Raw genomic sequence first — 55962 nt, forward strand, 5'->3', positions numbered from 1 at the left:
CTTATGGGTATGCCAGCCACCGCGACCGCATTCTCAACCCGATGGTCCGTGAAAAGATCAGCGACCCGTGGCGCGAAGTGACGTGGGACGAGGCGTTTGCCCATGTCGCCTCCGAATTCCAGCGCATTCAGGGAACCTATGGCCGCGAATCCATCGGCGGCATCACCTCTTCCCGCTGCACCAATGAAGAGACGTTTCTGGTCCAGAAGCTCATCCGCGCCGGTTTCGGCAACAACAATGTCGATACCTGCGCCCGCGTCTGTCATTCGCCGACAGGTTACGGGTTGGGGCAGGCGTTCGGCACCTCTGCCGGAACGCAGAATTTCGATTCCGTCGAACATTCTGATGTTGTCCTCGTCATCGGCGCCAACCCGACGGACGGGCACCCGGTGTTCGGCTCACGCTTGAAGAAGCGGCTGCGCCAGGGCGCCAAGCTGATCGTCATCGATCCGCGCCGCATCGATCTCGTTCGCACGCCGCATGTGGAGGCGTCGTTCCATTTGCCGCTGAAGCCCGGGACGAATGTTGCTGTGCTGACGGCCCTTGCCCATGTCATCGTCACCGAAGGTTTGTTCGACGAGGCCTTCATCCGCGAGCGTTGCGACTGGTCGGAATTTGAGGACTGGGCCGCCTTCGTGGCCGAACCGCAGCATGGCCCGGAGGAAACCGAAAGCTTTACCGGCGTACCCGCCGAGGAGCTGCGCGGTGCCGCCAGGCTGTTTGCCAAGGGCGGCAATGGCGCAATCTATTATGGGCTTGGCGTTACCGAACACAGCCAGGGTTCCACGACCGTCATGGCGATTGCCAATCTTGCCATGGCGACCGGCAACATTGGTCGCCCCGGTGTCGGCGTCAATCCGTTGCGCGGCCAGAACAATGTGCAGGGTTCCTGCGACATGGGGTCTTTCCCGCATGAGCTTCCCGGTTATCGTCATATATCCGACGATGCCACCCGGGAAATATTCGAAAAGCTCTGGGGCGTTACCCTCAACAACGAGCCGGGGCTGCGCATCCCCAACATGCTGGATGCAGCCGTCGATGGCAGTTTCAAGGGCATCTACATTCAGGGCGAAGACATTCTCCAGTCGGACCCGGACACCAAGCATGTTTCAGCCGGTCTTGCCGCGATGGAATGTGTTGTCGTGCACGACCTGTTCCTGAACGAGACGGCGAACTACGCGCATGTCTTCCTGCCGGGTTCCACCTTCCTCGAAAAGGATGGCACGTTCACCAATGCCGAACGCCGCATCAATCGTGTGCGCAAGGTCATGTCGCCGAAAAACGGCTATTCGGATTGGGAGGTCACCCAGAAGCTGGCTCAGGCCATGGGGCTGAACTGGAACTATACGCACCCGTCGCAGATCATGGATGAAATCGCCGCCACGACGCCGAGCTTTGCCGGCGTTTCCTATGACTATCTGGAGAGCAGAGGCTCGGTGCAGTGGCCGTGTAACGAAAAATTCCCGGAAGGCTCGCCGATCATGCATGTGGACGGGTTCGTGCGCGGCAAGGGCAAGTTCATCCGCACCGAATATGTGGCGACGGACGAGCGTACCGGCCCGCGCTTTCCGCTGCTGCTCACCACCGGCCGCATTCTGTCGCAGTACAATGTCGGCGCGCAGACACGGCGCACCGAAAACGTCGTCTGGCATGAGGAGGATCGTCTCGAAATCCATCCGCATGATGCCGAACAGCGTGGCGTCAAGGATGGTGACTGGATCAAGCTCGCCAGCCGCTCGGGCGATACGACGCTACGGGCGCTGATCACCGATCGCGTTGCGCCGGGGGTGGTCTATACCACCTTCCACCATCCGGGCACGCAGGCAAACGTCATCACCACCGACTACTCCGACTGGGCGACGAACTGTCCGGAATACAAGGTAACTGCGGTTCAGGTCTCGCCCTCGAACGGGCCGACCGAATGGCAGGAAGGATATGACGCGCTCAGCCGCCGTTCGCGGCGGATCGCAGGCAAGCTCGAGGCGGCCGAATAATCGGGGCCGGGGCAATCCCGGCCTTTTGAAAACGTGAACGTCGTCCGTGAGGCGGCGCGGGGAAACAGCCATGTTGCTTAATCACACCGACGAAAAACTGGTGAGAATGGCGAACCAGATCGCGACTTTTTTCCTTTCCCAGCCGGAGGATATCCGCGTTGAGGGGGTCGCCACCCACATTAACAAATTCTGGGAACCCCGTATGCGCAAACGGTTTTTCGAGATGGTTGATGCCGGTGCCGGGGAGTTTTTGCCGCTGGTGCTCGCAGCAGCGCTCAAGATCAAGAGGCCGGGGGTGCCCGCCGCCGATGCGGTCGGGCTTGGCAAGGATGCCACGGGAACGCCGGAGGGCAAGGGCGTTGCTGCGGGCGAGTCCTTGTCCGAACCGAGCATTCCCGAAACCACGTAAAGCCAGACGGTAACACGCCGCAAACAGGTATTGCCGGATGGGGGACATCCGGCGTTCTCGGTAACGCCCGGTCGATGCGGCCAATGCGGGCGTATCATGGTTGTCCAGACATTCACGAGGGAGGTAGTGTCGATGGCAGTAGCAGGCGTATCTGCGGGAGGGCCGGTGCAAGCCGGGGTTCTAGACCGCGAACGGATCATAGCAAAACCCGGCTTCAACCGCTGGCTGGTACCGCCGGCGGCTTTGGCCATTCACTTGTGTATCGGCATGGCCTACGGCTTCAGCGTCTTCTGGCTGCCGCTGTCCAAGGCATTGCCGGCAACGGACCCCAGTTGCTCCAGCCTTACCCTTGTCGGGGCACTGTTCACCACGGAGTGCAACTGGCGTGTGGCCGATCTTGGCTGGATCTATACGCTCTTCTTCGTCTTGCTCGGATGCTCGGCGGCGATCTGGGGCGGTTGGTTGGAAAGGGTCGGACCGCGCAAGGCCGGCTTCGTTTCCGCCTGCTGCTGGTGCGGCGGCATTCTGGTTGCAGCGATTGGCGTGATGACGCATCAGCTCTGGCTGATGTGGGTCGGGGCAGGTGTCATCGGCGGCGTTGGTCTTGGTCTCGGTTACATCTCGCCGGTCTCGACATTGATCAAATGGTTTCCGGACCGGCGCGGCATGGCAACCGGCATGGCCATCATGGGCTTCGGCGGCGGCGCTATGATCGGCGCACCGCTTGCCAATCTGCTCATGAATACCTTCAAGACGGATACATCAGTCGGTGTCTGGCAAACGTTCGTCGTCATGGCATTGATCTATTTCGTCTTCATGATGGCGGGTGCCTTCGGTTACCGCATTCCACCGGCGGGCTGGCGTCCGGAAGGCTGGACGGCCCCGGCGGCCAAAAGTGCAATGATCACCAATCGTCACGTTCATCTGCGTGATGCGCACAAGACGAAGCAGTTCTGGCTCATCTGGGCGGTTCTGTGCCTCAACGTGTCAGCGGGTATCGGCGTGATCGGCATGGCATCGCCAATGTTGCAGGAGATTTTCGCGGGTTCGTTGATCGGTCTGCCCGGCGTTGGTTTTGCGGACCTCAACATCGAGCAGAAAGCATCGATCGCCGCCATCGCGGCCGGGTTCACGGGCCTGCTGTCGCTGTTTAACATCGGTGGCCGCTTCTTCTGGGCTTCCATGTCCGACAAAATCGGCCGCAAGAACACTTACTTCTGCTTCTTCGTGCTTGGCATCATTCTTTATGCGCTTGCCCCGACGCTGGCAACGATGGGTTCCAAGGCGTTCTTCGTTCTTGCCCTCGGCATCATCCTGTCGATGTATGGCGGCGGCTTTGCAACCATTCCCGCCTATCTTGCCGACATATTCGGCACGCAGTTCGTCGGCGCGATCCATGGCCGCCTGCTGACGGCATGGGCAACGGCGGGTATCGCCGGGCCTGTTGTCGTCAACTACATCCGCGAGGCACAGATTGCGGCCGGTGTCGCGCCGGGTCCCGCACTCTATACCAGCACCATGTACATCCTGGCGGGGATGCTCGCGATCGGCCTCGTCGCCAACGCGTTTGTCCGACCGCTGCCGGAGAAATGGTTCATGTCGGATGCGGAGGTTGCGACACTTCAGGCCAAGACTGCAGCTGCCAATGCAGGGCCCACCGGTTCCTTCGGTATCGGCAGGGGTGGTTTGGACGCCAAGGCCGCACTCGCCTGGGCAGCCGTCGGCATACCACTTCTCTGGGGCGTGTGGGTCACGGTCAAAAGCAGCCTTGTGCTGTTTGGCTGATTGCAACAAACATCAGATCGTCCGGGCAGCCCTGTGGCTGCCCGGATTTGTTTTCAGGCCTTGAGTGACAGGCGGGCATTCTCGAAGGGCAGGCCGTCATCGTCAGTCGACCTGCGCGAGACTTCAAGGAAGCCAAGCGAACGGTAAAACCGCATCGCCTGCTCATTGGCGGTATAGACCTCAAGCGACAATTCACCCTTGAGATCAAGCGCGTGGGCGATGAGCCTGCGCCCGATACCCTTGCCATGTTGTGCCGGTGCGACGAACAGGCCTCCGATGAAACTGTCGAGCAGGCTGATGAAGCCAACAGGGTCGCCGGCCTGCGCCGCGACGAAAGTCTCCGATAGCGGCAGATAGGTATCTTCGATCAGCCTTTGCTGCTCGCGCAAACGCTGCGTGCCGATAAAGGGATGCGCCAGCAGCGAGGCATCGAGCCAGATGCGTGACAGGATTTGCGTATCCGCTGCCGCGTCAAACGGCCGGATGTCGATAGATTTGATATTCATGGAAATTCCGCAGAATTAGACATGCCAAAGGGTCAGCTCCGTTTTCAGAGCCGGCTGAAACCGCGATGGGCGGTCAGATTTTCAACCTCTGCGCATAAATCTCCCTGCTTCGAAACCTGTATCTACCGCTGCTGCGCAGCAGGGTCAACAAAGGGAAAGGCGGGCTTTCCTCAAGATCCTGCCGGCAGGGCCAGCGAACAGGTAAGCCCGCCATTTTCGCCGCGCTCCAGCCTGATGCTGCCGCCATGAAGCTCCACAAGTTCCTTGACGATGGTAAGACCGAAGCCGTCACCCGGAACGGTCTCGTCCATGCGTCTGCCCGGCTGGAAAGCCTCCGAAATACGGTTGTCCTCGATGCCAGGTCCATTGTCCGAGATCACGATCCAGACGTCGCGTCCGGTCTTTTTCGCGGAAATACGAACCGCGCTTTTTGCCCATTTGAATGCGTTGTCGATGATATTGCCAACGATCTCGTCCAGATCCTCAGGGGTGACCTGAAATAGCAACTCGGGGTCCACATCGACTGTAGCGACAATCCCCCGGTCGGCATGAATACGCGACATGATATCAACGATATCGTCTATCCTCGGTTTGAGGGCGGTCACCGTGGCCGTGCCGCCTGCCGCGGTCTTGCGGGCTCTAGCCAGATGGTGGCGGATGCGCTGGTCGATCCTGTCCACCAGCGCACGCATTTCGCGGTCCGGGTCGTTGGTTTCGTTGAGCGCAAGGTAGAGGCTTGTCACGGGAGTTTTCAGACCATGGGCGAGATTTGCAAAGTGCAGACGTGTTTCCGCAAGCCTCTCGCTATTCTGCTCCACGAGACGGTTGATTTCGCCCGAGGCGGGACGCAGTTCCTCGACATCCGCCTCCGGCAACCTGTCGAGTGTGCCTGCCGAAATCGAGGAAATATCGGCGGTGAGTTGCCGCAGTGGTCGCAGACCATATCTGACCTGCAGGAAAATACCGCCGACGAGGCTCGCGCCCAAGAGGGTCATGGCAGGTATCAACCACAGAAGCGCGCTTCGGGCGGGTGCAACCAGCGCGAATTGCGGCGCAGTGGCAGTGATTTCGACGAGGCGCTGTCCAACCATGGTTTGAATGGATCTGAGATAGAGCTTCTCGCCGTGAAAATCGGCATTCGCGCCGGGACGAGGGCCGTGGCCCATCATTTTGCGCCATTCGAACGGGGAGGGCGGGTTGGTTATGGTTTGCCCCGCGAGCGACCGAGAGACGATAGCTACACCCTCGCCGGTGATCTGCCAGTACCAGCCGGAGCCGCGCCTGTCGAATGGCGGGCCGTCCAGCGCGGCGTTGAGTGTCACGCCGCCGCTTGCGCTGCCGGAGAGCGCGCTCCGCAATCCCTCTATCTGCGTGTCGAGCCGTTGGTCGATCTGTTCACGCACCACGGCGGCAACGATGAGATAGAGTATGATGGAGGCGACGATCACGGTCGCGGTGACGAAAACCACGGAAAAAACCGTGAGGCGGCGCGAGATCGACGAACCCGGAATGGCCGAAAACTCCCTCATGGCTCTGCCTTCAGCATGTAACCGCGCCCGCGAACGGTCTCTATATGCCCGGCACCGATCTTGCGTCGCAGGCGGGCAATGATCACTTCGATGGAATTGGAATCCACTTCCGCATCGCCCTCATAGACCCGTTCGATAAGTTCGCGGCGGTCGACCACCACTTCCTTGCGCAGGATGAGGCAGGAGAGGACCCGCCACTCCAGCGCGGTCAGCTTCAGCGGCAAGCCGTCCTGTTCGAAGGTTCCGAGCTGCGCATCGAAGATGAGCGAACCGCAGGTGATGGCGGAGGCGGCGTGGCCGGTGGCGCGGCGAACGAGTGCACGCAGCCGCAGCACCAGTTCTTCTACCTTGAACGGCTTGGTGAGAAAATCGTCTGCTCCCGCTTTGAAACTCGCCACCTTGTCCGGCCATCCGTCACGCGCGGTCAAAACGAGCACGGGAAGGTTCCGCTGCGCCGCCCGCCATGATTTCAGAACCGATACGCCATCGATTTTCGGTAATCCCAGATCGAGAACGGCCACGTCGTAAAGTTCGGTAAGTCCGGCATGTTCGGCATCCTCGCCATTCTGCGCGATGTCGACGACAAAATTTTCCGCCCGCAGGCTGGTTGCGATGCGCCGGGAAAGATCGGTATCGTCTTCAACGAGAAGTATGCGCATGGTCCTGCCGTTTCGGTTTCGTGGGCGGTGTTTTAACTAGGCCCGGAAGGCTTAACTCAACCTGAACCACAAGGTTCAGGCTGCTGGTGGTGCCAGGCAGGTAAAAAGGCCCTGTCAATCAAACAGGAGACCACCATGTCCCACTCTGAAGAGAATAACGAAATCGCAGCACCGAAGGCCACTTCTGACACTCCCGTGCCGCCGCACCGGAAACATCGCCGTAAAACCGGAGCTTTCGCCTTTGCGGCCGTTGCCATGCTGGCCGTTGGGGCAGCTGCCGGAGCCGGTGCGGTGAAGCTGACACGCCCGACACCCGAGATGGCGCCGATGACGCCCGTTGCCATTTCCACCGTCAAGGAAGGGAATCTCGTGACCCTGAAGGGCAAGGTCGCCGAGATTTTCGGCAACAAGTTCATTGTTCAGGATGATAGCGGCCGCGCACTCATCGATACCGGCCCCGAGGGCGACAATGGGAAGGTCGTGACTGTCGATGAAGCGGTCAGCGTTCAGGGCCGTTTCGACAGGGGTGTCCTGCGGGCAAGCTATGTCGTCCGTCAGGATGGCACTATCGAGGCACTTGGACCGGCAGGCCGTCCGCCGCATCATGGTCCTAAAGAGGATATGATGCGCGGGCCAAAAGGCGACGGCCCGATGGGTGAGATCATGCCTCACCCCAAACCCTGATATTGGGGCCTGATCTGCGCCAGACGGCGCGGGCTCGAAGACGATAACCGTCCCGAGCCCGCGCCGCCTGTTTTTTTAAGGTTTAGCCCGCACGCTTCAACTGCAGACGCGAGACACCCGCAGCGATGTTAACGCCGGTGCCGACTTCGGCGCTGAGCGGCTGAAGCGCGAAGTTCTTGGCATTGCCGCCGATCAGTGCATTGGCGCCCAAGCCCACGCCGACCGATGCGGCAGCGGAGGCACCAACATAGTTGCCGCTCAACGCACCGTCACCCACGCGGCTGGCTGCGGTGTTCAGCACGATCCAGCTCATATAGGTCTTGCCGGTTACGCCGATGTCGAGACCGAGCTTGCCGATCGTGCCGGTATAACGCTCGGTCTTGCCGGAGCGCTGGCGAAACTCGCAGGCCACGCTCTTGCTGGAGCCGACCACAAGGCCGACGCCGCCGGCAATTTCGCACGACAGGGTGCCGACGCGTTCCTTCTGCGCGGTTTCCATGGGGCGCTTTGCATTGTGCTTCGTTTCGGCTGAAGCAATCGGGGCAAGGGCCAGGGTTGCAATCGCGGTTGCGAGAACGAATGTCTTCATTGTTTTTCACTCCTGTTGTTATTCGCTAGATGGATGCGCCGGGACGGCGTCTCCAGATAGGTGCAAGGCCGCTGCCGTATCGCCAGATCGGCGATGATGGGCCGCGACGCGAAACATTCTGCGATGATGACCGCATGTTCGAAGGCAGAGAGTGTTTCCACCTCTCCGGAGAGCACGATACGGCCCTCCACGGAGGTGACGGAAATCGAGCTTTTTTCCTGCCCGTCCGCATAGGCGATCACGGCTTGCAACGCGGCGCACAGGCTGATCTCCTGGGGATCGCAGCTTGACACCTGGTTTGCATCGCACGAGAGCATCATCGTGAAACCTCCTGCCTTGAACATAGGTGGTTCACTTGAGAACTTTGTTGACGGCGTCCTTTGCCTGTCCGAGCTTCTCCTGCGCCTGGCCAGCCAGTTTCTCGGCCTTGCCTTCTGCCTGAAGCTTGTCGTTGCCGGTGATCTTGCCAGCTGCTTCCTTGATTGTGCCCTTGGCTTGACGGGCGATACCTTCGATACGGTTATTGTCCATGACGAACTCCTTCCATCGTTAGAGGGTGCCGCTGTTGGTAACGGCATGATGGTAAGGTAGTTCGGGAAAATCACAGTTTGCAGAGCAATAGCTACTAGTTGAACTGGTACAAACTGACCTATTTTCGCGTTCGGCTGCGGTTATTTTTCCCTATGGCCGGTAAAACCGCGCTCACGTGCCCAGATCACGGCGGCGGTACGGCGGTTGACGCCGATCTTGCCGTAGAGTGAGGCGATATGGTTGCGGATCGTATGCTTGGACAGGTTCAGCCTGTCGCTCATTTCCTTGTCGCTGCATCCATCGCAGATCAGTGACAGGATTTGCTCCTCGCGCTCGGTGAGATCCTTGAGGGAGGCTGAAGACGTTGTGCCGCGGGAGTTTTGACGCAGCCCCGCCAGCCGCTCGACAACCGTCCGGCTGAACCAGGATGTATCGGTCATGACGCTTTCGATCGCTTCAATCAGTTCGTTCTCGGTTCTACGCCGCTCAGTCACGTCCTGTATCGCCCAGATGACACAGAGCTGATCGTTGATCTCGGCGCGTTCGGCGGAAACGATGCATTCGGCCAAACCGCCACCGGAAAGATTCATGCGCATGTTCTCATCGCGGATGGGGATGTTTTCCTTCAGCCGCTTTTCGAGATCGCGGCGCGCGCCCGCGTCCTCCCACAGCCGCAATTCGCTGGCCGTCTTGCCCACGACTTCGGCCTCGTTGCGTCCGCACAGCACCAGAAACGCGTCATTGACTTCCATCAGCACGAAGTCGTCCAGCCTCGAAATCGCTGCCGGGACAGGCGACAGGCGAAAGGACTTGAAGAAGCGCTCCTCGCTCTGTCGCAGAGCGTTCTGGGCTTTGCGGCGGCCGTCCAGATCGGCGAAGGTGAACAGCATGCACGGTTCTTCGGCAACGGCGATCGTTTCGCCGGCCACGATGACCAGCCTGTCGCCGCCGGGGATGGGAATGAGCGCCTCGCGCTGACGGATGAGCCGGCCATCCTCCAGCTTTTTCAGGGCGTCCTCGCCTGTGTCGCACTCGGAAAACAGTCCGAGTTCCTCGACACTGATGCCGATGATCTCTTCACGGCTGAACCCGGTCATCTCAAGAAAACCCTGATTGACGCGGATGAAACGCTTGTCCTCCAGCCGGCATATCAGCCCCGGCGCCGGATTTGCATTGAAGGCGCTCTCGAAGCGCGCCTCCGCCTCAAAACGCGGCGTTTCGTCCCGGATGATCAGGACCAGAACATCCGGTTTTGCGCCAGCATCTTCAAGAACGAGCCCGCGCACCGTGTGGACCCAGCATTCCGCTTCATCGCCGCTTGGCGATATCTCTACCGTCACATCTTCGAAGGTCTCGCCCGCCAGAAGCCGTTCAAGCGGATATTGCCCCTCGTCGAGCAGGTGGTTGTTGCGGTATCGAAGCGTGAAATTTCGCCGATAGGCAGCGGCATCCTCCCCAAGCTCAGGCATCGCTTCTATACGGTGCATCTGAAGGGCGGCCTTGTTGGCCCAGGCAATCGTTCCGTCGTTTTCGAGCAGGATCAACCCGTCGCTGAGGCCCGCTACGAGGTTTTGCAACACGAGCCGGTTGATCTTGGGAATGTTTACGCTGTCGTCCATGTTGCCCCCGGTATTTCAATGCTTTGTGCCCGATATAACGCGCGGTTCCGCCAAGCGTTGCAGGGCAGGCGTGTCGCGTGGCCTTCGCGCATGGTTTGCGATGCCGGTTGCTTGCTCTCAAGTCCATTTGAGCTACTATGCGCTGATGGCGGGGAGGCCATTCTACAGGAGGGTTCATGAATTACCGGTCTTTGAAACGGCGGATGGTGTTGAAACTTGCGGCTACGGCTGCTTCTTTTTGCATGATGGGACTGACGGCGAGCGCGCAGGGTTTTCCTGATCGAACGATTACGCTGGTCGTTCCCTTTGCGGCAGGTGGCTCAACCGATGTGGTTGCGCGCGTCATCGCACAGAAAATGGGTGATGAGCTTGGTCACCAGATCGTCGTTGAAAATGTTGCCGGTGCAGGCGGTAATCTCGGTGCCGACCGTGTCGCACGCGCAGAGCCTGACGGTTACACGATCCTGATGGGCACCGTTGCTACCCATGCCTTGAACCCGCTCATTCTCAAGACAAAGCCTTACGATCCGCAAAAGGATTTTGCCCCGGTCTCGCTTCTGGTCGTGGTTCCCAATGTGCTTGTTGTCAATCCGAAGCTGAACGTCAACAGCGTCGCGGAATTGATCGCGCTTCTGAAGGCCGAACCCGACAAATATGCCTATGCCTCGTCCGGCAATGGCACGCCGCTGCATCTTTCAGGGGAATTGTTCAAGAGCATGACCGGTGTGAGCATGCAGCACGTTCCCTATAAAGGTGCCGGCCCCGCGCTCAACGATCTTCTTGGCAACCAGATTTCGATCATGTTCGACAATCTGCCGTCGTCGTCCGGCCACATCAAATCCGGCACATTGCGGGCGCTTGGCGTAACGACCGCCGAGCGGGCGTCATCATTCCCGGATCTGCCGACCATTGCCGAAACCGTACCCGGTTATGAAACCTACACGTGGAACGCGCTGTTTGCGCCTGCCGGCACGCCGGCCGATGTGGTGGACACACTGAATGCGGCGGCCAAGAAAGCGCTTGCCGATCCGGGTGTGGCGGCCCGCATGGCCGAATTCAGCGCCAAGATCGTCGGCTCTTCGCCCGATGAGCTGAAAAGCCACGTTGCAGCCGAAATCGCCAAATGGGAACCGGTCGTCAAGAACGCAAACGTCCAGATGGATTGACCAGATATGTTCTCGCCGCGCACCGGAGCCTGGGTGCGGCGGGAAGCGCCACCACGCAAAAACCGTGGCCGAAGCTTTCATTGGCATCGGCCACGTTCGTTGCCGTCACACCAGCTGATGTGTCGTTTTCGCATCACTTGCCATAAGGTTGCAATTACCCGGTTGGCAACGGCGAACAGCTCAGGTACAAATTTCTCACCGCGTCAGATCGAACATAGGGAGGCGTTGCATGACATCATCATTCATCAAGTTCCTCCCGCGTGGAATGAACCGACACTAGGTCATTTCCATTCGTGGCCCGCCCCGAGCGCGCCCCACATGCGGTTTTGTTTTCCTTCATAGCCCGATTGATCTGACGGGATCATTTTTGTTTTCCGCCCGGGCTGTGCCATCCAACTTCCGTTTTTGAGGACCGGTTGCCGAACGCATGGCGCCGTGCTGGTTAAAATGTCTCGCAAGAAGCTCGATTTCCGCGCCGATGCCTATCACCATGTGCTCGGCTTTGTTTTCCACCATTGGACCCACCGGTGGGCATTGGTGGGCCTTATTGTGGTGCTGGTGATTGCCAGCACGCTGGCCGAAGTCATGGTGCCGGTTTTCTCCGGCCAGATCGTCGATGCCATTGCCGGGGGCAACGGGGCTGACCGGGCGCTGCGCGCCTTTGTCGTCGTCGTGGCGCTGGGCTTGACCAGCGTAGTCCTGCGCTGGTTCGTGTTTACCGGCATCATCAGGCTGACGCTGAAAACCATGGCGGATGTGGCGAATAACGGTTTCTACCGGGTGCAGCGGTTCTCAACCGACTGGCACGCCAACAGCTTTGCCGGTTCCACGGTTCGCAAGATCACGCGTGGCATGTGGGCGCTTGATTCACTCAATGACGTGCTTCTTATCGCCCTGTTGCCCTCCATCGTCATGCTGGTGGGCGCAACCGTCGTGCTGGGTAGTTACTGGCCGATCATGGGCTTGATCGTGGGCACGGGGTCGCTGATCTATGTCGGCGTCACCGTGTTGCTCTCCATGGGCTTCGTATCGCCGGCGGCAAGACTTGCAAACGCCTGGGATACCAAGCTTGGTGGCGCGCTGGCAGATGCCGTCAGCTGCAATTCGGTGGTCAAGGCTTTTGGCGCCGAGACCCGCGAAGAGGCGCGGTTGCGCCATGTGCTGGCCAAATGGGACAACCGTACGCGAAGGACATGGAAACGCGGCACGCTGAACGGCACGATCCAGGGCTTCATGATGGTGTCCATGCAGGCCGGTATTCTGGGAACAGGCCTTGTCATGTGGCAGCAGGGACTGGCGACGCCGGGCGACATCACCTTCGTGCTGGCGATGTTCTTCGTCCTGCAGGGCTATCTGCGTGATGTCGGTCAACACATCCGTAACCTGCAACGTGCCGTCAACGACATGGAAGAGTTGGTGTTGCTCGACAAGATGCCTTTGGGTGTCGAAGACAGGCCGGATGCCAGGCCGATCAGGATAGAGAAGGGCGAAATCGTTTTTGACAACGTCACTTTTCAATATGGCGCGCATCCCAGCCCGCTCTATGAGGACTTTTCAGTCACCATCAGGTCGGGTGAGCGTGTGGGGCTGGTCGGGCATTCGGGGTCGGGAAAGACGACATTCGTCAAGCTTATCCAGCGGCTTTACGATGTGAATTCCGGCTCGATCCGCATTGACGGCCAGGACATCGCCAAGGCCAGGCAGGCAAACCTGCGCAGCCAGATCGCCATCGTGCAGCAGGAACCCATCCTGTTCCACCGCACGCTGGCGGAAAACATCGCCTATGGCCGGCCGAGCGCCTCGCGGCGTCAGATCGAGCAGGCGGCGAGGCAGGCAAGCGCCCATGACTTCATCATGTCCCTTCCCAAGGGCTATGAGACGATGGTGGGTGAGCGCGGCGTTAAATTGTCTGGCGGGGAGCGGCAGCGTGTCGCCATTGCCCGTGCCTTCCTCGCGGATGCACCGGTGCTGATTCTGGACGAGGCGACATCGAGCCTCGACAGCGAAAGCGAAGTGCAGATCCAGGAGGCCATGGAACGCCTGATGGATGGCCGCACCACGCTGGTCATTGCGCACCGGCTTTCCACCGTGCGGGCGCTTGACCGTCTGCTTGTGTTCGACAAGGGCAAGATTGTCGAAGAGGGCGACCACCAGGCGCTGATCCGTCTGAACGACGGCATCTATCGCCGGCTGTTCGAGCGGCAGGCGCTGGAACTGACCAAGGGTCTGGTGGCTTAAAAAATGAAACGCCGGGGCAATGCTCCGGCGTTTTTCTTTTGCGCGGCGGCCAACAAATGCTCGCGGTCAAACACTTAGCTAATCGACGAAGTTTTCCTTGCGTTAGAGCCGTACTGCATGATAGTTAGCAATATGACTAAGCATTCGCCCGAACTATCGCTGATCTTTCAGGCTCTGGCCGATCCGACGCGCCGGTCTATTCTAACGAAGCTCGCGCAAGGGCCTGCCCGCGTCATGGAATTGTCCGCTCCCACGGGGCTGCGTCTGCCGACCGTGATGCGGCATCTGTCGGTACTGGAGGAGGCGGGACTTATCCGCACCTCCAAGGATGGGCGGGTGCGCACCTGCGCTATCGTGCCCGAGGCTCTGGAGCCGGTGCGGACATGGCTTGATGAACAGCGAGCCATTTGGGAGAGCCGGCTCGACCGGTTGGAGGCATTTGCAATGCAGGCTGCGAAGGAGCGCACGGAATGATGTCGAAACTCAATCAGGACGGCACCCGTGCTGAACCCCATCTTGGCGATGGCCGCTTTGCAACACTGAGCTTCGAAAGGGTGATCGCTGTTCCATTGTCGGTCCTCTGGCAAGTGTGGACGTCGCCTGCCGCGCGGGCTGTCTGGGCAGCGCCCACGCCCGCCGTGACCGTAGAGTTTCTGGAAGCCGATACCAGAGTCGGCGGACGCGAAGTTTCGCTCTGCAAGGTCGATGGGCAGCCTGATATTCGCTGCGAATGCGGGTGGCTGGAATTGCAGCCAGCCTTGCGCAGCGTCAATTACGAGGTGGTGTCGTCCGGTGACGTGACGCAGTCTGCGGCGCTGGTGACCGCTGATTTTTCGGCGACGGAGCAGGGCAGTCGCGTTGTCGTAACCGTGCAGCTTTCCTCCTTGGCTGCGGATATGCAGGCGGGTTACCGGCAGGGCTTCGGTGCTGGTCTTAACAATCTGACCGAGGTGGCCAAACGGACAATGGTGCTGGAGCGAACGATAAGGGCGCCGCGCAACGTCGTCTGGAAGGCCTGGATGAATTCCGAGACGCTGCCGCAATGGTGGGGACCGGAAGGGTTTTCGTGTCGCACGAAGAGGATCGATCTGCGAACCGGCGGCGAGTGGGTGTTCGACATGATCGGACCTGACGGCACTGTCTTCCCGAACCATCATCGATATATCGAGGTCAGGCCTGAAGAGAGGATCGGCTACACGCTGCTCTGGGGCGAAAATGGGCCGAAACATGCCGACGCCTGGGCTTCGTTCGAGGATCAGGACGGCGCGACGAAGGTCGTGCTCGGCATGGTGTTCAGCACGGAAGCCGAGTTCCAGGACGCGAAGGGTTTTGGGGCTATCGAACTGGGTCAGCAGACGCTCGGCAAACTGGAACGCTTTGTTTTCGCATCGTAATCGCACCGGGACTGAACTTCAACAGGGGCCGCTTCCAGCCGATGAATTCATCGCCTTTCACCGTCAGAACAAGTCGACGTACGGCTCCGCTCCCGAGGTCATTCAGGTCGCGTCGGTCTAGGTTGAGCGAGACCTGAGCGTCTTGACGCTACCCGTCGCTATCCGGCCAGTTCTTCCGTAATGACTTCGAACCGCTTCAGGATAGCCGGCCCGAAGGCGGTGGACAGGGCGACGTCCGTCGCATCTCGTCCTGTCGCCATCAAGATGCGTCCGATGCGGGGCCTGTTGTGACGGGCATCGACCGTATACCAGCGGCCGCTGAGATAGACCTCGAACCAGGCGCTGAAATCCATCGGATTGGGGTCCTTCGGCACGCCGATATCACCGAGATAGCCAGTGCAATAGCGAGCGGGGATATTCATGCAACGGCAGAGTGTGATCGCAAGATGTGCGAAATCGCGGCAAACCCCGGTCCGGTCGATGAAGCCGCCATATGCCGTCCTGAGCGGATCGGCTTTCTCGTAGTTGAAGACAATATGGGAATGCACAAAATCGAGGATCGCCTGCACACGGGGCCAGCCGAGCGGTGTTGCCGAGAAGTTTTTCCAAGCGAAGTCTGCCAGGCGGTCGGTATCGCAGTAACGGCTGCCTAGCAGGAACACTAGAACATCGTCTGGTAAATCCTTGATATCGTGCTGGAAAGCGTTTTCAGGAACGGGATCTGGCAGGCCGCCGTCATATATGTCAAACCGCGTCGAGATCGTCGTCACGCCTGGCGGTGCGGTTATGCGGCTGCAGGCATTCCCGAAGATATCCATATAACCCCAGGCCTCGATCGGCCTGTCGAAGGTCAGCACCTGTTCGGTGAGCAGATCTGCGCGCCGGCTGGGGTGGAGATTGAGAACAAGCAGCATCGCCGTCTCATTCTCGCATTCATAAGCAATATCGAACCCGGCGCGAATCTTCATTCAGTACATCCTTTATGAGCCATCTTGATGTTGTTCACGCTGAAACGCTTTCACGCCCTCGGGCGGGCGATCGTGCGTCATCAAGGCGCGGCATTGTAGCCGCGCCCGCCTGTGATTTCACTTTACCGGCGGTGACGCCTTGCCGAGTTTTACGGAAGGTTCCCGTCCCCAGACACGCAGCTTGCCAAGGTTCGACACGAAGCCAGCGAGGCCTTCCTCACCTGGGAGGATAATCGTGCCCTCGTCAAGATCGCCTGCGATACCGGCCTTTTCCAGCAATGGCAGCGCGGACTGGTCGTAACCGATGAACTTGCAGTGCTGGAAAGCATCGGCCACGAAGTCACGCGCCGTCGCCTCGTTGACCAGATCGTCTATCCCCTCGGCAGAAGTCAACAGTGCAACTGCATCGAAGAGAACCGATGGCCCGCCGTCGATCATGTGATGGGCCGCAATCCAGCTCCCGTCTGAGGCGGTGACGCCACCGACCTTCGGGGCTATCAATTCGCAGACAGCTTTTTCCTTGGTAATCGCCGACATCAGGCCGTTCAGCAATTTGGCGTCGACACCATCGGTGACGAGTATACCAAGCTTGCGGCCTTCGAAGCGTTTCGGACCACGCTCGACGATGCTGAGCGCCGGCGAGGGTTCCAGATCCTGACGTGTCGGCATGGCCGCGTCCGCCGGCTTCGGCATGGACTTGAAACCCAGCTTCTGCGCGACGGTGTTTGCCAGCGTCTCGTCGATGTTCATGAGATGCGACACCATGCGTTCGCGGATCACGGCTGTTTCCACCTTGCTCAGTTCAAATGTCAGGGCTGCCGCGATATGACGCTGTTCTGGCGGGGTCTGGCTGATGTAGAATTGCCGTGCCTGGCTGTAGTGGTCGGCAAAGCTCTCGGGGCGCAGCCGCGCCTTGATCCCCTGTTCTTCTGCCGGAAAATGACGATACCCCCGGCTCGGCGACTCTCTCGGGCCTTCACCGAACGAGTTCGGCTGGTAATTCACCCTGCCAACAGGATTGCGCATGGCCATGTGGCCATCCTGCTGGAAATGCGCGAAGGGACACTTCGGTGCATTGATCGGCAGATGGGTGAAGTTTGGCCCACCAAGGCGTTTCAGCTGGGTGTCGAGATAGGAAAAGTTGCGGCCCTGCAACAGCGGATCATTGCTGAAGTCGATACCCGGTGGCACGTTCTGCGTCATGAACGCAACTTGCTCGGTCTCGGCAAAGAAGTTGTCGGGCATACGGTCGAGTACCAGTCGTCCGACCGGCTGCGGCTTCAGGATTTCCTCGGGGATGATCTTTGTCGGATCGAGCACGTCGAAATCGAAGCTGTCGGCAAACTCCTGATCGAAGAGCTGCACCTGCAATTCCCATTCCGGGAAATTGCCGGACTGGATCGCCTGCCACAGATCGCGGCGATGGAAATCGGGATCGGCGCCATTGATCTTGACCGCCTCGTTCCAGGCGACCGATTGAAGACCGAGCTTCGGCTTCCAGTGGAACTTGACGAAGGTCGATTCATCCTTGGCATTGACCAGACGGAAGGTATGAACGCCGAAACCCTCCATAAAGCGGAAAGACCGCGGTATCGTACGATCCGACATGGCCCACATGACCATGTGCATGCTTTCCGGCGTCAGGCTGATGAAGTCCCAGAAATTGTCATGGGCCGTCTGCGCCTGCGGAAAAGCCCGGTCAGGTTCCTGCTTGGCGGCGTGGATCAGGTCGGGAAACTTGATGGCGTCCTGAATAAAGAAGACAGGAATATTATTGCCGACGAGATCCCAGTTGCCTTCCTGTGTATAGAGCTTCACTGCGAAACCGCGCACGTCGCGCGCAAGGTCAGCTGAGCCCTTGTTGCCCGCAACCGTCGAGAAACGGACGAAGGCTGGTGTCTTTTCCCCGGCGCGCTGCAGGAAATCCGCCTTTGTGTATGCGGAGAAGGACTCGTAAGTTTCGAAGAAGCCATGCGCGCCGTAACCGCGAGCATGCACGACGCGCTCGGGAATGCGCTCATGGTCGAAATGGAAGATCTTTTCGCGGAAATGGAAATCATCAACGACGAGCGGACCACGCGGCCCGACCCTTAGAGAATTCTGGTCGTCCGCGACCGGCCCCCCTTGAGCGGTCGTCAGCACCGGCGCGTCGTTTTCGGCTGTCTGATGCAGCTCGCCGCCAGCACCGCGCTCCAGCTTCTGGTCATGGATCGTCACGGTTTCGGTCTTGTCGCTTGGTGATGTGGAGGTGGTCTTGGCCATGGTGTGGCTCCTGAATTGGAAGGGGCCTATCCGACCCGGAAATGAAAAAGCCGCCCTAAAAGGCGGCCTAAGCTTGGAAGGGTCCCCGCACGGTCCTCGGCAGAGCCTTCAGCACTTGTTGTTCGGCGAGACAGATGTCCTTGAGCGTATCGAGGAACAGGTCATGCAATGTAGTTTCCGCAGGCATGTGGGAATCCGATCAACTTTGAATGATGTAACTGGACAACCCCTGAGTGGAGACGATGTTCCTGCTCCCGGAAAAGAATTCACACTCCGGTCTGCGGTGGCATCGCAGCGATGCCAGTAACCGGTTGAATAGGCGGACGTTCCTCATCCGGCAGAGATAGTTCTGTGGCGTTTCGACGATGATGGAACTGCAAGGTCTGCAAATTCTATTTTCAGATTGGCGGAACCATGAGGCCCGACATGTTGTTTCCCTGTCGAGCCTGCACTGAAGGCTACAACGAGGAAAAATCATGAAAAAGCTTCTTTTAGCCGCCGCGCTTCTCGGCGCGTCGACCCTTGGCGCCTTCGCTCAGACGTCCACCGCTCCAGCCACCGATGGCAGCAAGCCTGCCGTCGCTACGCCAGACACCAAGAATGCGACTGCGCCTGTGGAAGGCGCAAACAGCTTTACCGAGGAACAGGCGAATAAACGCCTTATGGACGCCGGATATGCCGAAGTGACCGGTCTTACGCTCAACGACAAGGGCGTGTGGCAGGCCAAGGCCTCGAAGGACGGCAAGTCTGTAAACGTGGCGCTCGACTATCAGGGCAATATTGTCGCTAACTAGTTCAATCTTTGGGAGAATCCTATGAAGACCGTTACCGGACTTTTCGACGACTACTCCGATGCCAGCGCCGCCGTTACTGCACTGGAACAACGCGGCGTCCCGTCTAAAGATATCAGCATTGTTTCCAACAATGCAGACGAACGCCATGGCAATGATTCAAAAGCTGCTGAAGGCGCAGGCACGGGTGCCGGCATCGGCGCTGCTGTCGGTGGTGTTGGCGGCCTGTTGACAGGCCTTGGCATCATGGCAATTCCCGGCGTCGGACCGGTGGTTGCGGCAGGCTGGCTTGCCGCGACGGCGGCAGGCGCTGTTGCCGGTGCCGTCGCAGGCGGCGCCGCCGGCGGCCTTATCGGCGCGCTGACGGACGCCGGCGTTTCCGAAGACCATGCCCATGTTTACGCAGAAGGCGTTCGCCGGGGTGGCACGCTCGTGACCGCGAAGGTCGAGGACAGCCTTTACACGGACGCCGAAGAAGTCCTGCGCCAGTCCAACTGGGTTGATCCGGACAAGCGGCGCGCGGCCTATGCCGAAGACGGTTGGTCACGGTTTGACGACACGCTCGATCCTTATGAGCCCACTGAAATCGAACAGGAACGTCTGCGTTACAGACGCTAAGCGTTAGAAACAGGGAAGGTCGGCATGTGCCGGCCTTCTCTTTGATAGCCTCGGGGCAGGTGAAAGTGCCGGTCATTGCAACAGCTGGATGGTCGATCCCCAAGACTGTGGCGCACCGTTTTCCCGAAACGGGAAGTGGGCTTAGCCGATATGCTGCCGTATTCAACGGCGTCGAGATCAACTCCACCTTTTATCGCCACCACCGGCCAACGACGTTCGAGCGTTGGGCAAATTCGGTGCCCGATGACTTCCGCTTCGCCGTGAAGCTGCCGCGCGAGATCACGCATGAGCGCCGGTTGCGGGAAATCGGACAAGTCTTCAAGGCATTTGTTGGGGAACTTGCGGCGCTGGATGGCAAGCTTGGACCCTTATTGTGCCAGTTGCCACCCAATCTCACATTTGATGTCTCCGACGCGGAGGCCGCGTTAGACGCTATGCGTCAGACCTTTTCCGGCATGCTCGTACTCGAACCGCGTCACACAAGTTGGGCTACGCATTCAGCGCAAGAGGTTCTGCAACGCTATGCCATTGATCGTGTGCTGGCCGATCCTGCACCGGTCTGGCCGGCCAGTGATTTCTCCGAGCCGCCCAAATATGTCCGGCTCCACGGCGCTCCCCGGATTTATTATTCCGACTACAGCGCCGCCGAAATCCTCTCGTTTAGAAAACGCCTTTCCGCCGAATCCTGGTGCGTTTTCGACAATACCGCCTCCGGTGCCGCAATAAAGAACGCGCTTGCAATGCTCGATGATTGCGCAACCACTAAACGGTGCGCAGACTGAAATCATGTTTCAGCAGTTGGCAAAAGCGCATGAAGGCGTGACGCCTTAAAGCTGCCTTCTTGCGGTACCGATTGCGATAACAGGGCCGGTTGCCTGACCAGTTGGTGATCCACCGAAGGGTTCCACGCTGATCGCGAAGGTCGTGCCTTCCGAAATGTTGTTACGCATATCCGCCGGGATAATGAGATCGCCATTCGTTCCGGGCTGGAAGACACCGAGCGAGCGGGTCTTGCCGCCATCCATCACAAGCCACAGTTCCAGTGATTTCTCATCGGCCTTGCCGGTCGCAACCGGTATAATGTGCATCCTGCCGGTCTCTGCATCATAGGATGCAAGCAGGTTGACCTGACTGTCCGTTGTCGAAAGTTCGGCTACCAGCGGAGCTGTGCCCTGCCATTTTTCGGGAAATGCGGCGTAAACGATCGCTGCCACGGCAGCCGCGCTCGTGGCGACAGATATCCATCGCCAGAAGGATGCGGAACTCCACAGGCTGCCATTGGCGTTGCTGGTCTTGCTGCCGAACAGGCGTTCTTCAATGCGGGCGAGAATGGCCGCACTCGGCGCCTGTTCTTCGTAATCCACGTTGAAGTCTGAAAATTCGCTTTCCCAACGGTGGACCAGCTGCGCGAAGACCCTGTCGTCCTGCATGCGCCGCTCGACCTCACGACGCTTTTCAAACGGCAGCACGCCGAGCACATATTCGCCAGCGAGGATTTCGTCGCGCGAATGCATGCCCTCGCTGTTTTCGCTCGTTGTCATCGCTGCATGCACTCTCTGAGTTTGAGAAGGCTTCGCCGCAGCCAGGTTCTGACCGTGTTGAGTGGCACCCGCAATTCTTTGGCGAGTTCGATATAGCTCAGCCCTTCGATATAGGCACGACGCACCGCCTGCGCATGAACCGTTTCAAGTTCCTGCATGCAATTGTCGATCCTGCGACCCTCATCGGCCAGAACGACCTGCTGCTCCGGATTGCGGATGCTGTCATCGGCAAGGTCATAGGCTTCGTCAATGTCGTCGCCCACGGGTTTGCGCGCCCTGATCGTATCGATCGCATGGTTGCGGGCGATTGCGGCGAGCCACGTCGACGGTGTGCCGGCGCTTGCTGCAAATGTGAGGGCTCTTTGCCAGATCTTGATATAGACTTCCTGAAGCGCTTCTTCGGCTTCGGTCCTGTCACGCAGGATTTTCAGGCAGATGGCATAAAGCTTCGGGCTGGTGGCTTGATAGAGGGAAACGAATGCCGAGCGATCGCCCATGCCGACGCGGTTTATGAGCGTTGCTATCTCTGTACCCTGCATTCGAACATCCCTTCTTGCGCCTCCTATATAGGGTTGTCCTTTGTGGGAAGGCAAGGCATGCGCGAAATGAAGTTCACGTCTTCCCGGCCAAAAATTGGCCGGGTGGAAGCAGCCGGCAGGGATGGTCGCTGTCATAACACACCTGCCGGATTTTGCAGTGGACCGACCAGCCGTACGGTGACGAGGTAACCGATGATGGCAGCGGCTGCGGAGACGAAGGTGCCCCACAGAAGATCTGCGATGGTCAATGTCGTGGACCAGCTTTTCAACGTTGCCTGATTGGTAAGATCATATGTGGCATAGGCCATGAAGCCGACGGCTGCACCATAAACCAACGCGGTCGTCCACTGGCCTGATATGAGGGCCGGACGAACCGCAAGAAAGGTCAGTCCTGCCGCGTAGATGAGATAAAAGATGATCGCCGGGGCCAGCCGGAAGTTCTCAGCCAGAAGATCGCCGATCGCCGGGCGATAAAGCCGCGACGCCATGGTGCTTAGCCAGATGAAGTCGATCACCAGAAAGGCGATGAGGGTGAAGAAGTAGGCTGAGATATAGGTCTTCATCGGTATGTCCTTTCCAGAGTCTAGTTGATGCGGGCCCAGGTAATGCCCTTGCACAGGAGACCAGCGACGATGCAGCCCTTGGTGGTCATGCTGTTGCCATCAACCGTCACGGTTATCTTGTAGGATTTGTCGCGTTGCGGATCGAAGGCAGTGCCCGAATAGACGCCTGTTTCATCTGGCTTTATGGTCATGATCAGCCGGTCACCGGTCTTTTCCTCGGGCGTGCCCGGTTTGATCCAGGTATTGGTGGCGCATATATTGTCGCCGCAGGGCGCGATCAGCACTTTCGCGTTGCCGTCGCCGCGCGCCCAGTTTCCGTCGATGTCGGCTGCTCCGGCACCAGAGGCCGCAAGCATCGGACCCAGGACGGATGCGATTATCAAGGGATTGATTTTCATCGTCTTTCTCCGCAGTTGTTGCCCCGCCTTATTTGTGCTCGATCGTGTAGAAGCCAACATTGATGGTTCCCTCGGTAAAGCCGGCTTCGCAGTAGCAGAGGTAATAATCCCAGAGCCGTCTGAAGCGGTCATCGAAACCCAGCAGCGAGATTGTCTGCCAGCGCGCATGGAAACGCTGCCGCCATTCCGCCAGCGTGCGGGCATAGGATTGGCCGAAAAGCTCGGTATCGGTGAGGCTCAGACCCGCCCTGCCGATTGCTCTTTCAAGGGCTTCGTCAGATGGCAGAAAGCCGCCCGGAAAGATGTATTTCTGGATGAAGTCCGCGTTTCGCCGGTAATTATCGAACCGGGCAGGTTCAATGGAGATGATTTGCAGCACCGCGCGCCCGCCGGGTTTCAGGCAGCGTTTCAGTGTTTCGAAATAGCTCGGCCAATAGGCCTCACCGACCGCTTCGAACATCTCGACGGAAACGATGCGGTCGAACTTGCCTTCGACATCGCGGTAGTCCTCGAGCCTGAGATCGATATGCTCAGCCTTGTCGGTTTTCTCCGCTGCCGCCTTTGCCCAATTCAACTGTGAGGGCGAAAGGGTGAGGCCGGTAACGTTGGCATCCGCCTGGGTCGCGAGGTGGATTGCAAGCGCGCCCCAGCCGCAGCCAATCTCCAATACGCTCTCACCGCCGCTCAATTGCAGCTTGTCGACGATGCGGTTGAGTTTTTTGAGTTGGGCCGCTTCAAGCGTCGGCGTCGTATCGTCGAAAATCGCCGACGAATAGAGCATCGAGGAATCGAGCCATTGCCGGTAGAATTCGTTGCCGAGATCGTAATGGGCCTCGATGTTGCGGCGGCTGCCGCGCTTTGTATTGGCGTTCAGCCGGTGGCCAAGACGATTGATGAGGCGCATGGGCAAGCTACCGCGCGTCGATCCCCCGAAAGCGTCGTTGTTCTGTGCCGCAAAACGGATCAGGGCCGTCAGATCCGGTGTGGACCAGTCGTCTTCGATGTAACCCTCGGCAAAACCGATGTCGCCATTGAGGATAAGCCGCCGTAGCGCGCGCCAGCGATGGAGAACAAGCGTCGCCTCGGTGCCCTCATGTTCCCCGGATTTCTCAATCACGCCGCCACCTGGCAGCATGACGCGCAGTCTGCCTTTGGAGACGTTATTCAAGAGCTTGGCCATGAGCCAGCCTTCGGGACCGGTGCGTTGCCGCATCTGCGTGTTTTCCAGCGATAGTTCGTTGAGATTGTCAAACGGGGTCATGAAGTTTGGCCTCGATTTGCGATGGTGATGGGTGAATGAAGGAGACAGGGGCAGACGGTGGACGCGGTCGTTTTCTCAACCGCACACCCTTGAGCCATATTTTAAGTGCTTCCCAATGGATACCTGCAACAACCTTGAGGGTAAGAAAGGGAATGGTGACAAAAGCCTTCAGCAGCGCGGCATCGGTCAGCTCGACACGCCGCGCCAGATGCCTTGCAGTCAGGACTGGCCCCTCGTCGTCAAATGTATCGATAACGATCTTCAGCTTGTCGCCGGGTGGAATGACACGGAATACATAACGGAGATCCATGTCCATGAAGGGCGAGACATAGAAGGCCTTGTCGCAGCGCTGGACGATCTCGGCCGCACCTTCTGTCTCCACCGGGATAAGGTAGGAGTGCCGCTCGCCGAACGTGTTGTCGACTTCCCAGAGAATGGCTTTGAGAGACCCGTTCCGGCCGTGGCAGAAAAACACGCTGAGTGGATTGAAGGCCCAGCCAAGGATGCGCGGCATGGTGAGCAGACGGATCGGACCACCATCGACGGTCATGCCTGCGGCCGTCATGGCGTTCTCGATCTGGTTGCGCAATTCCATCTTGCTCCCGTCGCCGCGGTCCCGGCGGTGGAAGGAAAACAGGTTGAAACGATCGACGGAGAACAGCCGCAGCTTACGGTCAAGCGCATCAAGTTCATCAAGGTCGAGAAGCAGCGAGTAAATGCGATAGGCGAGCCGGTGCGCTTTCGGCTTGAAGCGCGCATGCATGACATGTCCCGGAAAAAGGGCGGAGGAAAAATGAGACGTCATGGGATCGCCTCAACGAGTTTGATCGTTCTTTTCCGCGAAGCCAAATTCAGACGGACGATCCGGCCGCTATCATCGGCAACCTTCCAGGGCCTCGACAGGCCGCCCAGATCCTCGGCGACGGCAAGCCCTGCCTGAATGCCGTCTTCATGAAAACCCGACCCAAAATAGGCGCCGCAGAACCAGGTGTTTCTCAAACCCTGCAAGGCCCAAAGTTCCTGCCTCATCTGCTCGGTGCCGGCATCAAAAACAGGATGGTGGTAGGTTTCCTCGGTGATGATTTTTCCCTTTTCCGGTTCGCGCGTCGGGTTCAGCGTTACAAAGGTGTCAGGGATTGCACCCAGAGGCTGAAGCTTGTTCATCCAGTAGGTGATGCTCGGCTGCCCCGTTTCAATGCGTGTATCGGCCACATAGTTCCAGCTTGACCAGGCGGTGCGCCTGCGGGGCATGAAACTGCTGTCCGTGTGCAGTACCGCCCTGTTTTTCGTATAGCCAAACGCGCCGAGAATGCGCCGTTCGGCTTGCGTCGCGTCCGTCAGCATCTCCAGCGCCTGATCTGCGTGTGTGGCAATCACCACATCGTCGAACCGTTCGAATTCGCCGTTAGTGTTGGCGATCTCGACCCCGTCCGCCAGGCGGTGGATGCGTGTCACGGGTGTCGAGAGCCGAATGCGATCGGCGAATGGCGCATTGAGTCGTTTCACATATTCCTGGCTGCCGCCGACAACGGTGCGCCAGACGGGCCGGTTGCGCAGCAACAGCAGGCCGTGATTGCTGCAGAACTTCACGAAATGTGCTGCCGGGTAACGGCCTACTTCCATGGCCGGGGTAGACCATATGGCTGCTGCCATCGGGTAAAGATGATCGTTGCGAAAGGCGTCGCCATAGTTGTTTTGAGAAAGATACTCATCGAGCGACATATCGCCCATCATCGGCAGATCGCGCGGGGCATTGCGATAAAAGCGCAAGAGGTCGGCAAGCATTGCCCAGAAGCGCGGCCTCACGGCATTTCTCTTCTGCGCCAAAAGGCCAAAGCCAGAGCCGCCGGAATATTCGAAACCGCCATCATCCAGCGAAACCGCAAAGGACATGTCGGAGGCTGCGGTCGTCACTCCCAGCGTTTTGAAAAGTGCCGTCAGATTGGGATACGTCACCTCATTATAGACGATGAACCCCGTATCGACAGACACCGCCCCCTGTTCAGTTTTGAACGTCGCAGTGTTGCTGTGGCCGCCGACGCGGTCCGCAGCCTCGAAAACCGTGACATCATGCCGTTTCGACAAAAGCCAGGCCGCAGACAGACCGGAAATGCCTGTTCCGATCACGGCGATGTTTCGCCGGCTGGCTTTTCTTTTGGCTTCGGTATCGAACATGGTTCCTCGCTATTGCATTCACAATTCAGTTTTACGGCCTGCGACAGATACGAAGGAGCGGATCGATAAGTTTCAGCGGCGCGCAAATTTTTCAGAATTTTGTCAGGCGCTTGAAACTCTTTTGCCGTCTCGCCCGTAGTTGCCACTGGAAACTTGGTCTGAAGTCCTTCGAATACAGTGAGCGGAATGGTGATGATGTCTGTTGTGGTGGCCCTTGCCGTGCTGATGTCGCTTCTGATGGCGGCAGCCTGGGCGTTGCAGCGTTACACAGGATCGAGTGGCTGGATTGACACCGTCTGGTCTGCGAGTGTCGGGCTCGGCGGCGTGGTTGCCGTCTCGTTTTCCGATGGAGATAGCTGGCGCCGGGGAGCGGTTCTCTTTCTTGTACTGGTGTGGTCGCTGCGGCTCGCGGGACACATCGGCATGCGGACGAGGGGAGGTGGCGAAGATCCACGTTACGCGAAGCTTATAGAAGAATGGGGCAGCAATGCCTCGTGGCGGCTTTTCGCTTTTCTCCAGATCCAGGCCGTTGCCGCCTTTGTGCTGGTTCTCGCCGTCTATCTTGCCGCCAGCAATCCTTTGCCATTTCCAAGCATTATCGATGTGATAGCGTTGATCGTCGCGGCTGGTGCGCTTGTCGGAGAAGCGACCTCCGATGCACAGCTTTCACAGTTCAGAAAAACCCCGGAGGCCAAAACCGGCGTCTGCGAGACTGGTCTGTGGCGTTATTCGCGTCATCCCAACTACTTTTTCGAGTGGCTTTTCTGGTGCGGCTTTCCGTTGTTGGCCATCCATGCGCAGCCGTGGTCATGGCTGTCGCTTGCTGCGCCAGCCATGATGTACTGGCTGCTCGTCCACGTCTCCGGCATTCCCCCGCTCGAAGAGCACATGCTGAAATCACGCGGAGAGAAATTCCGCGCCCTGCAAAACCGCGTCAACGCCTTCTTTCCGGGGCCACGCAAGAAAGAGGACACGCCATGAACATGCTCGCATTCGCCATCAATGCTGCCGAACGCGCACCGCTGAGTGACAATATGACGCTTGCCGGCATCGACATGCTCTGCGCGCGCACCAAACGGCGACTTGCCGGCGTTCCGGCGGCGGAAGAAAACGCTTTTGTGTCTGATATGGCGAAATTTCCCGTCGCCACGCACACCGACGAGGCGAACAGGCAGCACTACGAGGTGCCGGCTGAATTCTTTGCAATCGTCCTTGGCGCGCAAAGAAAATATTCCTGCTGCTTTTATCCCAATGCTCAGACAACGCTGGATGAGGCTGAAACATTGGCGCTGGAGGAGACTGTTTCCCATGCCCGATTGCAGGACGGGATGAATATTCTCGAACTCGGCTGCGGCTGGGGTTCGCTCTCCCTTTATATGGCCGGCCGGTTTCCCAATGCGCGGATCACGTCCGTTTCGAACTCGGCTTCGCAGCGCGAATATATAATCGAACGTGCAAATGAGCGTGGCCTGTCGAACCTCTCGGTGGTGACGGCCGATATGAATGATTTCACAACTGATGAGCGTTTCGACCGTGTCGTATCGGTAGAAATGTTCGAGCACATGTCGAACTGGCAGGCATTGTTCGAGCGCGTCCGCTCGTGGCTGACGCCCGAGGGCAAGTTCTTCCTTCATGTCTTCAATCACCGGGATCGATCCTATCGTTTCGACCATGGCAACCGGGCGGACTGGATCGCGCAGCATTTCTTCACCGGCGGCATTATGCCTGCCTTCGATCTTCCTCACCGTTTCCCGGCGCTTTTCACCGTGGAACAGGAGTGGCGCTGGTCGGGATCACATTATCGCCGGACGGCCCTCGACTGGCTTGGAAATTTCGACCGGGAGATCGACCGTATCCGACCGATCCTGCAGAGGGTCTATGGCAACGATGCGCGCTTGTGGGAACGGCGTTGGAGACTGTTCTTCCTCGCGACGGCAGGTCTTTTCGGGCACGAAGACGGTAAGGTCTGGGGCGTTGGACACTACCTCATGGCGCGCGTCTAGATCGCGCAAACACGCGCATGTGAACCAATCTGGCGCCGCTGCGCCCTTGGGTGAGATGCGGCGAAGGTGTCTCCTCGGTTGGCGCAGGCCGCTGAGGCCGGCGAAGCGGGAAAAATGGATATGCGAGTGATTGTGCATGATTTGATCGTGCAAAATTTGTGTATTTCATTCCTGTTTGCTTAACCCCGTTTTTTGAAATCTGCGAAGTTCGGCGACCTCGTCTAGCTTCCGTTAGGCTTTTGCATCAAGGAGCGGGCTCGCCCCGTAGTCCAAGCCAAGGGTCAGCATGCCTTTTCAGAAAACAAAAGACCGAGAGGAATATTCGCAGCATCTTCTTCTCCTGTGTCGAGTTGCAGCCTGGATGGGCGTGGCGCTGGCGACTGGCTGGTTCGTGTTTTTCATTCTCACGGAAAGATGGGGCATTGCGCTCAGCCTCCTCATTCTGGGGGTTGCGATCGTGCCGTGCTGGCTGACTTGCCTGATGGGCCACTTTTCCCTCGGACTCATCCTGGCTCAGAGCGCCTGCATCCTGTTCGTCTGCTGGTATTCCGTCGCTATCGATGTCTCCGACGATATCGTACCGAGGACGACGCATCTCTACCTGCTCGTCATCATCTTCGTCGGCTACATGAATTTTCAACGCCAGCGTTCCGCCACCCAGTTTCTGGTCATCGCGGCAAGTCTCGCGGCCTTTGTTTATTTCTGCGCGTCCGCCGCGCGTTTTTCGTTCAGCACTCCCATGCCGCAGGATGTGCGCAGCATCAGCGCCTGGTTCAACAGCGTTTTCGCAGCGTTGATGCTGTGTGGCGGTGTCGCCGCCATGCAGGCGCAGTTTCGCAGTCATACGAAAAAAGCCCTGGAACTGCGCTCCGCGCTTTCGAATGGCCAGTTTGAACTTTTCTACCAGGCGCAGGTCCGCGCAGACGGCACGCTGCTTGGCGCAGAGGCGCTGTTGCGGTGGAACCACCCGAAAAGGGGATACATCCCGCCAGCCGATTTCATCGCGCTTGCGCAGCAAACCGGTTTCATGCCGACAATCGGCGCTTGGGTCATTGCCGAAGCCTGCAAGACACTTGCGAGATGGCAGGAGAACCCGGCAACCCAGAATCTCACCTTGTCGATCAACATCACTGCCGATCATTTCGTCGACGCGGGATTTTCCGGGCAGCTTCTTGATGCCGCCTCGTCTCAGGGCATCAAGCCACAGCTTCTCAAGCTGGAGCTGACCGAGAGCGTTTTCCTATTCGACATAGAAGCAGCGATCGCGAAAATGAAGCTCCTTGATCGTTCCGGCTTCACGATTTCACTCGACGATTTCGGCACTGGCTACTCCTCACTGAGCTACCTGCGGCAATTGCCGCTCAAACAGATCAAGATTGATCGCAGCTTCGTGACGGGGGTGACCGAAAGCGGGCGTATGGCGACAATCACGCGAAACATCGTCCAGATGGGGCACGACCTTTCACTGGAAGTTCTGGCCGAAGGCGTGGAGACCGAGGCGGAACTGCGGATGATGCTGTCCTACGGCTGCCGATTGTTTCAGGGCTATCTTTTTGCGAGGCCGACGAGCCTCGTCGAATTCGAGCAATATGCCGCCCGCCCATCGTCCTGACCGGACGTTTTGCGATAGGCTGAGGCATCAGGATCGAATTCAATGGCGTGCCTGCCGGCAGATCAGGCCGTTGAACAATGCACCATTCGTCGGATAGAGCTATCTTGCCTGTCAGGATCGCAATCGATCCACATCATTTCGTTGGTTCGCATGATCCCAGTTGCACTACCCTCCGTCGAAACGCTGCTTTTGCTTGCCTTCCTTCTTGCCACGACACTTGTATGGGGTATCTGGACAATGGTTTTGATTGCACGATACGCAGGAGGCCGCTGGGCGCGCCCGATGATGCTGCCCTATGGCCTGGCGACCGCCATTGCGATTTTTACACTTTGGCAGTTCGGTAATTTCTATCTCCAGATGCGTGCCCATGACAGGGAAATGGCGTCTAGCTATCGCCCGGAGCTTGGGGAGCCGGTGCGCCTTGGCCAGATCGACATGCCCGAAGGCACGAAACTTGAACTGGCCGTGGCCGACACCAGGGAATCCTTCAACCGCGCGGTCTTCCCCCATCCCGTGCGGGTCGCGAATGTCGATGCCGTCGAGATCGCACGCTATATCGCGATAAAAACCAACGGGAATTATGAGACCGTCGGCTTTGTTCCAGAGACGATGCGGGTGACGGGCAACGGCGTGACCCTGCAGAGCGGCTGGCGCTGCGATGCGGCACAACCGGTGGAGTTCGACCTGAAGGCTGACGGGGATGTATCCGCTTTCAGCCGATGTGTCCTTGCCGACGGGAATATCGTCGATGGCATTGGCTTGCCGAAGGGGACGTTTCTGCGTGCCTCCACCGGCAATGTCTATACTGACGGTTTCATCGATTCCGACAGGTGGGTTCTCGACACGCCCACGGGCCAGGCTATCCGCATTGATGATTTCGCTCTTGAGGATGTCACGCTCGCCCTTGATGGCGAAAGAAAACTCTATGAAATCCGAAGCGCGGTTTTGTCGAAGGAAGCAACAGCGGGCGCGCTCCACTTCGCAGCCGGCAGTGGAATTCGCCTCAATCCCCGGCACATCCGGACTGATTATCCCGGTGCATGGTTGATAACACCATCTTCCGCGTCCGGTTCTGAACCGGTGTCGCTTCGATCAAGCGTGCTGAACAGAGGCGGAAAGCTTCTGGCCACCCTTTCCGACTAGCGCATTGGTGGACCAGATACTCTGAACGATCTCGATGGAGGTCTCTCTTGCGATCAGGTGCCCGCGACCCCAGATATCGCGCATTATTGAAAGTGCGCATAAATGAACCCTGAGAACTACCTACCGATAAAGACCGACCGGCTGATCCTTCGTAAATTCCAGGCCGCTGATCTCGCATCATACGCCGATTACCACACGCGCGATGACGTCTACCGTTTCCTCTATGCCGCACCGCCTTCGGATGATGCGGTGAAAACGCAATTCGCAGCGCTGCTCGAGGCTCCGTTCACAGAGGACGGCGATACGTTGCGACTTGCCGTTACGCGCAGCGACGACGACACGTTGATCGGCGAAGTCCTGCTTAAAATCGCGAGCAAGGCGGCTTTGCAAGCGGAAGTCGGTTATGTCTTCAATCCTGATTTTTCAGGTAAGGGATATGCGACGGAAGCCGTCCGGGCCATGATAAGCCTCGGCTTCGAGACGCTCGGATATCACCGGATTTTCGCGCGGCTGGATGCCCTGAACCACGGATCGATCGGCGTTGTTGAACGCCTTGGCCTGCGCAAAGAAGCGCATTTGATCGAGAATGACCGGTTTGGCGGCACCTGGGGGGATGAATTCATCTATGCCACCCTGAAGAGGGAGTGGGCGTCTAGCCCGTGATCTTGCGCAGGTGATGATTATGTCGGGTTTGAAGGAAATTGTCGGTGTCTCAACTGGTCTTGATCCTCGGCGATCAATTATCTTTCTCCCTATCTTCGCTGGATGGTGTCGACAAGACGCGCGACACGATCCTGCTTTGCGAGGTAATGGCGGAGGCTACCTATGTCGGCCATCACAAAAAGAAGATCGCCTTCATCTTTTCCGCCATGCGCCACTTCGCCGAGGAACTGCGTGGCGAAGGATACCGGGTTCGCTACACGCGGATTGATGATCGCGACAATGCGGGCTCCTTCTCCGGCGAGGTGCAGCGGGCGTTAAACGACCTGACCCCTTCCAGGATTTGCGTCACCGAAGCTGGAGAATGGCGCGTCAAATCAGAGATCGAGCACTTCGCCAGTGCCTTCAACATCGAGGTCGATATCCGCCCTGATCGGCGCTTTCTTGCCGGCCATGAGGAGTTCGAGCGCTGGGCGGCCGGGCGCAAAAGCCTGACGATGGAATATTTCTACCGGGAAATGCGTCGCAAGACTGGCCTGTTGATGAATGGCGAAGAGCCGGTCGGTGGACGCTGGAATTTTGACTCGGAAAACCGCAGCCCCGCCAAGCCGGACCTGCTGAGGCCAAGACACCCTGTCTTCGCACCGGACAGGATAACAAGGGATGTCATCGACACCGTCGAGCGGCTGTTTCCCGACAATTTCGGCAAGCTTGAGAACTTTGGTTTCGCCGTCACCCGCGCCGATGCCGAGCGGGCGCTCAGTGCCTTCATAAACGATTTCCTGATGAATTTCGGCGCCACGCAAGATGCCATGCTGCAGGATGACCCGTATCTCAACCACTCGCTTCTGTCTTTTTACATCAATTGCGGGCTGCTGGACGCGCTGGAGGTCTGCAGGGCGGCGGAGCGCGCCTACTACGAGGGCGCGGCACCGCTCAATGCCGTCGAGGGTTTCATTCGCCAGATCATCGGCTGGCGGGAATATATGCGTGGCATCTACTGGTTTGCGGGGCCGGACTATGTCGACAGCAATTTCTTCCAAAACGACAGGCCGCTGCCGGGCTTTTACTGGACGGGCAAAACCCACATGAACTGCATGGCGACCGTAATTACGGAAACCATCGAAAATGCCTATGCTCACCATATCCAGCGCCTGATGATCACGGGAAATTTTGCCCTTCTCGCCGGCATTGATCCGAAGGCCGTTCATCAATGGTATCTGGAGGTCTATGCGGATGCCTATGAATGGGTTGAGCTGCCGAATGTGATCGGCATGAGCCAGTTCGCCGATGGCGGCTTTCTCGGGACAAAGCCCTATGCCGCAAGTGGCAACTACATCAATCGCATGTCGGACTATTGCAGTAGTTGCCGCTATGATCCCAAGGAGCGTCTCGGTGACAAGGCCTGTCCATTCAACGCGCTATACTGGGATTTTCTGGCCCGCAACCGTGAAAGGCTGAAATCCAACCATCGGCTGGCGCAGCCCTATGCCACATGGTACCGGATGAGCGAAGACGTCCGCCATGATATCAGGGCAAAGGCGGCTCTGTTTTTGAACCGCCTGAGCTAACGCGGCCCTTTCTCTGCTTTTGCCGACGGCGGGATACGCGATCAGAGCTGTCCCTGCGCATGTCTCGGTCATGACGTGGCTCGTAAACCCAGCTCCGCGTGGTGCCGGCAGCGCCGCCGGTCCATGCGGCAATAGTGCCAATGATAAGAGCGACGAAAGCGAGCTATCGGAAACGACGTGAAGCCTGCCGCGTTTCTCAGCTTACTTTAAACTATCACTTACCAGCCGTAGCTGAATGTCAGGCCGCTGCCGTTGTCTCCGTTCTGCTCCACGTTGGTTTCGGTGTTCCGCCCATACTGGAAAATGCCATAGGCATTGTTATTGCCGTTTTGCTGCAGCGTTGCGGAATGGCCGTTGCCCCGCTGCCGGATAAAGCCGAGATTGCCGCGACCGTTCTGGGCGATGCCTGCCGCATTTCCCCGGCCCAATTGCCGGATGTCTGCGTCTTTCAGATCGCGATAAAGCGAGTAGGCGCGCAGACCGGTTGAGAACAGATCCCCATCCCCGGAATTGCCGGGCGCGAGGTCAAAGGAAATGCGGCCACCGGCATGGGCGGGAGCCGTAAATCCGAGCGGCGCAAGGCCTCCGACAAGCAGAGTAACGGTGAGAAGTTTCAACACGTTGCGGGTCATTCTGATCTCCATTCTGTCAGTGCCTTTGCCGATGATCCACTCTCGCATCCTGCAACTGAACCCGAACGGAATTGCCCATTCACATGTCGTTCAGTCGCTGCACGAGGATCAAAGAAAAGGGCGCTCAACTGGCGCCCTCTCTGGTGGAAATGTATAGTTGAGGTCAGCCTAGTCGCCGCCAACCTGCTTCGTGCAGCTGAAGCGCCTGCCATCGATTTCGAGATCCAGCACTGCCTTGTACTGCGCTCCCTTCGCGCCAAGCGTTACGGAACTCAGAAGTTGCGAACGCCCGGCAGCGGCATCAAAGCCGCCGCCCTGGTTGATGACGGAACTCCCGCTGCCTCCTGAATTTTCGACGTGAAAGGCATAGGTACCTCCAGCACCGGTGTTGCCCTTTGCGAAGGCCTCCAGCCTGACCATGCCCGCCTGTGGTGTTGCCTTGATCTCGCAAAGCTTGCCTTCGCTCAGGTCATTTGCGGTCGACATGGCTGCAATGGCGCCGAAGGGAAGGAGTGCAACGGCAAGGATAGTCGCCAGGCGGCGTGGATGTGTGACGCTATGGGGCATGGCTAGTCTCCTTGATGATCTGTTGACTTGATCTCGACCAGTTGCACGTCAAGGCCTGCGGCGGCTTAAGGGCAGGCCTGCACGAAGGCCGCGACATTGTCATTACCGCCCTGGTTCACATTGGCGCTGCAGCCACGGCCAACCTGAACGCCAGCCGCGATGTTGCCGTTGCCGTCCTGGGTCAGGATGGTGGTGTGGTTGGAGCCGAACTGGCCGATGCCCGCCACGTTGCGGCTGCCGTTCTGATAGGTGGAGCCGTAATTGTCATGCCCCTCCTGACCGACAGCCGAAAGGTTGTGACGACCATATTGATGGCCGACGATCCGGTTATAGCCGCCGTTCTGGTAGGTGCGGATCCGGTTGCCATAACCTTCCTGTGCGCCACCGGCAGAGTTCGACCAGCCATATTGTTCGATGCGCACATCGTTGGCCATGGCGGGGGCCGTGGCGGTGAAGCCAACGAGAGCGGAGAGTGCAATTGCAACGAAAGACGTACGGATCATGACTGTCTCCTCAGGCGGATAAGACCGCGGTTGAACGTCTTTGTTGTAGACGGTCCCGTTGGAACGGAAGCTGAAGAGATTATTCAGTCGTGGTTCATTGGCGGGGTATGGTCCCAGCGTCGCAACAATGGTGACGAACAGGATGACTAAAGTTTTCTTGGCAGGATGAAACCAAATTGGCTCGCCTTTCGTACATGGCTTGCGCCTTCAATGTTCAGGCGAAAAGGGAGACGAATCTGGGTCCGATGGAGCTTCAAAGCCGCGCTAGCCAGCCCGCAAATGCAGGGTCTGCTGCAAGAGATGATCTGACACGAGCAACCCTAACCGTTGCCTGGGTCATCATCCTCAACAAGCCATTTTATCCGCTTTACGTGTGGTATTTGGTCGATAACGGAGCCGTGGCATCGCTTGTCACCCTATTGTCGGTGCCATTCTTTCTCGCGATACCATTCCTGGCGAAAAAATCCCCGTTGGCCGCGCGCCTCGCTCTCCCCTTGGTGGGAACAGTCGACACGCTGTTTGAAACCAAAATATTCGGCCAGGCTTCTGGCACCGAATTTTTCTTCGCAGCCTGCATCATGCTTGCAGCCATGTCGTTCCGCGCAGACGAGAAGCTCTGGCAATATGCGATGGCAATCCTCGTCTTCATCGCTTTCTTTTTCTCGCGGACGTTTCTGGGCGCGCCGCTGCAATCCTGGTCGGCAGATGATCTTGCAACGCTTCTCAATCTGAATGCGTTCTCTGCCGCCAGCCTCATGGTCTTTATCGCCCTTAGATATGCCGCCATTTCACGGCGAACCGAAATCTGAACAAGAGCCTTGCCATCGACAGGAGGAGTTTATGCTTAGATATTGTAACCGCGTGATTGGTGCCCTGACATTTTCGCTGTTTCTGTTTGCCGGTTTTGCGGTTTCCGCAGCCCCCAAACCAGTTGCCGTGGGTCTCGATCATTACCGCGGTACCTGGCTTGAAATCGGCCGTACACCCATGTTGCTGACAGATGGATGTGTTGCAGGATATTCCACCTATCGGCAGGGAGCATCGGCGGATGAAGTGCTGATAGAAGATGGCTGTCGAGCAGGAAATCCGAATGGTCGCCTCAAGACGGTGAACGGCGTCGGCAAGATCGAGGATTTCGGATCAACCAATGCGAAGATGCGCGTTCGCTACCCTCTTTTCATCACATTCAATTATTGGGTTTTCTACAAATCGCCTGATAAGTCCTGGTTCATCAGCGCCAACCCGTCGACCGGCGATGTGTGGATCTACGCCCGCAACATCCCGTCCAAAACGAAGCTCAATAAAATGATCACGAAAGCACGTGAGCTTGGCTACGACGTCAGCAAGCTCGAATTCCCGGTCCAGAAATAACAGCTGATGGAGCGCACCGATTATGCAGTCGCTTGAAAATGGCTACAGGGCGATCGTCTTGGGCGCATCCGGCGGCATTGGTGGAGCCCTGTTGTCGTACTTCGAGGCCGACCCTCGTTGCGCGTTCGCCTTGCCGCTCTCGCGAAGCGTCGATGGTCTCGACATAACGAACGAAACCAGAGTGCGCGAAGTTGCCGCCCGTCTGGAGGCTCAGCGCGGCTCCTTCGACCTGATATTCAATGCAACCGGTGCCTTGACGGTCGATGGTGCCGGTCCTGAAAAATCGATAAGGGCGATCGACGAAGTTCAAATGGCGAGGCAGTTTGCGGTCAATGCCATAGGCCCCGCTTTGCTGCTCAAGTATTTCACCCCGCTTCTGCGCAGAGACAGGCGAAGCATTTTCGCCTCCCTGTCCGCGCGCGTTGGCTCGATTGGCGACAACAGATTGGGCGGATGGATCTCCTACAGAGCATCCAAGGCCGCTCAAAATCAGATCATCCGAACCGCAGCCATCGAAATCGCCCGCACAAACCCACAGGCCATCATCGTGGCGCTTCATCCCGGAACAGTCGAAACAAGCCTGTCCCAGCAATTTTCGAAGGGCAAAGACTTGTTCACCCCGCAGCAGTCTGCCGCGCGACTGATGGAAACAATCGATGGTCTCACACCGGCACAAACAGGGCAGTTTTTTGCCTATGACGGTTCGAGGATCGAATGGTGAGTGCCATCGTCTGCAAGGGATTATCCGACGATTGTGATGGTGACGAAGCCTTTGGTCTAAAATTTTTTGCTGACACCCACTCTTGCGCCAGCCGAGGTTTCCCCATCGCCTTCAATGTTAAAAAGGAGGCCGGCGTCAATGGACCAGTTTTCCGCAGTCTCAACTGTTACTCCCGTGCTGAGGGAGCCAAAGGCGCCTTCTCCATCCAGCCCCGAAACACCAACTGTTCCGCCGAATTTCGGTGTCATGATGGAACCGTTTTCAAGCGAAATCTGGCGCGCAATCTCGGCGCCGAGGCTGACACGCAGTTGCTCTTCCTTAAAACCGCGCAGCTCGATCAGGTCACCAACGTCATTGCCGACTGTATAGTTTTCGATAGTCTCGGATAGATAAACACCTCGAAATCTGGGCGTGAAGGTCGTGACGTCATTGATGTCCCAGCGTCCCGAGATCGACGTGTCGAAAAGCCAACGGCTGGTATCGAAGGATCCGTCCCAGAAGGGTGTATCGATGTCGTTAGCAGAGCCGCCATACAGCAGGCTGCTGTCCCAGAAAACGCCTCTGGCGATTTCAAACGAGGCATAGGGGCCAAGGAGCCAGCCGTTACCGGTCAACTCGTTGTCACCGTTCGTCGGATCCGTCATGCGGTCGAAATGGAAGGAAAAACCAAGCATTGCCTTGTCGGAAAGCAAATAGTCCACACCTGCTGAAACCATGGCGAAGCTGCCCCATTTGCTTCCCGATTCATCCCGGTTGTGGACGAGGAACGAGCCGTCAAGCCAGATGTTGAAAAGCGGCATTTCCGTTCTCGTCACGCCATCGGCGTTGTTTCGGGCAGCTTCGATCTGCGCAAGGCTGGTGGCGAAACTCAGAACCATGCCCTCTCCGGAAGGCACTGCACGTGAAGTGACGGCACTCGTGGCGTTGACCATCTGTCGCCGTTCAAGAAGGCCCGGCACCTTGATCGTTGACGCGATGATGTTCTGTCTGGCGCGGACAAATCCATGCACGAGTTCATTTATCTCGTCTGCCACCTGTGCAGCATCGTAACCGAGATTATAGGTGACGGTCCCCTGGTTGGAGGCACCCAGTGCACTGACGAGACGAAAACCCACCCGGGCTTGACCCGAGAATGCGGGATTGGGGATGAATTTGAGGTACAATCCCGTCGCCTGCGTACCGCCGGCCTGAGCAAATTCGCCGTTCACGATGCTTGCACGACCGGCGTTGGCAGGACTGACAAAGGTGAGATCTGCGCCGGTGAAGGGACCGCCTGTGGCGCCTGTGGCGAGATTGATATTCGGCGGTGTTGCGCCCGGCGCTACGCTGATCTCCCGGTTGGCGACGTTGATTTCGCGGGTCTTCACTTTCAGCGTATAGGCTGCTGCAGCGGTTGCCCCTCGAGCGTCCCGCACCTGAACGGTAAAGCTATAGTCGCCCTCGGTTTCGGTCTCCAGCGGACCTGTGAGTTCGCCGGTTGAAAGATTGAGGATCATACCTTTTGGCAATATACCGCCGGCAAGGCTGTAGAGCAGCGGGTTGGTGCCGCCGGAAGCCGTGATGGACTGGCTGTAAGCTTCTCCTGCCATCGCTTCCGTCAAAGCTCCGCCTGGGGGTGAAAGGGCGAGGGCGCCCGCTGGCGGTGTAACTGTGATCGTGACCGTGGCGGACGAATTGCCCGAAGAGTTGCTCGCCGAATAGGTAAAGCTGTCGGTGCCGGAATAGCCGCTGCTCGGCGTGTAGGTAACACTGGTGCCGATCACGCTCACAGTTCCGTGTGATGGGCCGGTGATAACAGCGATTGTGTCCAGCCTGCCTCCCGATATACCGAGAGGTACGGGATTGCCGGTACTATCTGCGACGACGGTTACTGTGCTGTCGCTTGCGACAGGCGCGGCAACCAGGACAGCTATGGTGTAGGCAGCAGAAGCGGTAACGCCGTTGGTGTCGCGTGCGGTGATATTGAAGCTCGCATTTCCTTCCGTCGTCGGATTGCCCGTGACCTCTCCGGTGGCGGAATTCAGGTTGAGGCCATCGGGCAGCGCGCCGCTGCTCGTATATTGATAGGGTGCATTGCCGCCTGAAACTGTGACGGTCTGGCTATAGGGCATATCGACGAATGCATCCGTCAGCCGTCCTGCGGGGGGAGAGAAGACGAGTGTCGTGGCCGTGACCAGAACCGTGACGGTTGCAGGCGCAGACACACCGCTGACATTCGTTGCCGTATAGGTGAAACTGTCTTGACCCGTATATGCCGATCTTGGCGTATAGGTGATCATGGTTCCGGTTGCTGTCGCGTTGCCATTGGACGGAGCCGTGGCGATGGCGACGCTGGCCGGGTCTCCACCCGTCACATTGAGAGCGATGACGTTGTCGGACGAATCAGGTGCGACACTGACCGAGACCGCGTTGGCGACAGGTGCCTGTGGATTGACGGTGAACGAGCGCGTGATCTGGCCCGCAGGAAGATAATCGCTGTCGCCGGGCTGATCCGCATTGATCGTACATGTGCCTGTAGAAACAAAGGTCAGAAGGCCACTGCTTGTAATTGTGCAGGTGCCGGTCGTGAGGGAAGTAAAAATCGGAGTCAATCCGGAATCGCTGCTAGCCGTCAGCGTGGGCGTCGTTCCAAATGTCTGCGGCCCCGGATTGTTGAACGTGAGCGTCTGTGACGCTTTCGGAGTGACGCTGTTTGATTGAACGGAGGCGACACTCTGACCGGCAGCATTTTCGGCGGTAACCGCGAACGTGTAGCTTTGGCCGTTGGTTAGGCCTGTGACAACGATGGGGCTGTTCACCCCTGCTACCGGCGCGACATCTGCGGGGGTCGCAGTCACGATATAACCCGTGATCGCCACACCACCATTGCGTGGCGGCGGCTGGAAGGACACGGCCGCCTGGGTGTCACCAGCGGTTGCCATCAGACCCACCGGCGCATCGGGCAGAGTGAATGCGACACTGATGGAATAAGCGCGGCTGCCCGTCTGGCCATTTACGTCGGATGCGGTGACTGTGAAGTTATAGGTGCCCGACAAGATCGGCGTGCCGGAAAGCTCGCCTGAGTCAGCCAATGAAAGGCCCGGCGGCAGCGAGCCCGTGCTCACTGAGAAGCTGTGTGGTGATGCACCGCCCGAGGCTGTTAGGGTCTGGTTGTAGGCTATGTCATACGTCGCATTGGGGATGGAAGTGGGACTTATATCTATCACGGGTGCCGCGATGGAAACGGAGTAGGATTGTTCTCCGGTCGCCCCACCAGAGTCGGTTGCCGTCACGGTAAAACTGAAATTGCCGGTCTGAGTTGGAGTGCCGGTCAACTCACCGTTGCTGGAAAGAGAAAGCCCGCCCGGCAGCGTGCCTGCTGAGACCGCAAAGTTGTAGGGCGCACTACCGCCGCTCGCGGTCAGGCCCACCGGACCATAGACCTGTTGATAGGCTGGATCGGCAATCGCGACCGGGGTGATTTTGACCGGGTCGTATGAGACCGAATTGTCCGAACTCGTGGACGCCTCGTTTGCGAGGCCGGCCGGTGTCGTGACACTTCCGGCTGGGATCGTTGCGACAACGGTTCCGGCCCGATTCATGCCCGACACCGCCACCTGATAGGTTGCACCGGAACCAGAAATCGTGGCCGTGGTGGCGCCGGCCGTGCCGGACAGCTGCACATCGGCGCCGGAAAAACCAACAATGGGTTTGTCGAAAGCGACGTCGAACAGGATCGGCGACCGAGACGTCGGGTCCGCCTGCGCTGTTGCCTGATTGATCGTCACAGTGGGTTTGGTTTCGACCGTGTGATTGGAGCCGCTTGCGGAAGATGTGCTGCAGCCACTGCCTCCTGTGTAGGACGCGCTTACCGGATATGTTCCGGATGACAGGCTCGTCGTCCGGAAGGTGGCGGAAGATGCCGGGCTCACCGGCCCGGTCGGCGCCAGGCCGAGATTGGCCGATTGGGAACCGATGGAAATGCTGACGCTCCCCGGAGGCGACTGGCCGGCATTGCAGCCCATGGAGGAGACGGTTGCCGTGACTTCCACCTCTTGGCCGGGCAAGGATGGGTTGGGCGAAGACGTTACCGACAGGACGACAGGCCCGCCTGCTACGGCGCGTACGACGAGCGTATTGCTGGTAAAGCTGAAAGAATGTCCGCCCACCCGGGTGCCGGAGAAACTGGCGAAATCCGAAAACTGCCCGGCCATGACATCCAGTTCGTCGACGCGGTAAGCCGCAGTACATGTCAGCTTGTTGGGCCATTCAAGACCGCTGCCCACGCTGGGACAGGATACGACTGCACCCTTGATGGACGTGGTTGTGGGATTGATGCTGGTGATGGTGTAGGAGCCGGGATCAATGACGTAATCGAAACGGATGTTATCGCCAAGGCCATTGAACGTCGCAGGGACGGCCGAAACCGTGACTGACTGGGCAAGCGCCTGTGTCACTATCACAAGGAGAAGCGAAAGAGCGATGGCGCCCGTTCTGGATATCGTATGAACACAGGACACCGCACGACCTGCAGCGACTTTCCACGAGCTCAACCTGCCACCCATCATGCCCCCCAGCATTAGAATATGCGCATAAACTTTTAGTAGCAGGTATTTAAATAGATCACATGGAGTCAACCATTAGGTGAAAAATATCTCGAGTTAGACACGCATTTCGAACCGGGTGTGCCGTATTTGTGTTTGCCTATGGAAAGAAAGCGAAGACGCTGTGGTGCGCGATACGGCAAGACTGAGGGAACTGGTAAGGTGCCGCGGGGACTTATCGGTTCTTTGACGGCGGTGGGTGTATGTGTCGGTGTTATCAGTATTTTCGTTGGCTTACGCTCGATCGTTAACGGACGACTGTCATACACCCCAACGATAAGATCTGTTTCCGAAGATCTGATCGCCAACATCACCGATTCAATGAAAAAAGCCGGCCCGCACAACCGGACCAGCCTTTCCTGACAACTAAAATCCCCAGTCTACGACCCCAAATCACATCGCAGGAAGGATAGTGATATCCCGCAAGCCGTTGTCTGCGCCTGTGATCCCGCCGATTTCGGTTGCCGTACCGCTTTCGAGGTTAACGGTGTAGAGCGTGTTGCCGGCGGCCAGGTATGCGATGTTCTTGCCGCCTTCCTCGCCGTGGATATCGAATGCGTAGGTTGCAGGCATGTCCTTGAGGCCGAGCTTGCCGATTGCCTTCAGTGTGCCGTCATTCGGCTTCGTCTGCTGAACCAGGGCGCCGATCGTCGCGTCGATATTGTACATCGCCGTCTTTTCCGGCTTGCCGATAGAGTTGGTATAGGCGGCGGCAACGATGTTTGGCGTTTCTCCCTTGTGCATGTCGCCATCTTCAAAAGCCAGTGTTCCATCAACCGTCACAGCGCCGGTATCGGGATGCACGCGGTGATTGGTCGTGCCGGTCATGAAACGAAGACGATCCGCAGCCGGGTTGAAATCGACCACAACAGGCGCGTCGGTCATGGTCAGCATCTTGTCCATCTTGGCCACATCGGTTGCAGCACCTGTCTCAAGGTTGATGGAGACGATGCGGTGGTCCGGCGTCACACCGATGACAGTCTTGTTCCCGGGGCGAAAATCGATACCAACGAGCTTGTCGACGCCGGTGACATCCATTGTCTTTGTGACGGCAGGCTTGTCAGTGTCGAACATGACGAGCGTCTTGTCGCCGGTCAGCCCGAGGACCGGTGCTGAAACCGCGATGCTTGCCGATGCTGCGAAAGCGGCGGAGGCGATCAGAGTGGAGCGGATGATATTCATGGTGTTTCTCCCGTGCGTTGAACCGTTCGGAAGGCGTCCAGCGGTTGGTTTTCGACGCTTCCACAATTCAAGACACTGGGCAGGGTGCATTTGGATGCAGACAGCGAAAAAATATTTGCGAGATGCATCCATATGCCGCCACGATGGGTATTATGCCCAAGTCGACCATGCTGGCGATCAGACGTTGAAAGGTTTCAAATGCAGATGGGCTCCGTGCCGGACGATCTACACAGGGCGCTCACTGCTTGCGCAAAAGGGGACAAAAACGCATTGCGTGCTATTTTCGATCGCGAGGCAGGCCGGCTGATTGCAGTGGCAGAGCGCATCGTCAAGCGCAGGGAACTGGCGGAAGAGGTGGTACAGGAGAGCTTCGTGCGCATCTGGACCCATGCGCACCAGTATCGGGCAGACCAGGGGTCGGCGCGCGGCTGGATTTACGCGATCGTCAGAAACCGGGCGCTTAATCTTCTGCGCGACAGCAGGCGTGAACTCCCCGTGGAGGATGTTGAAACGCTCCGCGATGGCGCGCAGGCAGATGAAGTGATGGCCGCATGGCAGAAGCTCGATCGGAATTCACGCCTTTATGAATGTCTCGGCGGTCTTGAGGAGACAAAGAGACAGGGTATCCTGATGGCCTACGTGGCCGGATATTCCCACGGCGAAATCGCTGGCCGGTTGCGCATTCCGCTTGGAACGACGAAATCCTGGATCAGGCGCGGCCTTTCGGCACTTCGGGAGTGCATGGCATGATGATGGAGCGCAAAGATATTCCCGCCATCGCCGATGACTATGTATTGGGCTTGCTGGAGACCTCCGAAGCCACGGCTGTTGAGGCGGCAATGGAATCGGATGGCGAACTGCGGGCGGCAATCGCGGCCAGCCGTGAGCGTTTTCTCCCGCTCGATACCACCGTCGAGCCGGCAGCCATCAAGGGCGAATTGTGGAGCAACATCGAATCCCGTCTGCCGCTCCAGTCGACATCCGCATCCCTCAAGCCCACCCACACGGCAAACGACAACAGCACAAACCGCTGGCGCGCCGTTGCCGTGTCCGCCATTGCCGCAACCGTTGTGCTCGCCGCCGGCCTTACGTTTAGCCTGACACGGACAACGGAGCCGCTGGTGATCGCAGTCCTCGTCAACGAGACGGGTGAGGTTCAGGCCGTTGTTGAGGATTTTGGCAACGAAAGAGCAACCGTGCGGATGCTGGCCGATTTTGCAGTGCCTGGAGACAAGACGATCCAGGTATGGACATTGCCGTCTAAGGATGTTGGCCCGGTCTCGCTCGGCCTGATCGATGGCGTCCGTTCAGCGCGTCTCGATGGACCGGCTTTGCCGACCCCCAGAAGCGACCAGCTCTACGAGATCACGCTTGAACAGGCAGGCGGATCACCAACAGGCAGGCCAACCGGCCCAATCTTGGCAAAGGGCTTCGCCCGAATGCCGCGATAGATCACCCAAAGGCAAAACCGATAAGATCGCGGCGAAATTTCCTTCGCCGCATTCTATTCGCCGGTTTCGGGAGCAACACCATCGTGCTGTCCCGAAACCGGCCGCAAACAATCAGGCAATCTGCTTATCAGGCGCCAAATGCGCCATCGATCGTGTGCATCGCGCCCGTCACAAAACCGGCTTCAGGCCCGGAAAGCCAGGCCACCATGCCGGCCACTTCCTCCGGCCGTCCGTGGCGCTTGAGTGCCATGAAGCTGTGCATCAGGTCTTTCATCGGCCCGTTTTCCGGGTTCGCGTCGGTGTCGATCGGGCCGGGCTGCACAACGTTGATGGTGATGCCGCGCGGCCCGAAATCGCGTGCCAAACCGCGCGCCAGCCCCTGCAAGGCCGATTTGGAAACTGCGTAAGAGGCCATGCCCGGCACCGGCATCCGGTCTCCATTGACCGAGCCGATAACGATGATCCTGCCACCGTCAGGCATCTGCCGCGCCGCCTCCACAGAGGCGTGATAGGGCGTCTGGATGTTGATCTGAAACAGACGGTCGATGGCATCAGGGTCCTGCTCGAGAGCATCGCCAAAAATGGCGATCCCGGAGTTCACAATCAATATGTCCAGAGGACCACTGGCACGCACGACGCGGATGACTTCGTCGCGGTTAGCACTGTCCGCCCGTATGGCAGTGCTGCCCGTCGCCTTCGCCAGCTCTTCCGCCGCACCTTGGGATGCGCCATAGGTGAACGTTACCTTTGCACCTTCGTCTGCAAACCGCCGCACGATGGCTGAGCCTATGCCTCGGCTGCCGCCAAGAACCAGAACGGATTTTCCTTGAAACACGAGCACTCTCCATGACCTTGAAAATTAATTTAATGATCGATACATAAATACGAAGCAGCTCACTCGTCAAGATATTATGTAATGACTGATACAAAAAACCTTCGCTCTCGCGGCCGTCCGCGCCGTTTTGATCCTGATCAGGCTGTGGCCACGGCCAAGCAGCTTTTCCACGCGCGTGGCTTTGATGCTGTCGGCGTCGCGGAGATCACCTCGGTGTTAGGCATCAACCCGCCGAGCTTCTATGCCGCCTTCGGTAGCAAGATGGGCCTCTACAAGAGGGTTCTTGATCTCTATGCCGGCACGGAAGCAATTCCTCTTGCCGATATCCTGCGGCCGGATCGTCCGGTTGGGGAATGCCTTGCGGCGTTGCTGGAAGATGCGGCAAGGCGTTATGCCGCTCATTCCGCAGCCCTTGGCTGCCTCGTTCTGGAAGGTACGCGCTGCGATGATGAAGAGGCGCGTGCCGCAGCCAGCGTTTTTCACACGGCGGCAGAGGGCGTGATCCGCTCCTATATTGCCGCGCGCCATCCGGAAGAGGCTGAGCGTCTGGCGGATTTCGTGAGTTCGACCATGGTCGGTCTCTCCGCCATGGCGCGGATTGGCCGCGACATAGAGCGACTCCTGAGTATTGCGCGCGTTGCGGGGGGAGCAGTGAAGCAGGAGCTTTCCGAGGCGTGAATCTCGGAGCAGTCTCAATACTTCTTACTAGTGATGGAAGCTGGCAGGTTTCGAAAACCCGGCTCATTCTCACCAGAGATCGATCAGGCCACCTGATGCTCCGTGCACGGGGTCGGTCGTCGGCTTTGGCAAAGACTTTATCTGTGCAAGCATCGCGCTGGTTGGTGCAGACGTCTGAACATCGGCCTCCTGGCCGGGTGGATAAGCGCCGACAACCTGAAAATCCGCAGAGGATTTCAGCTTTATGTGGCCCGTACCGGCTGGCAAGACCAGACAGTCACCTTGCGTAACGTGCAAGGTTTGCCCATCCGGCCCGCCAATCTGCAACGTCGCTTCACCGCCCCCCACGCCCAGAACTTCATGCGCGCCGCTGTGGTAATGGTGATAGGCAAACACACCATTGCGCCAGATGCCGCGCCATCCGTTTCGTGCGAACAGTGCCTCGAAAGCAGCGCAATCGAATGGCGAGCCGACGTGTCGATAGATGATGACAGGGAAGGTCTGGTTGTTGGGAACCTGATCGCCTGGATTTAAAGTGATTTTTTCAACTTTCATGTGAATGCTCCTGGCCATCTGGTCGGGCCTGCCAAACCGTGTCTGGTTTGCTGCGCAGCCAGTGCTGGCGACCAGCCAATTTTCGTCCGCACTTCGGCGGAACTGGAGTGGCACCGGCAGATTTCCGCCACCGACACTCCTTCATCGCCCTGCTTCAGAATGAACGTCTTCTGTGCGTCCGAAAACTGCGATGCTTTCATCGTCTTCCGTTCCTTTCCCAGCCAGGAAAATGCACCGGAACACTCTAACCAAAAACGGTCCAGTATGAAGGGTTCAGATCAACAGAATGCCGTGTCCGTATCGAGGGGACCGGGAGGCGAAGGGCCGAAGGCGGTTCCTCTCGCCATAATCGACGCTAATCGTGCTAAACGTCAGCGCCCTCTCTCCTATCACGCCACCTGTCTTGCTGACACCATCATCATATCGATATGAATATGCTCGAACGGGCAACTTAATGCACCGCGCTCGTCCTTCTCAATCAGTCCCAGCTCGACTAGCACCGCAGCATCTTCATGGACGCGCTTGACGTCCCGGTTCAGTCTGCGCGCAAGCTCTCGCACGCCAACCGTTCCACTTCCCAGAAGGACGTTCAGTAGTTCCCAACGGCGCTCGGTGAGACGCGAAAAGAATGTGCCGGGTGTCTCAAAGTTTAGCGTTTCACCCTGATACTCACCGCTTTCGAGGCCAATACCAGCGCGCTTACCTGCTACGCGTAATGCCGATTTCCAGTCGGCGTTTGTCGTGATGGTCAAAGTTCTCATGACTGCCTCCGTTTTTCGACCTCAAATAAAAAGTCCTCAATCAGTTGGTGGATTGTTGTGAACCGGTAAGGAAGCTCATGGCCGCACAGATGTATGTGATCGCCTTTACCCCGCTCATTGTCGAAGCCCACAACCCTAATGCCGTTCTGGGCATAGACCATGCGATATTTGAACCCATGTTCGGTTGGGGGAACAGGCGTTGGAACTTTCCAAATAACGAACTGGATAATGCTGCCGTCGGCACCAACACTTTTGTGTTCTGTGATCGTGAGCGCCTTCTTGTTGTCTATAATGCCAACATCTTACGGCGTTGTCAATCTCGCCAACACTTGATTAATGAGCTAATCCCGCCGCAGCGACGAGACGTTGCGGCGGGCGACGGCTATTTTGCTCAGCCGCCTCGGAGAACTGCTTCAGGTCGCCTTCGGTCTGACCACCCTATTCAGCATCATCGAGCACGTCTGCCACCTCGTCGTCGCTGTGGTCATGGCTGTTTCCTGGTCGTGTGAGAGTGCGGTTACCGCAGAACGGATGACAGGAACTCGCGGGTCCGATCTTCCTTTGGTGCGCCGAAGATTTCTTCTGGCGTTCCTTGCTCACAAATACGCCCTTTGTCGAAGAAGCAGACCCGGTCCGACACTTCCCGAGCGAAACGCATCTCGTGGGTAACAAGTAACATGGTCAAATCGTGCTCGTGGGCCAGGCCACGGATGACGGAAAGCACTTCGCCGACCAGCTGGGGGTCTAGGGCGGAGGTTGGTTCGTCAAAAAGCAGGACACGCGGGCGCATGGCAAGAGAGCGGGCAATGGCGACACGCTGCTGCTGGCCGCCAGAAAGCTGCACTGGATAGTGATCCTTCTTGTCGGCCAGGCCGACCATCTTCAGGAGTTCGATTGCCCGTGTTTCTGCCTCCGGCCGGGCAATGCCCAGTACACACACCGGCGCCTCCACGATGTTGCGCAGCACCGTCATATGAGGGAAGAGGTTGAAGCTCTGAAAAACCATGCCGACGTGGTTACGGATCTGGCGCAGGTGTTTTTCCGAGGCTTGGAAGGGGCCTTTGCCGCCGGCCTGATGGTAGGAAATGTCCGCCAGCGTCAGCTTTCCCTCCTGGAACGGTTCCAGCGTCATGAGAATGCGCAGAACCGTCGACTTACCGGAGCCGGAAGGACCGATAAGAGTGACTTTTTCACCTTTTGCCACGCTGAAATTGAACTGGTCGAGGACCGTCAAAATGCCGAACCGCTTTGTGACATCGGAAAATTCGATCAGCGGTTGATTGGTATTGTTTGTCATCGCAAGGGTATTCCTGCTTTTGGAAGCGCCCTTTGCAGGCGGCTGAGGCCTGCTGAGCAGATTATGGTCAGAAGAAGGAAGATCAGGCCGACAAGCGTCAGCGGCACCAGATATTCGAAGGTGCGCTCGCCGATCATGTTTGCCAGCCCCATCATCTCTAGAACCGTGACGACGGAAAGCACCGGCGTTTCCTTGATCATGGCGACAAGATAGTTGCCCATGGCCGGAACTATGCGCGGGATCGCCTGCGGGATGATGATATCCCGATACGTCTGCATGCGCGTCAGATTAAGCGCAGTCGCGGCTTCCCACTGGCCATGATGCACCGCCTCCATGCCGCCGCGATAGACCTCAGACGTATAGGCGGCATATTGAAGGCCCAGCGCCAGCGCGCCGGTGAGAAACGCCGGCAGAACGATGCCGAATTCCGGAAGAACGTAATAGAGGAAGAAAAGCTGCACCAGAAGCGGAGTGTCGCGAAGGAATTCGACAACAACTGCGGTCGGCCAGGAAATCAATTTCACCCGACTGCGGCGCAGCAGCGCAAAAACCAGCCCCAGAATAAGCGCGATGGCAAAGCCGGCGGCGGCTGCTTTCAGCGTTACCGTCAGGCCGATCAAAATGATGGGCAGGATCGAGGTCGTGTAGGTGATCCAGGTGGTCGTGTCCCATTCGTAACCATACATCATGACTGAATATCCTTACGAATGGCGAGTGCGCGGAAAGACATTGCCGCGCCGCACGACATGTTCGATCACCCGGATGATGGCCATCAGGATCAGCGACATCGCGAAATAACAGAGGAGTGTGATCGAATAGATGCTGGTGCTATCCAGCGTCAGGTTGCGGATCGACTGTGCCGCGAAGGTGAGGTCGGCAATCGAGATCAGCGATACGAGTGAGGAAAGCTTTAGCGTTTCGATGGCTAGATTGCCGAAGGACGGCATCATCTCGACGATCGCCTGCGGCAAGGAAATGCGAAACAGCGTCTGCATCCGCGTGAAGTTCAACGCTCGTGCGGCTTCCAGCTGCTGCACCGAAACGGAAGATAACGCGCCGCGAACGATCTCGGCGCCATAACCACCCGCATGGGCGGCGAGCACCATGACGCCGGTGGTGACGGGATCGAAACTCAGACCGACGAGCGGCAGCGCGTAATAGAACCAGAAAAGCTGGACCAGCAGCGAGGTGCCGCGAAACACCTCCGTGTAGCACAACGCGACAGTCGAGAGGATTGGTCCACCCTCGACGCGAAGAATGCCGAAGAAAAAGGCGAGTACCGTGCCGACAACAAGGGCTGCGAGCGTAATCGTCATGGTGACGACGGCGCCTTGCCACAACATCGGCAGGTAGGCGGTCATGTCCATCTGGAGTGTTCCCGAGTTCATGGTAATCGGCGCCCGGTAATGCCCGGGCGCCGGCTGGCGTCATTTTCCGGCGCAGAGATCGGCGACCTTCTTTTCGGCCGCTGCCGCGATACTCTGTTCGGAGAGGCCGTATTTTGCGAGGATTTTCTTGTAGTCGTCGGTCTTGCGGAATTCGACGAGCGCGGCGTTGAAGGCGTCACGCAATTCTTTGTCCTCCGGCCGGAAAGCGAAACCGCCGTAGTTGCGCACAGGCGCATCCTTCACGACAGGATCAACGAAGGGCTTCACCTGCTCGACATTGGCCTGGCCCTTGGCCAGTTCTGACACTGTCAGTTCCGTGGCGGCATAGGCATCGGCGCGGCTCTGGACAGTGGGGATGGCATCTGCATTGGCCGGGATGAAGACGATCTGATCTTCCTTGACGCCGACGGCGCGCAGGAAGTCTACATTGTTGGCGCCAGATACGACGGCGACCTTCAATGCAGGATCCTTGGCAATATCGGCATAGGTGGTCAGCTTTTTAGGATTTCCTTTCTTCACCAGCAGGCCTTCGCCATAGGACGAGTTCGGTTCGGTGAAGGCCACCTGCTTGCAGCGCTCGGGCGAAATGTTCTGTTCGGCGGCTGCGAAGTCGAAGCGACGCGCCTTCAGCCCGGGGATCAGCGTGCCGAATGGGGTCACCGTCCAGTTGACCTCCTCGATGCCCATCGATTTCAGAACTGCATTTGCGACATCGGGGCCGATGCCGGCAGAGGTGCCGTCGGGCTGCATGTATGAATAGGGCACTTCATTGGCAGTCGCTGCGCGAATGTAGCCTTGCTTCTTCACCTCCTCGAGGGTGAGTGCGCTGACCGCTGTCACGCTAATGGAAAGAGCAAGGGCGGAAAGCCCGGCGAGTTTTGTCATATTCATGTTCTAACTCCTCTGGTTGGGTTGCGTGGTCCGTTTTCGGATCTCACTTCATTCTTCGGACTAGGTATTCTCCGTGACCGTGGCGATGACGGAAAGGCAGTCGCCGGCCTTGATGAGGCCGGGAACGTGGCGCGCTGCGAGCACGCCACTGATAGAGGCGCGGTATTCGACCGGCGCAAGACCGGTTTTTCCAACAGGGTAGACCCTGGCGATGGTTTCACCTGCCGTGACCGTGTCTCCGAGATCGCGGACGAAGACGACGAGCCCGTCATCTTCGGCAAAGGTGAAGCAATCGTTGGAGGGCATATCCAGCCAGCGGCTCGGCGTCGGCACCGCGGCGCCGGTCAGGATGCCTGCATGGCGCAGCAGGTTGATGGTACCTTTGCGGGCGATGTCGATCGTTTTTGCACTGGCCGTGCCCGCGCCGCCAAGCTCGGTGGTGACAAAGACCTTTCCCAGTTCCTCGGCCGTCGTGTCCAGCATCCCGACGGCGTCAATCTCCAGCATCTTCATCGAATAGGGGGCAGCAAAAGCTGCCACCGCCTCAAAGCACCGGGCTTCCTGTATCTTGTCGGGTAATTCGTGAGCGGCAGCGTAAGGCAGGAAATCAAGCGTCCTGCCGCCTGAATGAAAATCAAGAACGATATCCGCAAGCGGTAACAGATGGCGGGTCACGTAATCGGCGATCTTCTCCGTCACGGAACCGTCCGGACGACCGGGAAAGCTGCGATTGAGGTTCCCGCGGTCGATCGGCGAGGTGCGTGTTCCCGCGCGAAAGGCCGGATAGTTGAGTGCTGGCACGATGATGATACGCCCGCTGACGTCATCTGGATCGAGTGTGTGGGCAAGTTCGAAAAGTGCGGCCGGCCCCTCATATTCGTCGCCGTGATTGGCGCCGGTCAAAAGGGCTGTCGGCCCCTCGCCGTTGGCGATCACGCAGATCGGGATCATTACCGACCCCCATGCACTGTCATCGCGGCTGTATGGTAGCCGCAGATGACCGTGCTGCACGCCTTTCCTGTCAAAATCGACCGACGACGTGATAGGTGAGGGGCGTAGCGCGGTGCTTAACATCTCTCAGCCTTTCACGAACAGTTGCCGCGGCACATTGGAGAGGCATTCGACACCCGTTTCGGTAATGGCGATACTCTCGGTGATTTCGAGCCCCATGTCGTCCAACCACAAACCGGTCATGAAATGGAACGTCATACCGGGCTTCAGCTCCGTGCGGTCGCCGGGGCGCAGGCTCATGGTGCGCTCGCCCCAGTCCGGCGGATAAGAGAGGCCGATGGGATAACCGGTTCGGTTGTCCTTGATGATCCCGTATTTTTTTAGCACCGCGAAAAACCCATTGGCGATATCTTCGCAGGTATTGCCGGGTTTGGCAGCCGCAAGACCGGCCTCCATGCCCTCAAGCGTGGCCTTCTCCGCATCAAGGAACGCCTTCGTCGGCTTGCCGAGAAAGACAGTGCGAGAGAGCGGGCAATGATAACGGCGATAAGCGCCGGCGATTTCAAAGAAAGTGCCTTCGCCCAAGCGCATCGGCTTGTCGTCCCATGTCAGATGCGGCGCAGAAGCATCGGCACCCGACGGGAGCAACGGTACGATCGCGGGATAATCCCCGCCGAATTCTGCGGTGCCACGAATGCCGGCATCGTAGATCTCGGCGACGAGATCGCATTTGCGCATGCCCGGCTCGACTACGTCAACGATACGTTTGTGCATCAGCTCGACGATCTTGCCGGCCTTGCGCATATAGTCGAGTTCGGTCGGGCTTTTGACCGCGCGCTGCCAGTTTACAAGACCGGCGGCATCCTTGAAGCGGGCGTTCGGCAGATGTTTCCGCAAGGATGCAAAGGCAGCAGCCGAGAAATAATAATTGTCCATCTCGACGCCGATCGACAGGCCTGACCAGCCCCGGTCATCGACGATCTTCGACAACAGATCCATCGGATGCCGTTCGGTCGATTGAACGTAGTGGTCAGGATAACCGATGATGTTGTCCTGGGCGAGGTAGGCGGTGCGCTTGGCGCCATTGGCATCCTGCTTGCGGCCATACCAGATCGGCTCGCCTTGCGGCGGCACCAGCACGCATTGGTGGACATAGAAGGACCAGCCGTCATAGCCCGTCAGCCAATGCATGTTGGATGGGTCGGTGACGACAAGCAGGTCGATGCCTGCCTTTTCCATGGCGTCGCGGGTTTTGGACAGGCGCGCGGCATACTCCTCGCGCGTAAAGTTCAGCGTTACGCTCACGCTGCGTCTCCCATTTTCACACTGTTTTCGATGATTTGGCCGCTGCCGGCGTCTTTTGCGCGGGTAAAGGCGAGATTGGCGATGGCGGTGTCCTGCACTCCGGTGCCGGTCAGATCGGCAAAGGTGATGTCGTCCCTCGATACGCGACCGCGTGCCTTGCCAGCGATGACAGCACCGAGCTCGGTGAATTCCTGATCCTGCGTTACAGGCCCCGCGGCGATAGCGTGGTGCAATTCACCGAGAATTCGGGTCTGCGAAAGCCGGTCTGCGATATAGCGCGCCCTGGAAAATACGGCCGGATCGATCTCGTTCTTGTGTTCGGCATCCGATCCCATGGCCGTCAGATGCTGGCCTTCTTCAAGCCAGCCGGCAAACAGGATCGGCTTTTCGGCTGGCGTCGTGGTCACGACGATGTCGGCGCCCCGGAGAGCGGTTTGCGGATCGGCCGCGGCGATGACCTCGATACCGTGTTGGCGGGTCAGATCGCCTGCGAGCACCTCGGCCTTTTGATGGTCACGAGCCCAGATGCGTGCGGATTGAATGGGTCGCACCAGTTTCAGCGCATCGAACTGCAGACGGGCTTGCATGCCCGCTCCGAAAATTGCTGCGACGGAAGCATCTTTACGGGCGAGATGCCGTGCTGCGACCGCCCCGGCTGCGGCGGTACGCACATCTGTGAGGTAGCCGTTATCGAGAAGAAGGGCCTCCACCAGTCCGGTCCTTGCGCTGAAGAGGATCATCAGCCCGTTGAGGCTCGGCAGACCGAGTTTGGGATTGTCGAAGAAGCCGGGGCTGACCTTGATGGCGAAACCGTCGAAACCCGGCACATAAGCCGTCTTTACATCCACCTCGCCACGAAACTCTGGTATATCGAGCCGCAAGATCGGCGGCATGGCGACCGCTTCGGTTGCGAGTGCTGCAAAGGCCTGCTCCACGCAGTCGACTGCTGAGAGGTCGAGCTTCACGACAGCGCGCAGATCTTTTTCGGTTAGGATGTTGATTTGGCTCATGCGGCAGGCCCTTCGATGATCGTCTTGTGAACCGCCGGATCGATATTTCCACCCGACACGATGATCGCGGTTGGGCCGGTGATGTCCACCTTGCCGAAGAGGATCGCCGCAAAACCGACTGCGCCGGCACCCTCGACCGTCAGACCTTCTTCATGCGTCGCATGGCGGATGCCGGCTGCGATCTCTTCCTCGGATACCAGCACGATCTCATCGAGAAGAGATTGGCAGAGCGCAAATGTGATGCGGTTTTTCAATCCAATCCCCCCTCCCAGCGAATCCGCCAGCGTTTCTTCTTCCTGGATGGGGACGGGCCGCCCGGCAGTGACTGACGCATGCATGGCCGCGCCCCGCTGCATGGAAACGCCGATGACACGTGCCTCCGGCTTCAGCGCCTTCACCGCAACGGCGATACCGCCCGCAAGGCCACCGCCCGATAGAGGAACGAGAATTGTCGCCAGTTCAGGCATGTCTTCGACGACCTCGAGCCCGATAGTGCCCTGGCCAGCCACGACGTCGGCGTGATCGAAAGGCGGGATAGCGGTCAAGCCTCTGCTTTTGGTCAGGCGCTCCACTTCCTCCTGCGCATCATCCTGTGATCTGCCGACAATCCGGATTTCCGCGCCGAGCGCGCGGATCGCCTCCACCTTGTTTGCCGGCACCAGCGCCGACATGCAGATTGTGGCGGGAATGCCGAGTTTGTCTGCGGCATAGGCCACGGCCCGGCCATGATTGCCCGTCGAGGCGGTGACGAGGCCACGCTGGCACGTCGTATCGTCTAGCGAGAGAATGGCGTTCATCGCGCCGCGCAATTTGAAGGCGCCGATGGGCTGAAGGGTTTCAAGTTTGAGATGAACGGGATGACCACAGCGCTCAGAGAGAAAGTCCGAGCGAACCAGCGGTGTGCGCTCCACCTGTCCCGTAAGCCGCGCCGCCGCTCGCTTTATTGCGGCCAGTGAGACTGGAAGCAAGTTGTCGGCGGCGGATATGGACAGGTTTTCGCTCTTCATGATTGTCATGTTGAGAGCGAAATAAAATCATGTCAATTATTATATTGTAATGATTCAATGATTTTCGGATGGCAGCCTCAGCCGATTGACCCGATATCGTAGACCGGCGGCAGTTGCTCGAATGTCTGCCGCACGGTGGTCAAAGCCCTGGCGAGGCTTGCATGATTGAGGCGGCCGCCGAGGCATATGCGAATGCCGCCGCCATGGCTAGGACCGGCAATAAATGGTTCTGACGGGGTTACCGCGACGTTCTGGTTCGTGAGCGCGCGCACCAGGCCGTCCTCCGTCCAGCGCTGCGGAACCTTCAGCCAGGCGCAGAGGGAGAGGGGGTGGGTCGACCCTATATGGTGGCCCAGTATGTCCATGGCGATTTTCTGCCGCGCACGGGCCTCGGTGCGCTGGACATCCAGCAGCAGCCGTGCCATTCCGTTTTCGACCCAACGGGTAGCGATCTCGGCCGTGAGATATGTCCCGCTCCAGCTCGACACACGCAGGATGGAGGCGGCGCGGATGGAATAGGCGGGTGGCACGACGAGATAACCGACGCGCAGCCCTGTCAACACTGTCTTGGTGAAGCTGGTGACGAAGAAGCCCAGATCAGGCAGCATTTCGGTGATGGATGGCAGATCATCCTCGATCATCGGACGGTAGACCTCGTCCTCGATGACAAAAATGCCGTACCGCTCGGCAATTGCGGCGATGGCCTGCCTTCGCGCTACGCCCGACACATGCCCGGTCGGGTTGTTAAGCGTGGGAATGAGCACCAGAGCGCGGACACCTCCGGCTGCGCAGGCGGCCTCCAGCGCTTCGGGCAAAATGCCTTCTTCGTCGGTGGGTAAGCCCTTTAGGCTGAAGCCGAGAATATTAGACAGGCCGATAATGCCGTGGTCGGTCAGGTTTTCACAGAGCACCACGTCGTTAGAGCGGATAATGCAGCTCAGAGCGAGAAAAATGCCGTGCGCCGCGCCATTGGTGACAAGAATGCGTTCCGGGCCGGCTGTCACGCCCATCATGCCAAGCCATGTTCTGGCCGTTTCGCGATGGCTCTCGAGCCCCGCGACCGGCC

The 55962-nt window shown here is 58.3% G+C and carries 57 protein-coding genes and 1 pseudogene (2 of these 58 running past the window's edge); 23 read left to right on the top strand and 35 right to left on the bottom strand.

Annotated elements, in window-relative coordinates; translation table 11 throughout:
* The 3 genes from fdhF to G6L97_RS22520 form a co-directional block, all read left to right on the top strand.
* Nucleotides 1-1994, top strand: the 3' portion of a protein-coding gene (fdhF, locus tag G6L97_RS22510; RefSeq protein WP_065660325.1) for a formate dehydrogenase subunit alpha. 889 nt of this gene lie to the left of the window's left edge; only the last 1994 of its 2883 coding nucleotides appear in the window; the start codon falls outside the window, past its left edge; its stop codon occupies nt 1992-1994.
* Nucleotides 1995-2064: 70 nt separating this feature from the next.
* Nucleotides 2065-2403, top strand: coding sequence for a formate dehydrogenase subunit delta (locus G6L97_RS22515; protein ID WP_019566726.1), 339 nt, complete (start codon nt 2065-2067; stop codon nt 2401-2403).
* A 132-nt stretch (nt 2404-2535) separates the two neighbouring features.
* Entirely contained in the window at nt 2536-4188 is a 1653-nt protein-coding gene (locus G6L97_RS22520; RefSeq protein ID WP_035200423.1) for an OFA family MFS transporter, read from the top strand.
* A gap of 53 nt (nt 4189-4241) precedes the next feature.
* On the opposite strand, the gene G6L97_RS22525 is transcribed toward G6L97_RS22520, so the two are convergent.
* From G6L97_RS22525 to G6L97_RS22535, 3 genes are all read right to left on the bottom strand, one after another.
* Nucleotides 4242-4694 carry a GNAT family N-acetyltransferase gene (locus tag G6L97_RS22525; RefSeq protein ID WP_035200424.1) on the bottom strand — a complete coding sequence of 151 codons (453 nt, stop codon included), beginning with the start codon at nt 4692-4694 and terminating at the stop codon, nt 4242-4244.
* Between the two features lie 170 nt (nt 4695-4864).
* On the bottom strand, nt 4865-6223 hold the full coding sequence (locus G6L97_RS22530) for a sensor histidine kinase (protein WP_035200425.1): 1359 nt from the start codon (nt 6221-6223) through the stop codon (nt 4865-4867).
* Nucleotides 6220-6882 carry a response regulator transcription factor gene (locus G6L97_RS22535; RefSeq protein ID WP_013761058.1) on the bottom strand — a complete coding sequence of 221 codons (663 nt, stop codon included), beginning with the start codon at nt 6880-6882 and terminating at the stop codon, nt 6220-6222. The genes G6L97_RS22530 and G6L97_RS22535 overlap by 4 nt, the downstream gene beginning before the upstream one ends.
* A 135-nt stretch (nt 6883-7017) precedes the next feature.
* Here G6L97_RS22535 and G6L97_RS22540 point away from each other — a divergent pair, with 135 nt between their 5' ends.
* The gene (locus G6L97_RS22540; RefSeq protein WP_173997836.1) at nt 7018-7566 is read left to right on the top strand and encodes a hypothetical protein; all 549 of its coding nucleotides are present in this window, start codon (nt 7018-7020) and stop codon (nt 7564-7566) included.
* 82 nt (nt 7567-7648) lie between these two features.
* Here the strand turns inward: G6L97_RS22540 and G6L97_RS22545 are convergent, their stop codons facing one another.
* The 4 genes from G6L97_RS22545 to G6L97_RS22560 all read right to left on the bottom strand — a co-directional run bounded on the left by G6L97_RS22545 (nt 7649) and on the right by G6L97_RS22560 (nt 10305).
* Complete coding sequence (locus G6L97_RS22545; protein ID WP_004431368.1) at nt 7649-8155, bottom strand: DUF992 domain-containing protein; 507 nt, start codon at nt 8153-8155, stop codon at nt 7649-7651.
* Nucleotides 8152-8499 carry a BON domain-containing protein gene (locus tag G6L97_RS22550; protein WP_019566731.1) on the bottom strand — a complete coding sequence of 116 codons (348 nt, stop codon included), beginning with the start codon at nt 8497-8499 and terminating at the stop codon, nt 8152-8154. The genes G6L97_RS22545 and G6L97_RS22550 overlap by 4 nt, the downstream gene beginning before the upstream one ends.
* Before the next feature lie 7 nt (nt 8500-8506).
* Nucleotides 8507-8686 carry a CsbD family protein gene (locus G6L97_RS22555; RefSeq protein ID WP_004431371.1) on the bottom strand — a complete coding sequence of 60 codons (180 nt, stop codon included), beginning with the start codon at nt 8684-8686 and terminating at the stop codon, nt 8507-8509.
* A gap of 140 nt (nt 8687-8826) precedes the next feature.
* Entirely contained in the window at nt 8827-10305 is a 1479-nt protein-coding gene (locus G6L97_RS22560; protein WP_174003832.1) for a PAS domain S-box protein, read from the bottom strand.
* Nucleotides 10306-10481: 176 nt separating this feature from the next.
* Between G6L97_RS22560 and G6L97_RS22565 the strand changes: the two genes are divergently transcribed.
* The 4 genes from G6L97_RS22565 (at nt 10482) to G6L97_RS22580 (ending at nt 15103) form a co-directional block, all read left to right on the top strand.
* On the top strand, nt 10482-11471 hold the full coding sequence (locus G6L97_RS22565) for a Bug family tripartite tricarboxylate transporter substrate binding protein (RefSeq protein WP_025594897.1): 990 nt from the start codon (nt 10482-10484) through the stop codon (nt 11469-11471).
* Nucleotides 11472-11918: 447 nt separating this feature from the next.
* Nucleotides 11919-13709: an ABC transporter ATP-binding protein gene (locus G6L97_RS22570; protein WP_174003834.1), complete on the top strand. Its 1791-nt coding sequence runs from the start codon at nt 11919-11921 to the stop codon at nt 13707-13709.
* Between the two features lie 132 nt (nt 13710-13841).
* Nucleotides 13842-14183 carry an ArsR/SmtB family transcription factor gene (locus G6L97_RS22575; protein WP_025594895.1) on the top strand — a complete coding sequence of 114 codons (342 nt, stop codon included), beginning with the start codon at nt 13842-13844 and terminating at the stop codon, nt 14181-14183.
* Nucleotides 14180-15103: an SRPBCC family protein gene (locus tag G6L97_RS22580; protein ID WP_035200431.1), complete on the top strand. Its 924-nt coding sequence runs from the start codon at nt 14180-14182 to the stop codon at nt 15101-15103. The genes G6L97_RS22575 and G6L97_RS22580 overlap by 4 nt, the downstream gene beginning before the upstream one ends.
* 158 nt (nt 15104-15261) lie before the next feature.
* Here the strand turns inward: G6L97_RS22580 and G6L97_RS22585 are convergent, their stop codons facing one another.
* From G6L97_RS22585 to G6L97_RS28160, 3 genes and pseudogenes are all read right to left on the bottom strand, one after another.
* Nucleotides 15262-16071: a transglutaminase-like domain-containing protein gene (locus tag G6L97_RS22585; RefSeq protein ID WP_004431379.1), complete on the bottom strand. Its 810-nt coding sequence runs from the start codon at nt 16069-16071 to the stop codon at nt 15262-15264.
* A gap of 117 nt (nt 16072-16188) precedes the next feature.
* On the bottom strand, nt 16189-18333 hold the full coding sequence (katE, locus tag G6L97_RS22590) for a catalase (RefSeq protein ID WP_065661927.1): 2145 nt from the start codon (nt 18331-18333) through the stop codon (nt 16189-16191).
* Between the two features lie 85 nt (nt 18334-18418).
* Nucleotides 18419-18520 (bottom strand): annotated as a pseudogene (locus tag G6L97_RS28160) (DUF892 family protein); the annotation flags it as partial.
* Nucleotides 18521-18809: 289 nt separating this feature from the next.
* Between G6L97_RS28160 and G6L97_RS22595 the strand changes: the two are divergent.
* The 3 genes from G6L97_RS22595 (at nt 18810) to G6L97_RS22605 (ending at nt 20524) form a co-directional block, all read left to right on the top strand.
* The gene (locus tag G6L97_RS22595) at nt 18810-19127 is read left to right on the top strand and encodes a PepSY domain-containing protein (protein WP_111796632.1); all 318 of its coding nucleotides are present in this window, start codon (nt 18810-18812) and stop codon (nt 19125-19127) included.
* 21 nt (nt 19128-19148) lie between these two features.
* Nucleotides 19149-19742: a general stress protein gene (locus G6L97_RS22600; RefSeq protein ID WP_019566741.1), complete on the top strand. Its 594-nt coding sequence runs from the start codon at nt 19149-19151 to the stop codon at nt 19740-19742.
* A 65-nt stretch (nt 19743-19807) separates the two neighbouring features.
* Nucleotides 19808-20524: a DUF72 domain-containing protein gene (locus G6L97_RS22605; RefSeq protein ID WP_111801997.1), complete on the top strand. Its 717-nt coding sequence runs from the start codon at nt 19808-19810 to the stop codon at nt 20522-20524.
* Nucleotides 20525-20569: 45 nt separating this feature from the next.
* Here G6L97_RS22605 and G6L97_RS22610 read toward each other — a convergent pair whose 3' ends face one another.
* From G6L97_RS22610 to G6L97_RS22640, 7 genes are all read right to left on the bottom strand, one after another.
* A complete protein-coding gene (locus G6L97_RS22610; RefSeq protein ID WP_004431391.1) occupies nt 20570-21283 on the bottom strand; it encodes an anti-sigma factor in 714 nt (237 codons plus the stop codon).
* Nucleotides 21280-21822: a sigma-70 family RNA polymerase sigma factor gene (locus G6L97_RS22615; RefSeq protein WP_004431393.1), complete on the bottom strand. Its 543-nt coding sequence runs from the start codon at nt 21820-21822 to the stop codon at nt 21280-21282. Before G6L97_RS22615 ends, G6L97_RS22610 begins: the two co-directional genes overlap by 4 nt.
* Nucleotides 21823-21953: 131 nt before the next feature.
* Nucleotides 21954-22385, bottom strand: a complete 432-nt coding sequence (locus G6L97_RS22620) for a DUF2177 family protein (RefSeq protein WP_025594888.1) — start codon at nt 22383-22385, stop codon at nt 21954-21956.
* A 20-nt stretch (nt 22386-22405) separates the two neighbouring features.
* The gene (locus G6L97_RS22625) at nt 22406-22783 is read right to left on the bottom strand and encodes a DUF2147 domain-containing protein (RefSeq protein WP_019566744.1); all 378 of its coding nucleotides are present in this window, start codon (nt 22781-22783) and stop codon (nt 22406-22408) included.
* A 28-nt stretch (nt 22784-22811) separates the two neighbouring features.
* Nucleotides 22812-24044 (bottom strand): SAM-dependent methyltransferase, encoded by a 1233-nt coding sequence (locus tag G6L97_RS22630; RefSeq protein ID WP_004431399.1) that lies wholly within the window; start codon nt 24042-24044, stop codon nt 22812-22814.
* On the bottom strand, nt 24031-24849 hold the full coding sequence (locus tag G6L97_RS22635; protein WP_035200437.1) for a DUF1365 domain-containing protein: 819 nt from the start codon (nt 24847-24849) through the stop codon (nt 24031-24033). Before G6L97_RS22635 ends, G6L97_RS22630 begins: the two co-directional genes overlap by 14 nt.
* Nucleotides 24846-26219 (bottom strand): NAD(P)/FAD-dependent oxidoreductase, encoded by a 1374-nt coding sequence (locus G6L97_RS22640; protein WP_174003836.1) that lies wholly within the window; start codon nt 26217-26219, stop codon nt 24846-24848. Before G6L97_RS22640 ends, G6L97_RS22635 begins: the two co-directional genes overlap by 4 nt.
* A 192-nt stretch (nt 26220-26411) precedes the next feature.
* Here G6L97_RS22640 and G6L97_RS22645 point away from each other — a divergent pair, with 192 nt between their 5' ends.
* The 6 genes from G6L97_RS22645 to phrB all read left to right on the top strand — a co-directional run bounded on the left by G6L97_RS22645 (nt 26412) and on the right by phrB (nt 33208).
* A complete protein-coding gene (locus tag G6L97_RS22645) occupies nt 26412-27200 on the top strand; it encodes a DUF1295 domain-containing protein (RefSeq protein WP_174003838.1) in 789 nt (262 codons plus the stop codon).
* Complete coding sequence (locus G6L97_RS22650; protein WP_025594881.1) at nt 27197-28222, top strand: SAM-dependent methyltransferase; 1026 nt, start codon at nt 27197-27199, stop codon at nt 28220-28222. The genes G6L97_RS22645 and G6L97_RS22650 overlap by 4 nt, the downstream gene beginning before the upstream one ends.
* A 286-nt stretch (nt 28223-28508) precedes the next feature.
* The gene (locus tag G6L97_RS22655; RefSeq protein WP_035200440.1) at nt 28509-29834 is read left to right on the top strand and encodes a putative bifunctional diguanylate cyclase/phosphodiesterase; all 1326 of its coding nucleotides are present in this window, start codon (nt 28509-28511) and stop codon (nt 29832-29834) included.
* A gap of 150 nt (nt 29835-29984) precedes the next feature.
* The gene (locus G6L97_RS22660) at nt 29985-30977 is read left to right on the top strand and encodes a hypothetical protein (protein ID WP_174003840.1); all 993 of its coding nucleotides are present in this window, start codon (nt 29985-29987) and stop codon (nt 30975-30977) included.
* A 102-nt stretch (nt 30978-31079) separates the two neighbouring features.
* A complete protein-coding gene (locus G6L97_RS22665; protein WP_174003842.1) occupies nt 31080-31640 on the top strand; it encodes a GNAT family N-acetyltransferase in 561 nt (186 codons plus the stop codon).
* 44 nt (nt 31641-31684) lie between these two features.
* The gene (gene phrB / locus G6L97_RS22670; protein WP_080671307.1) at nt 31685-33208 is read left to right on the top strand and encodes a (6-4)DNA photolyase; all 1524 of its coding nucleotides are present in this window, start codon (nt 31685-31687) and stop codon (nt 33206-33208) included.
* Nucleotides 33209-33426: 218 nt separating this feature from the next.
* Here phrB and G6L97_RS22675 read toward each other — a convergent pair whose 3' ends face one another.
* The 3 genes from G6L97_RS22675 to G6L97_RS22685 all read right to left on the bottom strand — a co-directional run bounded on the left by G6L97_RS22675 (nt 33427) and on the right by G6L97_RS22685 (nt 34910).
* Nucleotides 33427-33840: a curlin gene (locus G6L97_RS22675; RefSeq protein WP_162685982.1), complete on the bottom strand. Its 414-nt coding sequence runs from the start codon at nt 33838-33840 to the stop codon at nt 33427-33429.
* Nucleotides 33841-34008: 168 nt separating this feature from the next.
* The gene (gene csgH, locus G6L97_RS22680) at nt 34009-34407 is read right to left on the bottom strand and encodes a curli-like amyloid fiber formation chaperone CsgH (RefSeq protein WP_035200446.1); all 399 of its coding nucleotides are present in this window, start codon (nt 34405-34407) and stop codon (nt 34009-34011) included.
* 65 nt (nt 34408-34472) lie between these two features.
* Nucleotides 34473-34910, bottom strand: coding sequence for a curlin (locus G6L97_RS22685; protein ID WP_013761025.1), 438 nt, complete (start codon nt 34908-34910; stop codon nt 34473-34475).
* Nucleotides 34911-35155: 245 nt separating this feature from the next.
* Here G6L97_RS22685 and G6L97_RS22690 point away from each other — a divergent pair, with 245 nt between their 5' ends.
* The 3 genes from G6L97_RS22690 to G6L97_RS22700 are packed head-to-tail and all read left to right on the top strand — an operon-like array spanning nt 35156 to nt 37002.
* The gene (locus G6L97_RS22690) at nt 35156-35719 is read left to right on the top strand and encodes a hypothetical protein (RefSeq protein WP_035200680.1); all 564 of its coding nucleotides are present in this window, start codon (nt 35156-35158) and stop codon (nt 35717-35719) included.
* A 31-nt stretch (nt 35720-35750) separates the two neighbouring features.
* Nucleotides 35751-36281 (top strand): lipocalin family protein, encoded by a 531-nt coding sequence (locus G6L97_RS22695; RefSeq protein WP_035200449.1) that lies wholly within the window; start codon nt 35751-35753, stop codon nt 36279-36281.
* Nucleotides 36282-36300: 19 nt separating this feature from the next.
* A complete protein-coding gene (locus G6L97_RS22700) occupies nt 36301-37002 on the top strand; it encodes an SDR family oxidoreductase (RefSeq protein ID WP_035200450.1) in 702 nt (233 codons plus the stop codon).
* 56 nt (nt 37003-37058) lie between these two features.
* Here G6L97_RS22700 and G6L97_RS22705 read toward each other — a convergent pair whose 3' ends face one another.
* Together G6L97_RS22705 and G6L97_RS22710 are read right to left on the bottom strand one after the other, a co-directional pair.
* Nucleotides 37059-41546, bottom strand: a complete 4488-nt coding sequence (locus tag G6L97_RS22705) for a putative Ig domain-containing protein (protein ID WP_236773645.1) — start codon at nt 41544-41546, stop codon at nt 37059-37061.
* 432 nt (nt 41547-41978) lie between these two features.
* Nucleotides 41979-42767 carry a DUF4394 domain-containing protein gene (locus G6L97_RS22710; protein ID WP_174003844.1) on the bottom strand — a complete coding sequence of 263 codons (789 nt, stop codon included), beginning with the start codon at nt 42765-42767 and terminating at the stop codon, nt 41979-41981.
* A gap of 204 nt (nt 42768-42971) precedes the next feature.
* Between G6L97_RS22710 and G6L97_RS22715 the strand changes: the two genes are divergently transcribed.
* Both G6L97_RS22715 and G6L97_RS22720 read left to right on the top strand, forming a co-directional pair.
* Nucleotides 42972-43517 carry a sigma-70 family RNA polymerase sigma factor gene (locus tag G6L97_RS22715; protein WP_025594844.1) on the top strand — a complete coding sequence of 182 codons (546 nt, stop codon included), beginning with the start codon at nt 42972-42974 and terminating at the stop codon, nt 43515-43517.
* Nucleotides 43514-44218: an anti-sigma factor gene (locus tag G6L97_RS22720; protein WP_035200454.1), complete on the top strand. Its 705-nt coding sequence runs from the start codon at nt 43514-43516 to the stop codon at nt 44216-44218. The genes G6L97_RS22715 and G6L97_RS22720 overlap by 4 nt, the downstream gene beginning before the upstream one ends.
* 127 nt (nt 44219-44345) lie before the next feature.
* Here the strand turns inward: G6L97_RS22720 and bdcA are convergent, their stop codons facing one another.
* A complete protein-coding gene (gene bdcA / locus G6L97_RS22725; RefSeq protein WP_035200455.1) occupies nt 44346-45053 on the bottom strand; it encodes an SDR family oxidoreductase in 708 nt (235 codons plus the stop codon).
* An 81-nt stretch (nt 45054-45134) separates the two neighbouring features.
* Between bdcA and G6L97_RS22730 the strand changes: the two genes are divergently transcribed.
* The gene (locus G6L97_RS22730) at nt 45135-45731 is read left to right on the top strand and encodes a TetR/AcrR family transcriptional regulator (RefSeq protein WP_035200456.1); all 597 of its coding nucleotides are present in this window, start codon (nt 45135-45137) and stop codon (nt 45729-45731) included.
* A 69-nt stretch (nt 45732-45800) separates the two neighbouring features.
* Here the strand turns inward: G6L97_RS22730 and G6L97_RS22735 are convergent, their stop codons facing one another.
* The 12 genes from G6L97_RS22735 to ehuR all read right to left on the bottom strand — a co-directional run.
* Complete coding sequence (locus tag G6L97_RS22735; protein WP_035200458.1) at nt 45801-46286, bottom strand: cupin; 486 nt, start codon at nt 46284-46286, stop codon at nt 45801-45803.
* Between the two features lie 389 nt (nt 46287-46675).
* Nucleotides 46676-47047 (bottom strand): HVO_A0114 family putative DNA-binding protein, encoded by a 372-nt coding sequence (locus G6L97_RS22740; RefSeq protein WP_065705564.1) that lies wholly within the window; start codon nt 47045-47047, stop codon nt 46676-46678.
* On the bottom strand, nt 47044-47340 hold the full coding sequence (locus tag G6L97_RS22745; protein WP_321186305.1) for a toxin-antitoxin system TumE family protein: 297 nt from the start codon (nt 47338-47340) through the stop codon (nt 47044-47046). Before G6L97_RS22745 ends, G6L97_RS22740 begins: the two co-directional genes overlap by 4 nt.
* Nucleotides 47341-47564: 224 nt before the next feature.
* Nucleotides 47565-48344, bottom strand: coding sequence for an ectoine/hydroxyectoine ABC transporter ATP-binding protein EhuA (gene ehuA, locus G6L97_RS22750; RefSeq protein ID WP_174003846.1), 780 nt, complete (start codon nt 48342-48344; stop codon nt 47565-47567).
* Complete coding sequence (gene ehuD / locus G6L97_RS22755) at nt 48341-49033, bottom strand: ectoine/hydroxyectoine ABC transporter permease subunit EhuD (RefSeq protein WP_004431448.1); 693 nt, start codon at nt 49031-49033, stop codon at nt 48341-48343. The genes ehuA and ehuD overlap by 4 nt, the downstream gene beginning before the upstream one ends.
* Before the next feature lie 12 nt (nt 49034-49045).
* Nucleotides 49046-49711, bottom strand: coding sequence for an ectoine/hydroxyectoine ABC transporter permease subunit EhuC (gene ehuC / locus G6L97_RS22760; protein WP_019566767.1), 666 nt, complete (start codon nt 49709-49711; stop codon nt 49046-49048).
* Nucleotides 49712-49771: 60 nt separating this feature from the next.
* Nucleotides 49772-50623, bottom strand: a complete 852-nt coding sequence (gene ehuB / locus G6L97_RS22765) for an ectoine/hydroxyectoine ABC transporter substrate-binding protein EhuB (RefSeq protein WP_004431450.1) — start codon at nt 50621-50623, stop codon at nt 49772-49774.
* A gap of 60 nt (nt 50624-50683) precedes the next feature.
* Nucleotides 50684-51697 carry a N(2)-acetyl-L-2,4-diaminobutanoate deacetylase DoeB gene (doeB, locus tag G6L97_RS22770; RefSeq protein WP_111783913.1) on the bottom strand — a complete coding sequence of 338 codons (1014 nt, stop codon included), beginning with the start codon at nt 51695-51697 and terminating at the stop codon, nt 50684-50686.
* A 3-nt stretch (nt 51698-51700) separates the two neighbouring features.
* A complete protein-coding gene (gene doeA / locus G6L97_RS22775) occupies nt 51701-52879 on the bottom strand; it encodes an ectoine hydrolase DoeA (protein ID WP_035200473.1) in 1179 nt (392 codons plus the stop codon).
* Complete coding sequence (gene eutC, locus G6L97_RS22780; RefSeq protein ID WP_174003847.1) at nt 52876-53889, bottom strand: ectoine utilization protein EutC; 1014 nt, start codon at nt 53887-53889, stop codon at nt 52876-52878. Before eutC ends, doeA begins: the two co-directional genes overlap by 4 nt.
* On the bottom strand, nt 53886-54905 hold the full coding sequence (gene eutB, locus G6L97_RS22785; protein ID WP_174003849.1) for a hydroxyectoine utilization dehydratase EutB: 1020 nt from the start codon (nt 54903-54905) through the stop codon (nt 53886-53888). Before eutB ends, eutC begins: the two co-directional genes overlap by 4 nt.
* Nucleotides 54906-54973: 68 nt before the next feature.
* Nucleotides 54974-55962 carry the 3' portion of a MocR-like ectoine utilization transcription factor EhuR gene (gene ehuR, locus G6L97_RS22790; RefSeq protein WP_174003851.1) on the bottom strand. Its footprint extends 460 nt past the window's final position, so the window shows 989 of its 1449 coding nt (coding positions 461-1449); its start codon lies beyond the right edge, outside the window — the gene reads right to left on this strand; its stop codon occupies nt 54974-54976.

This window comes from Agrobacterium tumefaciens (genome assembly GCF_013318015.2).
GTDB lineage: Bacteria > Pseudomonadota > Alphaproteobacteria > Rhizobiales > Rhizobiaceae > Agrobacterium > Agrobacterium tumefaciens.

Excerpts from the sequence above, each read along its gene's own strand:
- G6L97_RS22515 (WP_019566726.1), top strand. The coding sequence starts at position 2,065 with ATGTTGCTTAATCACACCGACGAAAAACTGGTGAGAATGGCGAACCAG.
- G6L97_RS22520 (WP_035200423.1), top strand. The coding sequence starts at position 2,536 with ATGGCAGTAGCAGGCGTATCTGCGGGAGGGCCGGTGCAAGCCGGGGTT.
- G6L97_RS22525 (WP_035200424.1), bottom strand. The coding sequence starts at position 4,694 with ATGAATATCAAATCTATCGACATCCGGCCGTTTGACGCGGCAGCGGAT.
- G6L97_RS22530 (WP_035200425.1), bottom strand. The coding sequence starts at position 6,223 with ATGAGGGAGTTTTCGGCCATTCCGGGTTCGTCGATCTCGCGCCGCCTC.
- G6L97_RS22535 (WP_013761058.1), bottom strand. The coding sequence starts at position 6,882 with ATGCGCATACTTCTCGTTGAAGACGATACCGATCTTTCCCGGCGCATC.
- G6L97_RS22540 (WP_173997836.1), top strand. The coding sequence starts at position 7,018 with ATGTCCCACTCTGAAGAGAATAACGAAATCGCAGCACCGAAGGCCACT.
- G6L97_RS22545 (WP_004431368.1), bottom strand. The coding sequence starts at position 8,155 with ATGAAGACATTCGTTCTCGCAACCGCGATTGCAACCCTGGCCCTTGCC.
- G6L97_RS22550 (WP_019566731.1), bottom strand. The coding sequence starts at position 8,499 with ATGTTCAAGGCAGGAGGTTTCACGATGATGCTCTCGTGCGATGCAAAC.
- G6L97_RS22555 (WP_004431371.1), bottom strand. The coding sequence starts at position 8,686 with ATGGACAATAACCGTATCGAAGGTATCGCCCGTCAAGCCAAGGGCACA.
- G6L97_RS22560 (WP_174003832.1), bottom strand. The coding sequence starts at position 10,305 with ATGGACGACAGCGTAAACATTCCCAAGATCAACCGGCTCGTGTTGCAA.
- G6L97_RS22565 (WP_025594897.1), top strand. The coding sequence starts at position 10,482 with ATGAATTACCGGTCTTTGAAACGGCGGATGGTGTTGAAACTTGCGGCT.
- G6L97_RS22570 (WP_174003834.1), top strand. The coding sequence starts at position 11,919 with ATGTCTCGCAAGAAGCTCGATTTCCGCGCCGATGCCTATCACCATGTG.
- G6L97_RS22575 (WP_025594895.1), top strand. The coding sequence starts at position 13,842 with ATGACTAAGCATTCGCCCGAACTATCGCTGATCTTTCAGGCTCTGGCC.
- G6L97_RS22580 (WP_035200431.1), top strand. The coding sequence starts at position 14,180 with ATGATGTCGAAACTCAATCAGGACGGCACCCGTGCTGAACCCCATCTT.
- G6L97_RS22585 (WP_004431379.1), bottom strand. The coding sequence starts at position 16,071 with ATGAAGATTCGCGCCGGGTTCGATATTGCTTATGAATGCGAGAATGAG.
- katE (WP_065661927.1), bottom strand. The coding sequence starts at position 18,333 with ATGGCCAAGACCACCTCCACATCACCAAGCGACAAGACCGAAACCGTG.
- G6L97_RS22595 (WP_111796632.1), top strand. The coding sequence starts at position 18,810 with ATGAAAAAGCTTCTTTTAGCCGCCGCGCTTCTCGGCGCGTCGACCCTT.
- G6L97_RS22600 (WP_019566741.1), top strand. The coding sequence starts at position 19,149 with ATGAAGACCGTTACCGGACTTTTCGACGACTACTCCGATGCCAGCGCC.
- G6L97_RS22610 (WP_004431391.1), bottom strand. The coding sequence starts at position 21,283 with ATGACAACGAGCGAAAACAGCGAGGGCATGCATTCGCGCGACGAAATC.
- G6L97_RS22615 (WP_004431393.1), bottom strand. The coding sequence starts at position 21,822 with ATGCAGGGTACAGAGATAGCAACGCTCATAAACCGCGTCGGCATGGGC.
- G6L97_RS22620 (WP_025594888.1), bottom strand. The coding sequence starts at position 22,385 with ATGAAGACCTATATCTCAGCCTACTTCTTCACCCTCATCGCCTTTCTG.
- G6L97_RS22625 (WP_019566744.1), bottom strand. The coding sequence starts at position 22,783 with ATGAAAATCAATCCCTTGATAATCGCATCCGTCCTGGGTCCGATGCTT.
- G6L97_RS22630 (WP_004431399.1), bottom strand. The coding sequence starts at position 24,044 with ATGACCCCGTTTGACAATCTCAACGAACTATCGCTGGAAAACACGCAG.
- G6L97_RS22635 (WP_035200437.1), bottom strand. The coding sequence starts at position 24,849 with ATGACGTCTCATTTTTCCTCCGCCCTTTTTCCGGGACATGTCATGCAT.
- G6L97_RS22640 (WP_174003836.1), bottom strand. The coding sequence starts at position 26,219 with ATGTTCGATACCGAAGCCAAAAGAAAAGCCAGCCGGCGAAACATCGCC.
- G6L97_RS22645 (WP_174003838.1), top strand. The coding sequence starts at position 26,412 with ATGATGTCTGTTGTGGTGGCCCTTGCCGTGCTGATGTCGCTTCTGATG.
- G6L97_RS22650 (WP_025594881.1), top strand. The coding sequence starts at position 27,197 with ATGAACATGCTCGCATTCGCCATCAATGCTGCCGAACGCGCACCGCTG.
- G6L97_RS22655 (WP_035200440.1), top strand. The coding sequence starts at position 28,509 with ATGCCTTTTCAGAAAACAAAAGACCGAGAGGAATATTCGCAGCATCTT.
- G6L97_RS22660 (WP_174003840.1), top strand. The coding sequence starts at position 29,985 with ATGATCCCAGTTGCACTACCCTCCGTCGAAACGCTGCTTTTGCTTGCC.
- G6L97_RS22665 (WP_174003842.1), top strand. The coding sequence starts at position 31,080 with ATGAACCCTGAGAACTACCTACCGATAAAGACCGACCGGCTGATCCTT.
- G6L97_RS22675 (WP_162685982.1), bottom strand. The coding sequence starts at position 33,840 with ATGACCCGCAACGTGTTGAAACTTCTCACCGTTACTCTGCTTGTCGGA.
- csgH (WP_035200446.1), bottom strand. The coding sequence starts at position 34,407 with ATGCCCCATAGCGTCACACATCCACGCCGCCTGGCGACTATCCTTGCC.
- G6L97_RS22685 (WP_013761025.1), bottom strand. The coding sequence starts at position 34,910 with ATGATCCGTACGTCTTTCGTTGCAATTGCACTCTCCGCTCTCGTTGGC.
- G6L97_RS22690 (WP_035200680.1), top strand. The coding sequence starts at position 35,156 with ATGGAGCTTCAAAGCCGCGCTAGCCAGCCCGCAAATGCAGGGTCTGCT.
- G6L97_RS22695 (WP_035200449.1), top strand. The coding sequence starts at position 35,751 with ATGCTTAGATATTGTAACCGCGTGATTGGTGCCCTGACATTTTCGCTG.
- G6L97_RS22705 (WP_236773645.1), bottom strand. The coding sequence starts at position 41,546 with ATGGGTGGCAGGTTGAGCTCGTGGAAAGTCGCTGCAGGTCGTGCGGTG.
- G6L97_RS22710 (WP_174003844.1), bottom strand. The coding sequence starts at position 42,767 with ATGAATATCATCCGCTCCACTCTGATCGCCTCCGCCGCTTTCGCAGCA.
- G6L97_RS22715 (WP_025594844.1), top strand. The coding sequence starts at position 42,972 with ATGGGCTCCGTGCCGGACGATCTACACAGGGCGCTCACTGCTTGCGCA.
- G6L97_RS22720 (WP_035200454.1), top strand. The coding sequence starts at position 43,514 with ATGATGATGGAGCGCAAAGATATTCCCGCCATCGCCGATGACTATGTA.
- G6L97_RS22730 (WP_035200456.1), top strand. The coding sequence starts at position 45,135 with ATGACTGATACAAAAAACCTTCGCTCTCGCGGCCGTCCGCGCCGTTTT.
- G6L97_RS22735 (WP_035200458.1), bottom strand. The coding sequence starts at position 46,286 with ATGAAAGTTGAAAAAATCACTTTAAATCCAGGCGATCAGGTTCCCAAC.
- G6L97_RS22740 (WP_065705564.1), bottom strand. The coding sequence starts at position 47,047 with ATGAGAACTTTGACCATCACGACAAACGCCGACTGGAAATCGGCATTA.
- ehuA (WP_174003846.1), bottom strand. The coding sequence starts at position 48,344 with ATGACAAACAATACCAATCAACCGCTGATCGAATTTTCCGATGTCACA.
- ehuD (WP_004431448.1), bottom strand. The coding sequence starts at position 49,033 with ATGATGTATGGTTACGAATGGGACACGACCACCTGGATCACCTACACG.
- ehuC (WP_019566767.1), bottom strand. The coding sequence starts at position 49,711 with ATGGACATGACCGCCTACCTGCCGATGTTGTGGCAAGGCGCCGTCGTC.
- ehuB (WP_004431450.1), bottom strand. The coding sequence starts at position 50,623 with ATGAATATGACAAAACTCGCCGGGCTTTCCGCCCTTGCTCTTTCCATT.
- doeB (WP_111783913.1), bottom strand. The coding sequence starts at position 51,697 with ATGTTAAGCACCGCGCTACGCCCCTCACCTATCACGTCGTCGGTCGAT.
- eutC (WP_174003847.1), bottom strand. The coding sequence starts at position 53,889 with ATGAGCCAAATCAACATCCTAACCGAAAAAGATCTGCGCGCTGTCGTG.
- eutB (WP_174003849.1), bottom strand. The coding sequence starts at position 54,905 with ATGACAATCATGAAGAGCGAAAACCTGTCCATATCCGCCGCCGACAAC.